Here is a 41,908-nt window from a genome sequence, read left to right as displayed (position 1 = left end):
GGCGTGAAGCCCGAGCAGGTCAGCGAAGTGATCATGGGCCAGGTGCTGACGGCCGGCTCCGGGCAGAACCCGGCGCGGCAGTCGCTGATCAAGGCAGGGCTGCCGAGCGCCGTGCCGGGCATGACGATCAACAAGGTGTGCGGCTCGGGCCTGAAGGCCGTGATGCTGGCGGCGAACGCGATCGTCGCGGGCGACGCGGAGATCGTGATCGCGGGCGGCCAGGAGAACATGAGCGCGGCGCCGCACGTGCTGCCGGGCTCGCGCGACGGGTTCCGGATGGGCGACGCGAAGCTGGTCGACACGATGATCGTCGACGGGCTGTGGGACGTGTACAACCAGTACCACATGGGCATCACGGCGGAGAACGTCGCGAAGGAATACGGGATCACGCGCGAAGAGCAGGACGCGTTCGCGGCGCTGTCGCAGAACAAGGCGGAAGCCGCGCAGAAGGCCGGGCGTTTCAATGACGAGATCGTGCCGGTGTCGATCCCGCAACGCAAGGGCGAACCGCTGCAGTTCGCGACCGACGAATTCGTGCGTCACGGCGTGACGGCGGAGTCGCTGGCCGGGCTGAAGCCGGCGTTCGCGAAGGACGGCTCGGTGACGGCGGCGAACGCGTCGGGGCTGAACGACGGCGCGGCGGCGGTGCTGGTGATGTCGGCGCAGAAGGCGGCGGCGCTGGGCCTGACGCCGCTGGCGTGGATCAAGGCGTATGCGAACGCGGGCGTGGATCCGAGCGTGATGGGCATGGGCCCGGTGCCGGCGTCGCGCCGTGCGCTGGAGCGCGCGGGCTGGACGCCGGGCGATCTGGATCTGATGGAGATCAACGAGGCGTTCGCGGCGCAGGCGCTGGCGGTGCACAAGCAGATGGGCTGGGACACGTCGAAGGTGAACGTGAACGGCGGGGCGATCGCGATCGGCCATCCGATCGGCGCGTCGGGCTGCCGGATCCTGGTGACGCTGCTGCACGAGATGGCCAAGCGCGATGCGAAGCGCGGGCTGGCGTCGCTGTGCATCGGCGGCGGGATGGGCGTCGCGCTCGCGGTCGAGCGTCCGTAACCGGCCCTCCGTAACCGGCCGTTCGCCACTGGCGAACCGGATCCGTGCTTCGGCCGATTGCGGCTTCGGCCGGCGTCACGTGAAGTCAGAGGGGGCTTCAGGCAGCTCTCGAAACCAAAAAATGGAGTGAGATTTATGTCTCAGCGAATTGCGTACGTAACGGGCGGGATGGGCGGCATCGGCACCAGCATTTGCCAGCGCCTGTCGAAAGACGGCTTCAAGGTGGTTGCAGGTTGTGGCCCGAACTCGCCGCGCCGGGTGAAATGGCTCGAGGACCAGAAGGCGCTCGGCTACGACTTCATCGCGTCGGAAGGCAACGTCGGCGACTGGGACTCGACCAAGGAAGCGTTCGACAAGGTCAAGGCCGAAGTCGGCGAGATCGACGTGCTGGTCAACAACGCGGGCATCACGCGCGACGTCGTGTTCCGCAAGATGACGCATGAAGACTGGACGGCCGTGATCGACACCAACCTGACGAGCCTGTTCAACGTGACGAAGCAGGTGATCGACGGCATGGTCGAACGTGGCTGGGGCCGCATCATCAACATTTCGTCGGTGAACGGCCAGAAGGGGCAATTCGGCCAGACGAACTATTCGACCGCGAAGGCCGGCATTCACGGCTTCACGATGTCGCTCGCGCAGGAAGTCGCGACGAAGGGCGTGACGGTCAACACCGTGTCGCCGGGCTACATCGGTACCGACATGGTGAAGGCGATCCGTCCGGACGTGCTCGAGAAGATCGTCGCGACGATCCCGGTGCGGCGGCTCGGCGGGCCGGAGGAAATCGGTTCGATCGTCGCCTGGCTCGCGTCGAACGATTCCGGTTTCGCGACGGGCGCCGACTTCTCGCTGAACGGCGGCCTGCACATGGGCTGAGCGTCCGGGCTGCGCGGGCCGGATGGCCGCGCAGCCGGGCGTTTCCGAAGGCCCCCGCCTCCCGGATTCGGGCGGCGGGGATTCGTCACTTGCGCTACGCTGCACTCAAAGGCGTTACATGACTACTACAAAGAAGACGGCCGAACGGCTCATCAAGAAGTACCCGAACCGCCGGCTCTACGATACCGAGACAAGCACGTACATTACGCTGACCGACGTGAAGCAGCTCGTGCTCGAGCAGGAGGACTTCAAGGTCGTCGATGCGAAGTCCAACGAAGACCTGACGCGCAGCATCCTCCTGCAGATCATTCTCGAAGAGGAAAGCGGTGGCGTGCCGATGTTCTCGTCCTCGATGCTGTCGCAGATCATCCGTTTCTACGGTCATGCGATGCAGGGCATGATGGGCACGTACCTGGAAAAGAACATCCAGGCATTCATCGACATCCAGAACAAGCTCGCGGATCAATCGAAGAACCTCTACGAAGGTAACGCGATGAACCCGGAAGTCTGGTCGCAGTTCATGAACATGCAGGCCCCGATGATGCAGGGGATGATGACGAGCTACATCGAGCAGTCGAAGAACATGTTCGTGCAGATGCAGGAGCAGATGCAGAACCAGGCGAAGTCGATGTTCAGCACGTTCCCGTTCAAGCAGCCGGGAGCGTCGGAGCCGGAGAAGAAGTAAGCGGCGATCCGGTGTGGACGCGCAAAGTGTCACACCGGCATCGCGTGGGACGTCCCGTGCGGGACGGCAACCGGCCGCGTCGCGGCACGATTGTCCGCATGGTGGCATTGCCCGCGCGGACATGGGCGTTGTCGTGCCGTCGCACATCGGTGCAGATTAAAACGCACAAGGCCGACCGGCAAAGCCCGGTCGGCCAAACATCAGATAAATCGCCGATTGTAAAAAAAGCCGATGACCGGATTTTCGGCCGGCTTATCGAACCGCGAAGCGGCCTGCCGCCGATCCGTTCGCGCAATTATTTCCGTAAATAAACAGATTTCTATTTTCGGAAAATGCCGAGTAGATGATCGGGAACACTTCCTTGGCGCTGAACGAGTAAATGCCATCGTTGATGGATACGAGGAGATTGCCGCTCGTATCGGTTTCGATCTTGTCGATCTTGCCTGCCTTGCAAAGCGATTCCGCGGACGCATACGAGGAGGCGGCAAGCATCATGACGGAAGCGAGGGTGGCCGCGAGTTTTCTCATGGTCTTTCCTTGATGAATGAGTGGATTGCTGGGGTTGTGATGCGGGTAATGCGCGGTTCAGTATTGGCTGGCCGAATGGGCGCCGATGTCTGAATGACGTGAAATATATCGGAGGTTGATCGGGTTTTGGATGAAGGTGGCGGATTTGGAAATGGTTTTTATTGATTGTTGAGTGTTATAAATTATTCTGATGAATTGTGTTGCGCGGTCAAGCGAAGATCGGGGGTGGTGAGTGGCTGAGAATAAATAAACTCATCGATTTTTATTTATTTCTCTATTTTTATTTGCTTGTCCGGATTTTTTGAGTAATGGCATCCGGTATTGAGGCTGGCAGCCGATGCTGCAAAGGGGCATATTCACGGGCGATGCGCGCGGCGGACACGTTTCGTATGCGATTTGTCAGTATCGCGCGGTGAGTGCGGTCGATAGCGATAGTCACGCGTCTGCGCCGACAACCGGCCGGCCGCCACTCCATACGGAGCTCGGCCTGATCGGCGATGGCGACGAGGCGGTCTGGTTCAACCGGTGCCTGACGATGTATCCGAAGTGAACATCGGATCGAGTACGGGCCTGCTTCGGTGGACTTCTTGCGATTTCGTCACGGAATTGGAGGCGTCACGCCGGATCGAATCCGTTTTCGCCATCCGGCGGCGGCAGATCGAGAACGAGCTTGACCGCGCTGTAGTTGGCCTTGAGCGAAAATACGCGGCCGATCACGAGAAACGTCTGCCGGGAATTTTCGAGCTCGACGAAGTCGCCGGGTTGCGGCACGTGGGCACCCTGGTCGTAGGAAAAGCTGGTGCTGGTTTGCTCACCGATGGCTTCTGCCGCGTGTTCGGTGAATTCGATCGTGATGTGGGTGGTCATGCGAGCCCCGTTGAGTGGAGGGAAGAGAGCGATGGCTTCGATTTTCGCATAGCGGCGCCGCGAATCCGTGCCGATTTTTGTGCGATACGCTTGACCGCAGCTTCACTCTCCGGGGGGGGCGTGTGCGCTTGAACGATGTGGCGGGATGCACCGGAAGGCGTCATTCACGGGTGCTCACTTTGTCGAAGCAGGCACCCGTCGCCCAGCCTCTCGGGTTTCTATTTACAGCGCCAACGTGGTAATTGTCGGATCCCATTCGTAGTAGCTGTGAAGGCTTTGCGTTTCCCCGTCTGCGTCGAGCTTGTATAGTGCGAATTCGATATTCCACGCGCCTTGATTTTTGGAGCGGCGGTAAGGGTCGTCGCACAGCAGGTATTGATGATTGTGCCCGATCTGGACAGGGGCGGTTTTGACCATGGACGTTCTGCCCTGCGCCTCTTCAATCACTTTTCCGCATTAATCACCGCGAGCAAGGTGATTTCCCGAATGCCGGCGTCAATGTTGGGTTGCTTGTACATTTCGTTTCCTCGAGTGAATTGCTACCGCGGGTCAAAGGGGCGCGCGATTTGTCTGCAAGGCCGGTGCATGACGTACGCAATCTCGCACACGAAAAACATAACTTCCCCCGCGCGGCACATCCATTACACTCGATTACATGTCCACGTCATTTGAATTCCGTATGATCGGCTGAAGCGGCAAAGCCCGATATTGGGCTTGCACTCGCCAGCACGGCGGGAACCGGTGCGGTTTTCACAGAGGGTATTGGGGTCCGGTGGCTTGAGTGCGATTACCCATTGCACAGGCTTGCGTTCGGTCGTCACGGCATGCGGCATAGAGGCTGTCCCGCGCACGGCCGGGGGGGCGAAGGCGCCGGTTCCCGCAACCGCGGGCCTGTCATTCATTTTGGCTCGCCGCCCCTAAATGGCTGTAAACTCACGCTTTTGCTGCCACGCCCCCACATTCCAGATGTCCCAGTCCCCCAAAGTAGGGTTCGTATCCCTCGGGTGCCCGAAGGCGCTCGTCGATTCCGAACAAATCATCACGCAACTGCGCGCCGAAGGTTATGAAATCTCCGGCAGCTACGACGGCGCCGACCTCGTCGTCGTGAATACCTGCGGCTTCATCGACGAAGCCGTGCAGGAAAGCCTCGACGCGATCGGCGAAGCGCTGACCGAAAACGGCAAGGTGATCGTCACCGGCTGCCTCGGCGCGAAGTCGAGCGCGAGCGGCTCGAACCTGATCGAGGAAGTCCACCCGAAAGTGCTCGCCGTCACCGGCCCGCACGCGGTGGGCGAAGTGATGCAGGCCGTGCATTCGCACCTGCCGAAGCCGCACGACCCGTTCGTCGACCTCGTGCCCGCGGCCGGCATCAAGCTCACGCCGCGCCACTACGCATACCTGAAGATCTCCGAAGGCTGCAACCACCGTTGCACGTTCTGCATCATCCCGTCGATGCGCGGTGATCTGGTATCGCGCCCGGTCGCCGAAGTGATGCTGGAAGCCGAGAACCTGTTCAAGTCGGGCGTGAAGGAACTGCTCGTGATCTCGCAGGACACGAGCGCATACGGCGTCGACGTGAAGTACCGCACGGGCTTCTGGAACGGCAAGCCGATCAAGACGCGCATGACCGACCTGGTCGCCGCGCTCGGCGAACTCGCCGCGCAGTACGGCGCGTGGGTGCGCCTGCACTACGTGTATCCGTATCCGAGCGTCGACGAAGTGATTCCGCTGATGGCCGAAGGCCCGTTCAAGGGCCACGTGCTGCCGTATCTCGACGTGCCGTTCCAGCACGCGCACCCTGAAGTGCTGAAGCGCATGAAGCGGCCGGCGAACGCCGAGAAGGTGCTCGAGCGCGTGCAGAAGTGGCGCGAGATCTGCCCGGACCTGACGATCCGCAGCACGTTCATCGCGGGCTTCCCCGGCGAGACGGAGGAACAGTTCGAAACGCTGCTCGACTTCATCCGCGAGGCGGAACTCGATCGCGTCGGCTGTTTCGCGTATTCGCCGGTCGAGGGCGCGACCGCGAACGACCTGGACGGCGCGCTGCCGGACGAGGTTCGCGAGGAACGTCGCGCGCGCTTCATGGAAGTGGCGGAGGAAGTGTCGGCGAACCGCATGCAGCGCAAGGTCGGCAAGACGCTCAAGGTGCTGATCGACGAAGTCGGCGCGGAAGGCGGCATCGGCCGTACGGCAGCCGATGCGCCGGAGATCGACGGCGTCGTCTACGTCGAGCCGGCGGCGAAGGCATCGAAGCGCTACAAGGTCGGCGATTTCGTGTCCGTGAAGATCACGGGCGCCGACGGCCACGATCTGTGGGGCGAGGTATAAGCGATGGCCGCTGGATTCCCGGAGATCCTCGCGCTCGGCGAGGCGATGATCGAATTCAACCAGTCGCAGCCGGGACGGCCTGAATACCTGCAGGGCTTCGGCGGCGACACGTCGAACTTCTGCATCGCGGCGGCGCGCCAGGGCGCGTCGACGGGCTTCGTGTCGGCGATCGGCGACGATCCGTTCGGCCGTCTGCTGGCCGACATGTGGGCGTCGGAGCAGGTAGACGCGACGTACGTGCGGATCGACCGCTCGGCGCCGACCGGCGTGTATTTCGTCACGCACGGCGCCGATGGCCATCAGTTCGACTATCTGCGCGCGGGGTCGGCGGCGAGCCGCTACGCGACGGCCGACTTGCCGCTCGACGCGCTCGCGGCCGCGCGGGCCGTGCACCTGTCGGGCATCAGTCTGGCGATCAGCACGGCCGCGTGCGACGCGGCGTTCGCGGCGATCGACCATGCGCGTCGCAACGGCGCGAAGGTCAGCTTCGACACGAACCTGCGGCTGAAGCTGTGGCCGCTGCCGCGTGCCCGTGCGGTGATGCGCGAGGCGCTGCGGCAGACGGACATCTGCCTGCCGAGCTGGGACGACGTCACGGCGCTCACCGGCGCGAACGATCGCGACGCGATCGTCGACGCGATGCTCGAACACGGGCCGCAGGTCGTCGCGTTGAAGCTCGGCAAGGACGGCGCGTATGTCGCGACGCCGCACGAACGGCGCGTCGTGCCGGGCTTCGCGGTCGAGGCCGTCGACGCCACTGGCGCGGGCGACTGCTTCGGCGGCGCGTTCGTCGCGCGGATCGTCGCGGGCGACGATCCGTTCGCGGCCGCGCGTTATGCGAACGCGGCGGCGGCGCTGTCGACGACCGGTTACGGCGCGGTCGCGCCGATTCCGCGTCGCGATGCGGTGGAACGCCTGATGCAGGGCTGACGCGAAACGCGCAAGCCCCGCGCATCCGCGGCGCAGGCTTGCGCGGTCATGCAGGAACCGGGTCCGGCCCGGCACGGTCCGCGATGGTCGGGCGAATCTGAAGCAAGGAGCAACACACGGTGGGTCGATATTCGGAATGGCAACGGGCGCTCGTCGTCGCGGGCGCGCTGGTGGCGAGCATCGCGATGCCGACGGGGGTCACCGCGCAGGCGGTCGCGCCGGGCGTGCAGCAGGACGAACCGGCGCCGGCGCGGCCGCTGAAGCCGAATCCGGAGTTTGCCCGCCTGCCGCGCTACGAAGGCACGCTCGGCGATCGGCCGATCGTCGTGCACCTCGGCCCGAAGACCGACGAGGAAGGCGTGCACGGCGAATACCAGTTCGCCGACACGGGCGAAGTCGTGCTGCTCGCGGGCGACCGCGACGGCGATACGCTCGAGATCGAGGAGTCGAACGACGGCACGAACATCACCGGCGTGTGGATCGGCCGCTTCGACGCGACGGGCGACCTGAAGGCCGACCGGATGAATTCGGACGAATCGGACCCGCAGCCGGTCGTGCTGCGTCTGGCGCCGGGCAAGCGCGCGGCGCTGCAGGTGCGCGACGGCCGCGTGCAGGAAGTCGAGACGGTGGGCGGCGTCGTCAACCTGCGTACCGACGACTGAGCGCGTGCTGGCTCGGTGCGCGCGGCGCGCATTGTACCGGGCCAAGCGCGCCGATTTTGGCTACTCTAACGACATATTCCGCAACCGAACGGCCGCGTGCCCGGCCCCCCAGTCATGACTGCCTCCACTCCCAAGCGCGCGCTGCAAACCCGCATCGTTCAACCCGACGACGTCATTCCGGAAGGCTTCCGTTCGTTCGTGCCGCCGGTCGCGCGCGCGTCGACGGTCGTGTTCCCCGATCTCGCGACGATGCGCGCGCTGGTCTGGCACGACGACAATCAGTGGCGCTACGGGCTGCACGCGACGCCCACGTCGCTCGCGCTCGCGCAGCGGCTCGCCGAGATCGAAGGCGGCACGCACGCGCTGCTTCAGCCGTCGGGTCTCGCGGCGATCATGAACGTCTACTTCGGGATCGTGAAAGCGGGCGACGACGTACTGGTTCCGCATAACGTGTACGGCCCGAACGCCGATTTCGGCCACTGGCTCGCGAACGATTTCGGCATCACCGTGCGCTGCTACGATCCGCTGATCGGCGCCGGCATCGCCGAGCTGATCCAGCCGAACACGCGGCTGATCTGGCTTGAGGCGCCGGGCTCGGTGACGATGGAGGTGCCCGACGTGCAGGCGATCACGGCGGCCGCGAAGGCGCGCGGCATCGTCACCGCGATCGACAACACTTTCTCGGCGGGGCTCGCGTTCAAGCCGTTCGCGCACGGCGTCGACATTTCGGTGCAGGCGCTGACCAAGTACCAGTCTGGCGGCAGCGACGTCCTGATGGGCGCGACGATCACCGCGAACGCGGAACTGCACGCAAAGCTGAAGCTCGCGCGGATGCGCTGCGGAATCGGCGTGTCGGCCGACGATTGCTCGCTCGTGCTGCGCAGCCTGCCGAGCATGCAGGTGCGCTTCGATGCGCATAGCAAAAGCGCGCTTGCGCTCGCGCGATGGCTGAAGGGGCGGCCGGAGATCGCGACGGTGCTGCACCCGCAGATCGCCGACTGCCCGGGGCACGCGTCGTTCATGCGCGATTTCACGGGTGCGGGCGGGTTGTTCTCGGTGGTGTTCGACGCACGCTACAGCGCGGAGCAGATCGACCGTTTCGTCGAGTCGCTCGAGCTGTTCGCGATCGGCTGGAGCTGGGGCGGCGCGTGCAGCCTCGCGATGCCTTACGACGTCGCGTCGATGCGTCCGGACTGGCCGCATCGCGGCACGCTGGTGCGTTTCTACGTGGGTCTCGAGGACGAAGCGGACTTGCGCGCGGACATCGAGCGGGCGATGCAGGCCACGCTCGGCTGATCGCACGCCGGCAACGTCCGGCACAAAAACGAAACGCCGGCGCGATGCGATATCGCGCCGGCGTTTTCATTGACGGTGCCGGGGGATCAGAACAGGCGCAACAGCCCGTCGAGGCCGACATGGTCGAATGCGACGGTGGCCGCATCGCGCACGACGGGCTTCGCGTGGAACGCGACCGACAGCCCGGCTTCCGCCATCATCTTCAGGTCGTTCGAGCCGTCGCCCATCGCGATCGCGCGGCTCGGCTCGAGGCCGAGCGACGCGCAGGTATCGCGCAGCAGGCGCGCCTTCACGTCGGCGTTGACGATCTCGCCGAGCACCTTGCCGGTAAGCTTGCCGTCGACGATCTCCAGCGTGTTCGCATGCGCGTAGTCGAGGCCGAGGCGGGCTTTCAGCCGCTCGGTGAAGAACGTGAAGCCGCCCGACACCAGCAGCGTCTTCATGCCGGCGGCCTTCACGCCGGCCAGCATCGTTTCGGCGCCCGGCGACAGTTGCAGCCGTTCTTCGTACACGCGCTCGAGCGCGTGCGCGTCGAGCCCGGCCAGCAGCGCGACGCGGCGCGTGAGGCTTTCGTTGAAATCGCGGATCTCGCCGCGCATCGCCGCTTCGGTGATCTCCGCGACCTGCGTTTTCAGCCCGCAGAAATCGGCGATCTCGTCGATGCATTCGATCGTGATCAGCGTCGAATCCATGTCCATCACCGCGAGCCCGAAATCGCCGAGCGTGCGGCCGGCCTCGACGAAGCCGAAGTCGAGCGCGTGCGTGCCGCAGTACGCATCGATGTCGAGGCGTTGCGCCGGGCTCGCGTTTTCGATGCGCAGCGCGTGATCGTCGGTCTGCACGACGCGGGTGCCGCGCGACAGCGCGAGCAGCGGTTTGTGATGGGCGTCCGACAGCGGCGCAAGACTCTGGATGACGAGATTGTGGGTCATGACGAGTGGTTGGGAAGCGAATGAATGACGTGCGCGGCCCACGGGCGGCCGCCTGCGCGCGCGGGCCCCGTGCGGCGGCGGGCCAGTGCGTCGCGAACGCGCCATTGTAGCCGGTTGGCCGCGCGTGGCGGCCGGCGCGGGCGCGAAACCGTGCGCGGGATGGCGGTGGTTACCCGTTTGCCCGATCCCAGTACGGCGGATCGCCGAAATGCTCGGCCAGGAACGCGATGAACGCGAGCGTTTTCAGCGGCACGTGCGCGCGGCTCGGATAGACGGCCCAGATCGCGACGTCGTCCGCGAACGGGTAGTCGTCGAGCACGGTGACGAGCGCGCCGCTCGCGAGCAGCGGGCCGACGTCCCAGGTCGACTTGATCGCGATCCCGAAGCCGTCGACGAGCGCTTCGCGGATCGCCTCGCCGTTGCTCGCGACGAGCCGGCCGCCGACCCGCACCGTGAGCGCGCCTTGCGGCGTCGCGAACGACCAGTCGCGCTGGTCGCCGAGGATCACGCATTCGTGCTGCGTCAGGTCGGCCGGATGGCGCGGCGTGCCGTGTTCGGCGAGATAGGCGGGCGAGCAGCACAGCACGCGGCGGTTGGTGGCGAGCTTGCGGGCGACGAGCGTCGAATCCTTCAGCACGCCGAGACGGATCGCGACGTCGTAGCCGTCGTCGACCAGATCGATGATCTCGTCGGACAGCCGCAGATCGAGCGACACGGACGGGTAGCGGCGCAGGAACGCCGGAATCACCGGTGCGACGTGCTGGCGCCCGAACGACGACGACATCGACACCTTCAGCCGCCCGTACGGCTCGCTGCGACCGCGGCCCACCGACGCACGCGCCGCGTCGGCGGCCGCGAGCAGCGCGTCCGCGCGCGCCATGAAGATTTCGCCGTCCTGCGTAAGGCTGATGCGGCGCGTGGTGCGGTGCAGCAACCGGGCGCCGAGCTGGCGTTCGAGCTGGGCGATGCGCGCGCTCGCGACCGCGGCCGACACGCCGAATTCGCGCCCGGCCGCGCTGACGTTCGCGAGCAGCGCCGCGCGCACGAACAGCGCGACGTCGAGCAGGTCGAGCGGCTTGTCGGGCGCGGGAATCGGACCAGCCTCGGGATCGGACCTCATTATTCTGAAATTCCTGAAAATGTTTCAGGAAATATAGCGGTTTTCTCGAATGATCGGGTTGCCTACGATGGCACGCATGGAGGTTGCGCCGCAGCCTGCCGGATCCCCCTGAAAGGAGTATCGAGATGAAAGCCGTTGGATTGACCCGTTATCTGCCGATCGACGACCCGCAAGCGTTGCTCGACGTGGAACTGCCGCAGCCGGTGCCGGGCCCGCGCGACCTGCTTGTGAAAGTCGAGGCGATTTCCGTGAACCCGGTCGACACCAAGGTGCGTGCGCCGAAGCCGCAGGTCGAGGAGACGCCGCGCGTGCTCGGCTGGGATGCGGCCGGCACGGTCGTCGCGGTCGGCGCCGACGTCACGCTGTTCCGGCCCGGCGACGAAGTGTTCTACGCGGGCAGCATCACGCGGCCCGGCGCGAACAGCGAATTCCACGCGGTCGACGAGCGAATCGCCGCGCTGAAGCCGCGCACGCTCGACTTCGCGGCGGCGGCCGCGCTGCCGCTCACCGCGTTGACCGCGTGGGAAGCGCTGTTCGATCGGTTGCGCGTGTCGCCGCAGGGCGCGGACGCCGGCAAGTCGGTGCTGATCATCGGCGGCGCGGGCGGCGTGGGCTCGATCGCGATCCAGCTCGCGAAGACGCTCGGCAAGCTGCACGTGATCGCGACCGCGTCGCGGCCGGCATCGGCCGAATGGGTGCGCACGCTGGGCGCGGATGCGGTGGTCGATCATTTCGGCGACCTGCCGGCGCAGTTGCGCGAGGCCGGCCATCCGAGCGTCGACTACGTGCTGATCTTCAACGATACCGACCATCATTTCCCGGCCGCCGCGGAAGTCATCCGGCCGCAGGGCGGCATCTGCACGATCGTCGAGAACGCGAAGCCGGTGCCGGTCGAATTGCTGAAGGCGAAGAGCGCCGCGTTTCACTGGGAATTCATGTTCACGCGCGCGATGTTCGAGACGCCGGACATGATCGAGCAGCACAAGATCCTCGGCGAAGTCGCACGGTTGATCGACGCCGGCACGCTGCGCACGACGCTCGGCGAACAGCTCGGCACGATCAATGCCGAGAACGTGCGGCGCGCGCATCGAATGCTCGAGGGCGGCCGCGCGATCGGCAAGCTCGTGCTGAGCGGCTTCTGAGCCGGCAACGCGCGTCGATAAGGTGACGGCGCCGCGAACGCAAGCGGGGTAACACCCGATGCGTTTGCGGCGCATTGCATCCTGCTTGGCGGTAGACTGGCAACGCATCATGCATCTAAAACCGCGCGGCACGCGCGTGCCGCCGCATGACAAGGAGGTCAGCATGAGCCAACGCAGCTTGTCGGTCGCCGCATCGTGGTCGGTCGTGTTCGCGGCGGCGTGCGTCAGCGCGAGCGTATTCGCGGCGCCGCCGGTCAAGGGCAGCCTGAAGGGCGGCGGGACGGGACAGCTCGAATACACCGTCAAGGTCGACTCGAAGACCTTCGGCAATACGCAGGAGACCCGCAAGATCCGCTCGGGCGAGACGGACGATTTCAACTGGAAGTCGGTACCGCCGAGCGGTGCGGTCGCGATGCCGGACGGTTGCCCGAACGCCGACAACCTGCCGCGCGACGCGAACGGCGCGATGGTGCGGCAGACCCAGGTGCGGCTCGCGCCGTCGGTCGACGCGAAGGGTGTCGCGAACGTGCAGTTGAGCTTCCAGGCGGCCGCGCCGAAGGGCACGCGCAGCGTGACGGCCGGCGGCAAGTCGCTGCAGTGTCCGGACGTCGTGTCGGTGAGCCAGGTGAAGTGGGTGTCGATTCCGACCAACGGCGGGTCGAAGGCCGTGACGATGAGCGACGGCACCAAGGTGACGGTGTCGATCAAGCATTGAGCGGCGCGCGCGGGCCGGCGTTTCGTCCGGTGCGCGCGCAACCGGTTCGGTGGGCGGCGGGCAGGGCCGCACGCGAGCGCGTCGTGCGGCGCCGCTGCTGCAATGCGCTTGCGCCACCCGTTTCGCGGCATGGTGCGCCGACCGTGCAGAGGCGATGCGTGACGTCTGCGGATGTCACGTTATGCTCGCCGGCATCCTTTCCTTGCCGTCACGACATTCCGCGCTCGGCCCGCAGCGGCGGCTACGTCGGCGCACAGGCCTATGTGACGACGCCGCGCGCGGTGCGGCTCGTCGCATCGGTCGACGGCTCGCGCCCGACGCGGATATCGCGGCCGCCCTTCGACAGGCAATCGGCAAGCGACGCCGCGCGCATTGATCGCGCCGGTTGCCCGATGTGCCGCCGCCGCGCGTCAGTGCGCGCGCTCTTCGAGCCGCGACGCGAGAAAGCGGTGATCGGCGGAGAACAGCCGGCGATAGGTCATCAGCACCGCGCCGACGGTGCCCAGCGCCGAGGCCGCCGCGATCAGGAACATGATCACGATCTGGTAGCGCACGGCCTGCAGCGGCGACTGGCCGGCCAGCACCTGGCCCGTCATCATCCCCGGCAGGCTCACGACGCCGACCACCGCCATCTGGTTCAGCGTCGGCAGCATGCCCGCCCGCACGGCCTGGCGCGCGGCGTCCTGCGCGGCTTCCCAGCGCGTCGCGCCCAGTGCGAGCGCGGTCTCGACGCGATCGCGGCGCGCCGTGAGTTCTTCCATCATCCGCTCGACGCCGAGCGACACGCCCGTCAGCGTATTGCCGAGAATCATCCCGAGGATCGGGATCGCGTATTGCGGCGCGAACCACGGATGGATGCGGATCACGACGAACAGCCCGACCGCCGCGACGAACCAGCTGCTGAACCAGATCGACGCGATGCTGTCGATGCGCTGGCCGCGGTACGTGCGCTTGCCGCGCCCTGCGCCTGCGAAACCGGCGATCAGCGTCATCAGCGCGGTGAGCGGCAGCACGACGTACCAGTGCGGATGGCCGAACACCCAGCCGAGCACGTAGCCGATCGCGAGCAACTGCACGACGGTGCGCACCGCCGCGAGCGCGAGCTTGCGGCCGAGGCCGAGCGACAGCGCCGCCGAGATCGCGCCGTTGACGGCGACGAGCGCGGCGGCGATGCCGACGTCGACGAGGCTCAGATCCTGCAGGGCCGGGCTCATTGCGCCGCCTCCGTCGGGTTGGCCGCATGCAGGACGCCGGCCTGCATCACGAGCCGCATCGTGCCGATTCGCGCGGCCTGGGCCGGATCGTGCGAGATCCACATGTAGGCGCGGGCATCGGGCGCCGCGTCGAACCATGCCTCGACGAGCGCTTCGATCGCGCGCGCCGATTCGGGATCGAGCGCGGAGGTCGGCTCGTCGAGCAGCAGCACGTCGGGATCGAGCTGCAGCACGCGTAGCAGCGCGGTGATCTGCGCTTCGCCGCCGGACAGGTCGCTCGCGCGCTTGTCGAGAAAATCGGCGCCGCGGCCGGCCTGCGCGGCGAGCGCTTCGGCGCGGGCGCGATCGAACGCGACGTCGCGATAGATCGCGAGCGAGTACGGGTAGCGCAACTGCGATTCGACGGTGCCGTCCATCTGCGCGGGGCGCTGGCGGACATAGGCGATGCTGCGCCGATAGCGCGGAATCGCGCTGCGCCGGATCCGGCGGCCGCGCCACAGGACGTGACCGCCGTCGAGCGGATCGAGCAGCGCGAGCGCGCGCAGCAGCACGCTCTTGCCCGATCCGGATGGTCCGGTGATAGCAATTCGCGATCCCGCGGCGAGGCTGAAATCGGTCGGGGCGAGCAGCGTCTTGCCGCTGCTGGCGTCGCGCCGCGTGATGTGCTGTGCGTCGATGAGGCCGGTGGGAGAGGTCATGGCAAAAGTGAAAAAAAGCGTTAATGGCGCCGAAAGGCCGCCATGTCGTGCGCCATAATACCGAGTGAAAAGCCGCAGTTGTCGTGCGCCGTTCGTCCACGCTAGCGGCCCGGCATGGTGCGGCAACGCTTCAGAACAACAACGGAACCGCCATGACGCTAACCCGAGCCATCGGCAAATCGGCTGCATGGATCGTCGGTATCGTCGCGGTGCTCATCGCGGCGGCCGGCATCTTTATTTTCACGTTCGACTGGAACCGCGCGAAACCGTGGGTCAACGAACAGGTGAGTACCGCGCTCGGTCGCCCGTTTGCGATCAACGGCGATCTCAAGGTCGGCTGGCGTCGCCCCGATGGCGAGACCGGCTGGCGTGCATGGGTGCCCTGGCCGAGCTTCTCGGCCACGCAACTCGAGATCGGCAATCCCGACTGGGCACAGGCGCCCAAGTTCGTCACGCTCGATGCCGCGCACTTCGATCTCGCAATCCTGCCGCTGTTTGCGCATGAGATCGTCATCCCGTCGATCGACGTCGTCAATCCCGCCGTGGATCTCGAACGGCGCGCGGACGGCAGCAATACGTGGACCTTCCAGTTCAAGCAATCGTCGCAGCCTTCGCGGTGGAAGGTGCGGCTCGACAGCTTCGGGTTCGCGAAAGGCACCGTCACGTATCGCGACGCGATCACGAAGGCCGATCTGACCGTCGCGATCGATACGCTCGGCCAGCCGATTCCGCTCGGCGACGTGCTGAAGGAACAGGAGCAGACGTCGCGTGCGGCGTCGGCGCAGCGCGTGGGCAAGCACGGCGCCGCGCAACTGGGCGCGAAGGCCGATGCGCAAGCCGCGTCGGGGGCGTCGGGGGCGAGTGCGGCTGCGGCCTCGGGGGGGGCGGCTGCGAGCGTCGTTGCTTCGGCGGCTTCCGGTTCGTCGGGTGCATCCGCTTCGTCCGCGTCTTCCGCGTCGGCGGCCTCCACCGCGTCCGGCGCGAGCGGAGCCGCGGCGCCCGCGAAGCCGTCCGGGCCGACCTATGCATTCGGACTCAAGTTCGACGGTCGCTACAAGAACGTGCCGATCAGCGGCACCGGCAAGGTCGGCGGCGTGCTCGCGATCCAGGACACGACGCGGCCGTTCCCGCTGCAGGCCGACGTGAAGGCCGGCGATACGCGGCTCGCGATCGTCGGCACGCTGACCGACCCGACGCATCTCGCGGCGCTCGACCTGCGGCTGTGGCTGCAGGGCACGTCGATGTCGCACCTTTACCAGCTCACCGGCATCACGCTGCCCGATACGCCGCCTTACGCGACCGAAGGGCGCTTGATCGGCAACCTCAAGCCGAACGCGAGCACGTTCCGCTACGAGAACTTCAACGGCCGGGTGGGCGGCAGCGATCTCGGCGGCACGCTCACGTGGGCGCAGCGCGAGCCGCGTCCGAAGCTGTCGGGCGAACTCGTGTCGAACCTGCTGCAGTTCTCCGACCTCGCGCCGGTGATCGGCGCCGATTCGGCCGCGAGCAAGAAGAAGCGCGGCGACACGACGCGCCAGCCGCCCGACCGCGTGCTGCCGGTTGCGGCGTTCCGCACCGAACGGTGGAGCGCGATCGATGCGGACGTGAAGTTCACCGGCCGCAAGCTGATCAAGAGCCCGCAGTTGCCGATCACCGACCTGTACACGCATATCCTGCTGCAGGACGGCGTGCTGACGCTCGAGCCGCTGCAGTTCGGCGTGGCGGGCGGCACGCTCGCGACGAACGCGCGTCTCGACGGCAGCCGCACGCCGCTCAAGGGGCACTTCACGCTGAGCGCACGCCACCTGAAGCTCAAGCAACTGTTCCCGACGCAGAAGGTGATGCAAACGGCGCTCGGCGAGATCAACGGCGACGCGTCGCTGTCGGCGACCGGCAATTCGCCGGCCGCGCTCGCCGGGACGTCGACCGGCGAGGTGAAGGCGCTGATCACCAACGGCCGCATCAGCCGCTTGCTGATGGAGGCGGCGGGGTTGAACGTCGCGAACGTCGTCTACGAGAAGCTGTTCGGCAACCGCGACGTCAACATCAACTGCGCGGCGATCGACTTCGTGGCGAACGACGGCATGCTCGACCCGAAGGTGTTCGCGCTCGATACCGACGATGCGCTGATCAACGTCGACGGCCCGATCAACCTGCGCGATGAATCGCTGGACCTGAAGATCCATCCGCACACGAAGGGCTTCCGGATTTTCTCGCTGCGCTCGCCGTTGTATGCGAAGGGCACGTTCAAGAACCCGAAGGTCGGCGTCGATGCGGGCGCGCTCGCGCTGCGCGCCGGCGCGATGGTCGGGCTCGGGCTGGTCAACCCGTTCGCGGCGCTGATCCCGCTGATCGCGCCGAGCAACAACCGCGACGTGCCGTGCTCGGAACTGTTCGGGCAGATGAAGGCGCAGGCGGCGCAGAAGGCGGCCAAGAAAGCCGGCAAGTGACGCGCAGCCGCGGGAGCGGCATGCGCTGCCGGGCGGGCTTGACGTCGTTGCCGCGCCTGGCCGGGCGTCGGCCGCGCTGTGCTCAGCGGCGGGCGCGCGCCCAGACGATCACCGGTTCGACCTCCCGGCCGGCGATCCGCACCGGTCCGGCGGTGCCGAGCTGCAGCCGGTCGCCGTCCAGGCTGACGACACGCTGCTGGACGTTGCCGATCCAGTTCGGATACAGGCTGACGTCCATTTCATGGGTCAAGGTGCCGTCGTCGTCGACGTTGAAGGGGCCTGAATACGCGATGTAGCCGTGCGCCGCGGCCGCGCGCTCCTCGATGCTGCCGCCCTGCAGGTCGCCGTCCGCGTAGGGCGGGCGGCCGGCCGCCATCAGCTGCGCGGACATGTAGCCGTCGGGCGTGTAGAGGATCCAGCCGCGCGCGTCGCGGCCGAGCGGATAGGTGACGGTACTCCCGTCGCGCGGGCGGATTTCGTACGACACGAGGCGCCATGCGCCGACGAGTTGTTCGCGAAGCTGGCTGGCGAGCATGCGGGGTTCCGGTGAGACGGCGGTGAGTCGCGTGCCGTCATGTTGACGGGCCGCCCGGCGGCGGGTGCGAGAGCCGCGAATGGGCCGCCGGGGCGGGGCGGTCGGCAGTTTCTCCGACACCTGCTAAAATACACGGTTTTCCGTCGATTTCTCTCTTAACGGGACCTGCCGTGCTTTCTACTGCCAACATCACGATGCAATTCGGGCCGAAGCCCTTGTTCGAGAATATCTCGGTCAAATTCGGCGAGGGCAACCGCTACGGTCTGATCGGCGCGAACGGCTGTGGCAAGTCGACCTTCATGAAGATCCTCGGCGGCGACCTCGAGCCGAGCGCCGGCAACGTCGCGCTGGAGCCGAACGTCCGCCTGGGCAAGCTGCGCCAGGACCAGTTCGCGTACGAAGACGTGCGCGTGCTCGACGTCGTGATGATGGGCCACACCGAGATGTGGGCCGCGATGACCGAGCGTGACGCGATCTACGCGAACCCGGAAGCGACCGACGACGACTACATGCACGCGGCCGAGCTCGAAGGCAAGTTCGCCGAATACGGCGGCTACGACGCCGAAGCGCGCGCGGGGGCGCTGCTGCTCGGCATCGGCATCGAGGAGAAGTTCCACAACGGCACGATGGCCGACGTCGCGCCGGGCTGGAAGCTGCGCGTGCTGCTCGCGCAGGCGCTGTTCTCGAAGCCGGACGTGCTGCTGCTCGACGAACCGACCAACAACCTCGACATCAACTCGATCCGTTGGCTCGAGCACACGCTCAACGAGTACAACTCGACGATGATCATCATCTCGCACGATCGTCACTTCCTGAACTCGGTGTGCACGCACATGGCCGACATGGACTTCGGCACGCTGAAGGTCTGGCCGGGCAACTACGACGACTACATGCTCGCATCGGCACAGGCGCGCGAGCGCCAGGCCGCGGCGAACGCACGGGCGAAGGAGCGCGTGGCCGAACTGCAGGACTTCGTGCGCCGCTTCTCGGCGAACAAGTCGAAGGCGCGTCAGGCCACCAGCCGTGCGAAGCAGATCGACAAGATCAAGATCGAGGAATTCAAGCCGTCGTCGCGCCAGAACCCGTTCATCCGCTTCGAGTTCGAGAAGAAGCTGCACAACGTCGCGGTGGTCGCCGAAGAGATCACGAAGAAGTACGAGCGCACGATCTTCCAGAACTTCAACCTGTCGGTGCAGCCGGGCGAGCGCATCGCGATCATCGGCGAGAACGGCGCGGGCAAGACGACGCTGCTGCGTTCGCTACTCGGCGCGCTGCCGCTCGATCACGGCACGGTGAAGTGGTCCGAGAACGCGAATGTCGGCTACATGCCGCAGGACACGTACGAGGAATTCCCGAACGACATCACGCTGATGGACTGGATCGACCAGTACCGCAAGGACGGCGACGACGAAACGATGGTGCGCGGCACGCTGGGCCGCCTGCTGTTCTCGTCGGACGACATCAAGAAGTCGGTGAAGGTGCTGTCGGGCGGCGAGAAGGGCCGCATGATCTGGGGCAAGCTGATGCTGGGCCGCCACAACGTGCTGCTGATGGACGAGCCGACCAACCACATGGACATGGAATCGATCGAGTCGCTGCAGATCGCGCTCGAGCAGTTCGAAGGCACGCTGATCTTCGTGTCGCACGACCGCGAGTTCGTGAGCGGGCTGGCGAACCGGATCATCGAAGTGAAGACGGACGGCACGCTGTTCGACTTCGGCGGGAATTACGAGGAGTTCCTGACGAGTCAGGGGCAGGAGTAAGTGTCCTCAGGTTTCCTCCGGCCGTGAGTCGAGCTTAGGCATCGCCGCACGGAGCGAACCGCCGGAAGCGCTACAGGCCCGCATCGACAGCCATGTCGCTGCGGGCTTTTTCATGTCGCCGCGGCAAAACCGTCCGCGCCGCGCATTCCAGTTTCCTCTGCTGAATCGACTTCAGGTAAATTACCCACCCAATACCCGCATCATTCCCCATTTCGCCCCGGAGCCGCCTTCGATGCAGGACCATCCTCGCCCGCTCGACCTGTCCGGCCTTGCGCCCAGCCTGTACGCGCAGGGCACCGAGGAGGGCATCCTGTCCCGCCTGATGGAGCGGATCGTGCCGACCAACCGTTTCTGCGTCGACATCGGCGCGAGCGACGGCCTGCGCAACAGCAATACCGCGCGATTGCTGCGCGAACAGGATTGGGCCGGCGTACTGGTGGAAGGCAGTGCATACCGGTTCGGCAAGCTCGCCGCCCACTACGCGGGTGTGGAGCGCGTCCGCCTGCATCACGATCGCGTCCAGCCCGATACGGTCGATCAATTGCTCGCCGATGCGAACGTACCGACCGACTTCGACCTGCTGTCGATCGACATCGACGGCAACGACTACTGGGTGTGGCGCGGCCTGCAGGCGTTCCAGCCGCGCATCGTCGTGATCGAATACAACCCGTACTACACGCCGCCCGAGCGCTGGGTCATGTGCTTCAATCCGGACCACGAATGGGACGGTTCGACCTATTACGGCGCGAGCCTCGAATCGCTCGTGCACCTCGGCCGCCGGAAAGGCTATGAGCTCGTGTGCTGCGACGACATGGGCAACAACGCGTTCTTCGTGCGACATGACCTGTACCCGCTGCTCGGCATCGCGAACAACGATCCGTCGGTGTTGTTCCGGCCGGCGATGTACAAGCTGCGCTACGTCGGACACAACACGTTCCTGACCGGTCATCCGTATCGGCACGGGCCGGCCGAGCACATCTGAATGGATGCGCTCGCCGTCACCTTCGACGAGATTCGCGACGCCTACGGGTTCGGTCGCGGCGGGCCGCCGACGCAGGTCAGCGAACGGGTATGGCATTTGCCGACCAACAGCGGCACGGGCGTGGCGGTCAAGCTCTATGCGCTTGAACACCATGCGCGCGCGCTCAAGGAAACCGCCGTCCTCACGCATCTCGAAACGCACGGCGATACCCGTTTCCATGTGCAGACGCTGAAGCGCACGACGTCCGGCGAATCGCTTTGGTCGGGACAAAATTCCCATGCGATGCTGACGCGCTGGGAAGCCGGGCAATTCAAGACCTACGATACGTTCTCGCCAGCCGAATGGGATGCGCTCGGTGCGAGCCTGGCCGCGTTGCACGTGAGCCTCGAACGACTGCATCTGCCGTCGCTCGATACGATCGGCGCGCGGCTGACCTCGATCGATGCGGATGCGGTACGCCGCAATTTGCTGGACGCACTCGATCGAGCCGATGCGAACGCCGCCGCCTCCGCGAACCTGCGCCGCTACGTCGATCTCGCGCTGCGCATGCTCGACCGCTACTATCCCGGCAGCATCGATGCGTTTCCGGCCGACGATCCGCAGCACCCGATCCACAACGACTACAACCAGTTCAACTATCTGTTCACGGGCACGCTGCCGCCGTTGATCGTCGACTGGGAAGCGTCGATCGGCGCGCCGCGCGAATACGAACTGGTGCGCTGCCTGAATCATTTGCCGCTGGAAGCGCCGCACCTCGCGCAAGCGTTCGTGCGTGCATACCGGCGCGTGCGGCCGGTGAACCCGGCGCACATCGCATGGGCGGTCGATGCCGCATGCGTGCAGCACGCGCTCAAGCTGTGGATCGTGCAGGGCTGGCTCGACGATCCGTCGCGCTTCGCGTCGCACCTGAACGGCGCGGTGACGATGGCGTCCGCGATGGCGGACGCGCGTGGCCTTCTGATAGATTTCTTTTCCCGTTGCGTGGAAACAGGAAGCTGATGTGAGTGCGAACCCGAACAAGATTCCGAATCCGCCGCAAGCCGGCGAGCGGCAGCACGTGTTTCCGCCGCCGCTGGATCGCGATTACCGCGTCGAGGACGGGCGTGTCCAGACGCGCTCGCTGGAAGCGCATATCGTCGATCACTGCAATCTGACCTGCGCGGAATGCTGCTCGCTGTCACCGCTGTTGCCGGAGTGGTACGCGAGCCCCGAATCGATCGAAGCCGATTTGCGCAAGGCCGCGAAGGTGCTCCGCCCGCGCATGTTCAAGCTGGTCGGCGGCGAACCGTTGCTGCATCCGGCGCTCGTCGAGCTCGTCGAACGCGTGCGCGGCACCGGCATCGCGCCCGTGATCTCGGTCACGACGAACGGCTTGAAGCTCGGCGAGATGCCCGACGCGTTCTGGCAGGCAGTGGATGCGCTGACGATCTCGCGCTATCCGAAACCCGCGCTTTCCGCCGACCTGATCGCGCATGTCGAGCGTCAGGCCGCGCGCTTCGACGTGCGGCTGAACTGGAAGGTGCAGGACGTGTTCACGACGATGAACCGCGCGCAGCCCGGCACGGATCGCGACGAAGCCCGGCGCCTGTATCACGATGCTGGATTCGCGAGCGCTGCCATATGATTCGCGACGGCATGTTCTACACGTGCACGCGGCCCGCGCATTTCCATACGCTGTACAAGGGCGAGAAGGATTTCCAGGCCGACGGCCTGGCGCTGCGCGACGACGCGGGCATGCTCGACGCGATGCTTGCCTATCTGCAACGCGAGACGCCGCTCGAAGCGTGCCTGTATTGCCAGGGCGGCAGCGCACCGGTGGCGCCGCATCGCGTCCTCAAACGCATTGAAGTGGACACCTTGAAGGCTCGTTATCCATGATCGTCGGCACGCGCGACCCGTTCGGTTTCGATCGTCTGCACTACCATCCGCGCAGTGGCGTGTCGGCGTCCGGCATCCGCGCCGTATTGCGGGCGGCGGGGCAACCGGCCGGCGCGCCGGATACGGCTGCCATCGCGGGCTACCTGAGCGGCGAGCGCCTCGTCGGCCGCACCGTGCTGCGCGACGTGCGCGCGGTGCCGCCCGGCCACGCACTGATCCGGTCGCCGCAAGGGCTGACGGCGCAGCCGGCGCCCGAGCGGCCGCAGCCTGCCGATCTCGACACCGTGCTGCGCGCGTCGCTGCAACGCGTGCTCGACAGCGGCAAGCGGGTCGCGCTGGCGCTGAGCGGCGGGCTCGATTCGGCGCTGCTGCTCGCGTTGCTGCGCGAACTGGGCGCGCTGCGGCACGTGACGGCCTACATCCTCGCGACCGACATGCCCGATTACTGCGAACGCGACGCGGCGCTCGAACTCGCCGCGCAGATGCAGGCGAGCGTGAAGATCGTGCGCGCGAACGAAGCCGATTTCATCGCGGCGCTGCCGAGAACGACGTATGCGGTCGAGGAGCCGATGTTCAATCTGCATCCGGTCGCGAAACTGCTGCTGGCCGACGCGATGGCGGCGGACGGCGTCGAGGTGGCGATTACCGGCGACGGCGCGGATCAGGTGTTGCGCCGCGACCGGTCGGCCAACTATCTGCCGCTGTGCCACGCGTTGTTCGACGAGGCGTCGGTCGACCTGCATCCGCCGTTCGTCGACGCCGCCGTCGTCGCGCATCTGACGAGCCTCGCGCCCGACCCGGACAAGCAGTGCCTGCGCGAGCTCGGTGCGCGCCTGAACCTGCCGGAGCGTCTCGTGCGCGGCCCGAAGCGCGGGCGCCTCGCGCCGGCGATGGATCTCGCGACGCTGCTCGATCGCGACCGCACGCATGCGCTGGCCGACACGTTCGGCGTTGGCGCCCCCGCTTTGCAGACGGATACCGAACGCGTGCTGTGGACGACGCTGACACTGATCCTCGATCATCTCGATCGTCTTCACCCCGATGTCGCGCATCGCCCAGCCTGAGCCGCTCATGAAACGCATCCTGTTCTGCGTGGTGCCCGAGAAGGGTCACGTCAATCCGTGCATCGGCCCGGCCCAGCATCTGCGCGCCGCCGGCTGCGACGTCGCGTTCTATGCGCCGGCCGACATCAGCGCACAGCTCGACGGCGCCGGCGACTTCGCGTTCGTCGGGCCGCGCGAGACGCCCGAGCGCCACGACCTGTCGCGCGGCGCGAGCTTCGCCGCGAACATTCGCGACGCCGATTGGCTGCGGCACTGGATCCGGACGCTGCTGATCGACCTCGCGCCCGCGCAGGTGGACGGTATCCGCGCGGTGCTGCGCGAATGGCGGCCCGACGTGGTCGTGATCGACCCGCTGCTGTATGCGGCGGCGATTGCGGCCGAGCTGGAAGGGCTGCCGTGGGTGTCGATGTCGAATTCGCTGAATCCGGTGCTGCCGGACGATCTCGATTCGGAGCTGCTGCGCACGGTGCGCTGGCTCGAACCGGAACGCACGCGCCTGTTCGCGCGCTACGGCCTCGACGCACGCTTTCGCGGTTGCGACGTGCTGTCGCCGCACCTGACGCTCGCATTCACGACCGACGCGCTGGTCGGCACGCCGCCGCCCGGTGTCGAACTGGTCGGCCCTGCCATGCCGTCGGGCCCGCGCGGCGACGAGACGGCATTTCCGTGGGAACGCGTCGACACGGATCGTCCGCTCGTCTACATGTCGCTCGGCAGCCAGCTTTACTACCACCCGGAGGTGTTCGCGAAGGTGATCGACGCGACGCGTGCGACGTCGGCGCAACTGGTGCTGTCGGTCGGCGAACTGATCGATTCGGATCGGCTGCCGGCCGGCGACGAACGCGTGATCGCGGTGCGTTACGCGCCGCAACTGGCGCTGCTGCGGCGCACGCACGCGTTCGTCAGCCACGGCGGCGCGAATTCGGTGATGGAGTCGCTCGCGTGCGGCGTGCCGATGCTGCTGTCGCCGTTCTGCAACGACCAGTTCCATTCGGCGCACTTCGTCGAGCGGGCCGGCGCGGGCTGCGTGCTCGATCTACAGCAGGCCGGCGTCGCGGCCATTACCGATGCGCTCGAACGTCTGTTGCGTGCCGGATCGTTGCGCGAGCAGGCGGCGCGAATCCGCGACAGCTATGCCGCGCACGACGGCTCCGCGCAAGCCGCCCGCCTGATCAGCGCACTCGCTTCAGGAAGCCGCCTGGCGACAGCGTCATGAGGACGCGGTCCTCGATGTCGTGATCGATGTCGAACCGGTCGTCGCGGGCGAGAAATTCGCGTGCGGCCGTGGCCGGGTTGTTGCCGCGGCCGTATGGTTTGCCGTCGAACATCGACTCGGGCAGGTACTCCATGATGGTGTCCATCACGATCGCGTAGCTGCCGGGCGTTACGAACGGCGCATAGCATTCGAGTTCGCGCAGCACGTGGGCGTGCGTATGCGTGAGATCGAGGATCGCCATCACGCGCGCGCCGTCGTGGATCTGCGCCCGCACCGAGGCGAGCGTGTCGGCCGCGCACGATTCGCCTTCGATCAGCACCATGCGATGGGCGAGCCGGTGCGATTGCAGGCGCTGGCGGACTTCGTCGCGCAGGCGCGGCTCGATCGCGACGACGCGGCCGGGGTTGCCGGCCAGTTCCAGCATCGACGCGGTGAACACCACGCCGCCGCCCGCCGCGATGCCGGTCTGGACGATGCAGTCGGGGCGCTCGCGCCAGATCAGTTCCTGCAGCGCGAGCATGTCGCCGGGCAGATGGAAGAAGCGCTCGCCGAGCCAGCGGGTCTGGAACAGATGGCCGAATTCGGCGGCGCGGGTCAGCCATTCGATGTTGATGTCCCGCATGCGGGCCGAAGGACGCTCTGACATGGTCGATGCAACGAGTAGGAGTGACGTGAAAACGCTGGAGCCGTGGCTACACCGGTACTGGAACATCGGGCCGGCGCGCCTGCACGCGCTGGCGTCGGGCCATACTAACAAAACCTATCTCGTCGAGTGCGATGCGGCGCGCACGGTGCTGCGCGTGTCGTGGTCCGGCAAGCCGGTCGGACAGATGCGGCGCGAGGCGTCGATACTCGGTCAGCTTGGCGAGACGCGCGCCGCGTCGCGGCTGCCCGCGCTGCCGCGGCTACGGCCGACCGCCGATGCACGAACCGGCGTGCGGATGCCGGACGGACGCTGGCTGCATCTGTTCGAGCATATCGACGGCCGCCCCGGCTTGCCGGACGACGCGCACGCAGGGGCGACCGACGCAATGCGCACGCTCGCGCATCTGCATACGGCGCTGGCCGCGATACCCGCCAGCAAAGCGGCGCCGCTCGCGTGGCTGTCCGCACGTCATGCGCGCGTGGCGGCGCGCGCGATGCCGTCGCTGCCGGCCGACTTGCACGGCGACTACGACACGGTGATCCGGCGGATCGGCGCGCATCTCGACGCGGCGGCGTCGTGGCTCGCGGGGCCGGTGCATTGGCTGCACGGCGACTATCACGCGGGCAACCTGCTGTATGTCGGCAACGCGGTGAACGGCGTGCTCGATTTCGACGATGTAGGGCAGGGCGCGCAATGGCTCGAGGCGGCCTTTGCGTCGTTCGCGCTGTCGCGCGATGCGGGCCGGGACGACAGCTTCGTGTTCGACCGCGAGCGATGGACGGCCTGCCTGCACGTTTATGCCGCGACGCGGCCGGATGCGGCGCCCGATTGGCTGCGCGACAACCGCGACACGCTGACGGCGCTGTTCTGCGCGGACCAGACGCTGATCCATCTGGAAGCCGCGCAGCGCGGCCTGTGGATGCCGGGGCCCGGCATCGGATTCCTTGGCGGCTGGCGCCAGTTGCTGGACGGGGCGGCGCCCGCGGGCTAGCCGATCGTCGGGTCAGCGCTGCCGGTTCAGGAACAGCCGCACGGCTTCGACCGTGTCGGGGCGCACGTCGCCGTGCCGCGATCCGTCATGCAGGCAGAACAGCACGTCGCGATGCTGCGCCGTGCACGCTTCGATATGCGCGCACATCGCGTCGAGCAGCGCCTGCGGCGATGGCGCCGGCCGTTGCCAGTCGTTCAGTATCGCGGTCCAGCCCGTGTGTTCGCGTCGCAGGCGCGCGAGCACGTCGGCGCGATCGTCGTGCGGCATCAACCCGTACGGCAGCCGCAGCGGGATCGCATCCGGTGCGGCAACGCCGGCGCCGCGATAGACGTCGCGAATCAGCGCATCGGTCGTGTCGATTTCGTCGATCAAGGCGGCGTCCGCGAGCGCGCCCGGCTTCGCATGCGAATAGGTGTGATTGCCGAGCCGGTGGCCTTCGCGCGCGATTCGCGTCGCGACGTCGCGCGCGCCGGCCAGGTGCTTGCCGAGCACGAAGAAGGTCGCCGAGCACGACGCATCGCGCAGCACGTCGAGCAGCGCGGGCGTCGACGGGCCGGGGCCGTCGTCGAAACTGAGGTGAATGGATGTCATGGGTCGCCCGGGCCGGTTACCGAACCGGCTCGATGGCCAGCGGACACGTGCCGACCGGACGCAGCCGGGTGCCGGTCCATTCGTAGAAGAACCGGGCCGTTTTCGCCGGCACGGCTCAATCGGCCAGCCGCTTGTCGGCGAGCGCCTTGCAGCAGTCTTCGTACACCCACTGCACGAGTTTGGCCCGATAGTCGAGATCGTCGGTATCGACGATTTCCTCGACCGCGTCGCGTGCCCACGACGCGTCCACGAACCCCGCATGCCGTTTCGCGATGTCCTGCGCGAGCGCCGCGAGCCGGGCGACCGAGAGCCAGTCGGCCTGGCGGTGATGGCGGTCGAGCCAGCGGTGCGCGGCCTGGACCTGGAACGCGGCGTCCGGCCAGGATTCGTTCAGGTAAAACGCGCCGAGGTTGCCGCAGGTGAGCCAGCAAAGCAGCTCCAGGCGGTCTTGCGAGCCGAGGGTATGGGATGCGTCGGACATGGCAGCGCTCACGAAGTGCGTCGATTCCGGGCGGCGCCGGCCGCGACGGGCCGATGCCGATAGTAAAAACATAGCACGATGCGGGCCCGGCCGCGCACCCGGGCGGATGCTGACGCGGCGGCGGCCCGACGAACGCCGCGGCCATGCGCGTCACCCGGCGGAGCATTCGGCGCGAGGGCGCGCCGCCCTTTCGGATGGCTGTCATTCGTCACACCAGCCGCCGAAACGCTCGCTAGAATGTCGGCTTCCCTGGAGGCGGAAAGCGATGAAAATCTACGACCAGTTCTACATCGACGGCGCATGGCGCAAACCGGCCGGCGCCGGCACGATCGACGTGATCGATTCGGGCACCGAAGCCGTGATCGGCCGGATTCCCGAGGGCGCCGCGTCCGACGCGCAGGACGCGATCCGCGCGGCGCGCGCGGCCTTCGACGCGTGGGCGGCCACGCCGGCCGCGACGCGCGCGGGCTACCTGCGCAAGATCGTCGAGCATCTGCAGGCGCGCAGCGAGGAACTCGCGCAGTCGATCACCGGGGAAGTCGGCATGCCGATCAAGCTGTCGCGCGCGATCCAGGTCGGCGGCCCGGTCTACAACTGGAAGGCGTACGCGAAGCTCGCCGAATCGTTCGAATTCGAGGCGCGGGTCGGCAATTCGCTGGTGGTGCGCGAGCCGGTCGGCGTCGTCGCGGCGATCACGCCGTGGAACTACCCGCTCAACCAGATCACGCTGAAGGTCGCCCCGGCGCTCGCGGCCGGCTGCACGGTGGTGCTCAAGCCGTCGGAAGTCGCGCCGCTCAACGCGTTCATGCTCGCCGAAGCGATCCACGAGGCCGGGCTGCCGGCCGGCGTGTTCAACCTCGTGTGCGGGTATGGCCCGGTCGTCGGCGAGGTGCTGGCCACCGATCCGGACGTCGACATGGTGTCGTTCACCGGCTCGACGCGCGCGGGCAAGCGCGTGGCCGAGCTGGCGGCCGCGGGCGTCAAGCGCGTCGCGCTGGAGCTGGGCGGCAAGTCGGCGTCGGTGATCCTCGACGATGCCGATTTCGCGACGGCGGTGAAGGGCACGGTCAACGCGTGCTACCTGAACGCGGGCCAGACCTGCTCCGCGCATACGCGGATGCTGGTGCCGGAAGCCCGCTACGAGGAAGCGCGCGAGATCGCGAAGGCCGCGGCCGAGACGTACGTCGCGGGCGACCCGCGGCAGGAGACGACGCGCCTCGGCGCGCTGGCGTCGGCCGCGCAGCAGCAGCGCGTGCAGGCTTACATCCAGCGCGGGATCGACGAAGGCGCGGAACTCGTGACGGGCGGCACCGGCTTGCCGGCAGGGCTCGCGAAGGGTTTCTTCGTGAAGCCGACCGTGTTCGGCCGCGTCGATCCGAAGGCGACGATCGCGCAGGAAGAGATCTTCGGGCCGGTGCTGTCGATCATCACGTATCGCGACGAAGACGAGGCCGTGCGGATCGCGAACGACTCGCCATACGGGCTCGGCGGCGCGGTGTGGGCCGGCAGCGACGCACGCGCGATGCGCGTCGCGCGCCGCATCCGCACGGGGCAGGTCGACATCAACGGCGGCGCGTGGAACGGCGCCGCGCCGTTCGGCGGCTTCAAGCAGTCGGGGCACGGCCGCGAGAACGGCGTGTACGGGCTCGAGGAATACCTCGAATACAAGTCGATGCAGCTGAAGCCGGCGAAGCCGGCCTGAGCGTTTCGTCCCGCCTGACCGCGCAACGGCACGCTCGCGTGCCGTTTTTTTATTGACGGCCGTCAAGGTGCGCGGCGGTGGATCGTCGATCATCGCGATTTCGATGTTCCGACGAGGTTTCAGATGACCGTACGCACTTCCTTTCCGCCGCTGACGATCCGCGGCCGCACCTTGCTGCCCGTCGTGCAGGGCGGCATGGGCGTCGGCATCTCCGCGCACCGGCTGGCGGGCAGCGTCGCGCGCGAAGGCGCGGTCGGCACGATCGCGAGCATCGACCTGCGCCACCATCATGCGGATCTGCTCGCGCGTTGCCGCGCGCAACCCGATCGCGCGACGCTCGAAGCGGCGAACCTCGACGCGCTCGCGCGCGAGATCCGTCTCGCGAAAACGTACAGCGAAGGGCGCGGGATGATCGCGGTCAACGTGATGAAGGCGGTGAGCGCGCATGCGGACTACGTGCGGGTCGCGTGCGACGAGGGCGCGGACGCGATCGTGATGGGCGCGGGCCTGCCGCTCGATCTGCCCGATCTCACGCAAGGGCACGACATCGCGCTGATCCCGATCCTGTCGGACAGCCGCGGGATCGCGCTGGTGCTCAAGAAGTGGATGAAAAAGGGGCGCCTGCCCGATGCGATCGTGATCGAGCATCCGGCGCACGCGGGCGGGCACCTCGGCGTGACGCAGATCGACGACATGCACGACGGTCGTTTCGATTTCGCACGGGTGCTCGACGAGACCGCGCAGGTGATGGCGTCGCTCGGCCTCGCCCGCGACACGATCCCGTTGATCGTCGCGGGCGGGATCAACAGTCACGACACGGTGCGCGCGGCGTTCGCGGCCGGCGCGAACGGCGTGCAGGTCGGGACGCCGTTCGCGGTGACCGAAGAAGGCGATGCGCATCCGCACTTCAAGCGCGTGCTCGCCGATGCGACGCCCGACGACATCGTCGAATTCGTCAGCGTGACGGGGCTGCCGGCACGCGCGGTGAAGACGCCGTGGCTCGATCGTTACCTACGCAACGAGACGCGCATTCGCAACAAGCTCGGCGCGTTCAAGCAGCGTTGCCCGACCGCGCTCGAATGCCTGAGCGTATGCGGGCTGCGCGACGGCATCGAGAAATTCGGCCACTTCTGCATCGACACGCGGCTCGCGGCCGCGCTGTGCGGCGACGTCGCGAACGGGTTGTTCTTCCGCGGCCGCGAAGCGTTGCCGTTCGGCCGCGCGATCCGCAGCGTGCGCGATCTGCTCGACCTGCTGCTGACGGGCAGTGCGACCGAGCCTGCGGCAAACCGTCCCACGTTTACGGTGGCTTGACCAATATCAAGATGACGAAAAGACCCTACAGGGAGAATGGAAACCATTCTTTGGGGGTCCGTACCATGCATAAAACGATTCGAACTTGTGTCACCGCAGCCGCCGTCGCGGCCAGCTTCGTCGCGATGCCGTCGCTGTCGCACGCGGCGTCGCCGGGCGACGGCATCAACCAGGGTGACGTACTGGTCCGGCTTCGCGCGATCAGCATCCAGCCGAACGAACGCGCGAGCGACACGCTCGGCGCGATCAACACGGGCGTGAACAACGCGATCGTGCCCGAGCTCGACTTCACGTACATGATCCGCGACTACCTTGGCGTCGAGCTGATCCTCGGCACGTCGCGGCATCAACTGACGTCGAGCCTCGGCAATCTCGGCGGCGTGGGCGTGCTGCCGCCGACGCTCTTGCTGCAGTATCACTTCAACCATGCCGGCAAGGTGCGTCCTTACTTCGGCGCAGGGTTGAACTACACGTACTTCTACAACAACGGGCTCAACGTCGGCGGGGAGGGCGTGTCGATCAACAAGAGCAGCTTCGGCCCCGCGCTGCAGTTCGGCGTGGACGTGCAGTTGACGAAGAAGGTGTTCATGAACGTCGACGTGAAGAAGATCTGGATGAGCACCGATGCGACGCTCGGCGACAAGGGCATCGGCACGCTGCACATCGATCCGCTGATCGTCGGCGTGGGCGTCGGGATGAAATTCTAGGCGCGACGAAACAAGAACAGAGTTGGGGTTGGCGGCATGGCGGTCGGCATGCCGCTCTTTTTTTGTGCGGCGAATTTACAGCTTGTCGTACTGGAAACGCATCGCGGTGCCTTCGCGCGTGATGCGCTCCCACACCGCGCGCTTTTCGTCGTCGCTCAGGAACACCCAGTTCGACACTTCGGCGGCCGTGCGGCCGCAGCCCTTGCAGACTTCGTCGAAGAGCGTCGAGCACACGCCGATGCAGGGGCTGTCGGGCAGGTCGTGAAGATTGGAGGCCATCGGGAGGGTTCGCGCAGTTGAATCGTCAGCCGCCATTTTAATGCATCGCGGGGCCCCGGCCGGCCGCCGGGGCCGGGCGCCGCCGCCCGCCATCCGAAAGCCGCGTCGCCGCTGCCCGTTTTTCCCGGTGGACAGCCGCCGATTACCCGATAGAATTCCCCCGGAACGCCCCGCCGCACGGGCGGCTCGACCGAGCGGCGGCGGGAATCTGTTCCGTTTGCGCGACACCGGCACGATTTTTTTGTGACGGGGCGCGAATGATGGTAGTTTTCGGGGTTTTCGAGGGGCGGCACACCAGAATGCGCCGCCATGACGAGGCAGACGGCAGCCGGGCAACGCGTCCGGCCGAAGGGAGAACGGGATGAAAGCAAAGGTAGTGGGCCGGTTCGCAGCGCTCGCGCTGTGCGTGGGGGCTTCGGCGGCAGCGGCGAAGGATACGCAGCTCAATGTCTATAACTGGTCGGACTACATTGCGAAGGACACGATCCCGAACTTCGAGAAGCAGACGGGCGTCAAGGTTCGCTACGACAACTACGACAGCGACGACACGCTGCAGGCGAAGCTGCTGACGGGCAGCTCGGGCTACGACATCGTCGTGCCGACCAGCAACTACGCGGGCAAGCAGATCGCCGCCGGCATCTTCGCGCCGCTCGACAAGTCGAAGCTGCCGAACCTCAAGTACCTCGATCCGCAACTGATGGCGCTCGTCGCCGGCGCGGACCCGGGCAACAAGTACTCGGTGCCCTGGGCATACGGCACCACCGGCCTCGCGTACAACCTGACGAAGGCGCAGCAGGCGCTCGGCAAGGTGCCGCTCGACAACTGGGACATCCTGTTCAAGCCGGAAAACCTCGCGAAGCTGAAGACCTGCGGCGTGTCGGTGCTCGACGCGCCCGACCAGATGTTCGCGGCGACGCTGCACTACATCGGCAAGGATCCGATGAGCACGAACCCGGCCGACTACAAGGCCGCGATGGACGTGCTGAAGAAGATCCGTCCGTACATCACGCAATTCAACTCGTCGGGCTACATCAACGACCTGGTCGGCGGCGACATCTGCTTCGCGTTCGGCTGGTCGGGCGACGTCGTGATCGCGAAGCATCGCGCGATCGAGGCGAAGAAGCCGTACAAGATCGAGTACTACATTCCGAAGGGCGGCGCGCCCGTGTGGTTCGACGTGATGGCGATCCCGAAGGATGCGAAGAACAAGGAAGCCGCGCTGCAATGGATCAACTACATCGAGGATCCGAAGGTGCACGCGGCGATCACGAACGCGGTGTACTACCCGAGCGCCAACACCGAGGCACGCAAGTACGTGCGGCCCGACGTCGCGAACGACCCGGCCGTGTACCCGCCGGCCGACGTCGTGAAGACGCTGTTCCTGCTCAAGCCGCTGCCGCCTGAAATCCAGCGTCTGCAGACGCGTCTGTGGACCGAGCTGAAGTCGGGCCGCTGACGCGAGCCGAAGTGAACCCGTAGTCATGAAGCCCCTGGTGCCCCCGGGGGCTTTGTTCGTCTAACGCAGGAGAGAAGCAGCACATCATGAATAGCCAGTCGGGTGCGCCGGTCGCAGGCGCGCCGTTCTCCGTTTCCTCCTCCGGCGCCGATGCGCGCGCCGAGAACTTTGTCCAGATCGTCGACGTCGTCAAGAAATTCGGCGACACCGAGGCCGTGCGCAGCGTCAACCTGACCGTGCGCCAGGGCGAGCTGTTCGCGCTGCTCGGCAGCTCGGGCTGCGGCAAGTCGACGTTGCTGCGGATGCTCGCGGGCCTCGAGACGGTCACGTCGGGCAAGATCCTGATCGACGGCGAGGATCTCGCGCAGATGCCGCCGTACAAGCGGCCCGTGAACATGATGTTCCAGTCGTATGCGCTGTTTCCGCACATGTCGGTCGAGTCGAACGTCGCGTTCGGGCTGAAGCAGGAAGGCACGCCGAAGGCCGAGCTGAAGGCGCGCGTCGCGTCCGCGCTCGAACTCGTGCAGATGGGCAAGTACGCGAAGCGCAAGCCGCACCAGTTGTCGGGCGGCCAGCAGCAGCGCGTCGCGCTCGCGCGTTCGCTGGTCAAGCGCCCGAAGCTGCTGCTGCTCGACGAGCCGATGTCCGCGCTCGACAAGCAGATTCGCCAGCGTACGCAGATCGAGCTCGTCAACATCCTGAACAAGGTCGGCGTCACCTGCATCATGGTCACGCACGACCAGGAAGAGGCGATGACGATGGCGAACCGTCTCGCGGTGATGAGCGAAGGCCAGATCGTGCAGATCGGCTCGCCGAACGAGGTGTACGAATACCCGAACAGCCGCTTCTCGGCCGAGTTCATCGGTTCGACGAACCTGTTCGACGGCGTGACGGTCGAGGACGAACCCGATCACGTGTACATCGAATCGCCCGAACTGCCGAGCCGGCTGTACGTGAGCCACGGGATCTCGGGCCCGCTCGGGATGCCGGTCACGGTGTCGGTGCGCCCCGAGCGGATCGCGCTCACGCGCAAGCCGCCCGAAGGCGCGTTCAACTGGGCGCGCGGCCGGATCAGCAACGTCGCGTACATGGGCGGCTATTCGCTGTATCACGTGAAGCTCGACGGGGGCAAGACGGTGATCGCGAACGTGTCGAGCCTCGCGATTTCCGAACTCGACACGCCCGCGCTCGCCGACGAGATCTACGTGCGCTGGAGCGCGACCGCCGGCGTGGTGCTGACGTCATGAACGCGTTCAAGTCCCTGCTGGAGTGGCCGGTGCGGCGCTTCAACCTGACGGGCGCCACGGCGGTCGTGGCTGGCCCGTTCACGTGGCTCGTGCTGTTCTTCCTCGTGCCGTTCGTGCTGGTCGTAAAGATCAGCTTCGCGGAGCTGCAGCTCGGCATCCCGCCGTATACGGAGCTCGCGTCGTATACCGACGGCGTCGTGCACATCGCGCTGAACCTGTCGCACTACGCGTTCCTGTTCACGGACAGCCTGTATTTCGCGACCTACGTGAACTCGGTGTGGGTCGCCGCGATCACGACGCTGCTGTGCCTGCTGCTCGGCTATCCGATGGCGTACTACATCGCGCGCTCGAACCCGGCCACCCGCAACCTGCTGATGATGGGCGTGATGCTGCCGTTCTGGACGTCGTTCCTGATCCGCGTGTATGCCTGGATCGGGATCCTGAAGAACAACGGGCTGCTGAACAACTTCCTGATGTGGATCGGGCTCACCCATACGCCGATCGAGCTGTACCGCACGAACTACGCGGTATACATCGGGATGGTGTATTCGTACCTGCCGTTCCTCGTGATGCCGCTCTACGCGCACCTCGTGAAGATGGACCTGCGCCTGCTCGAAGCCGCGTACGACCTCGGCGCGAAGCCGTGGAAGGCGTTCGTGCGGATCACGCTGCCGCTGTCGAAGAACGGGATCATCGCGGGCTGTCTGCTGGTGTTCATCCCGGCGGTCGGCGAGTACGTGATTCCGGAGCTGCTCGGCGGCGCAAATACGCTGATGATCGGCCGCGTGATGTGGAACGAGTTCTTCAACAACGCGGACTGGCCGATGGCGTCTGCCGTGACCTGCGCGATGGTGCTGCTGCTGCTCGTGCCGATGGCGATGTTCCAGCACTTCCAGGCGAAGGAACAGGGAGGCCGTCGATGAAGCCGAATCGTTACCTGCAGTTCGCGGCGCTGTTCGTCGGCTTTGCGTTCCTGTACATCCCGATCATCAGCCTGATCGTCTATTCGTTCAACGAGTCGAAGCTCGTCACCGTGTGGTCGGGCTTTTCGTTCCGCTGGTATACGGCGCTCGTGGAGGACGACGAACTGCTGACGGCCGCGTGGCTGTCGCTGAAGATCGGCGTGCTGACCGCGTTCGCGTCGGTGTTCATCGGCACGTGGGCCGGCTTCGTGCTCGCGCGGATGGGCCGCTTTCGCGGCTTCGCGCTGTTCAGCGGGATGATCAATGCGCCGCTCGTGATCCCCGAGGTGATCCAGGGGATCTCGCTGCTGCTGCTGTTCATCGAGCTCGCGAAGTGGATCGGCTGGCCGGCTGAGCGCGGCGTGTTCACGATCTGGCTCGGCCACGTGATGCTGTGCATCTCGTACGTCGCGATCATCGTGCAGTCGCGCGTGCGCGAGCTGAATCCGTCGCTGGAAGAAGCGGCGCTCGATCTCGGCGCGACGCCGCTGAAGGTGTTCTTCACGATCACGCTGCCGCTGATCTCGCAGGCGCTGGTCGCGGGCTGGCTGCTGTCGTTCACGCTGTCGATCGACGACCTCGTGCTGTCGGCGTTCCTGTCGGGCCCCGGCTCGACGACGCTGCCGCTCGTCGTGTTCTCGCGCGTGCGCCTCGGGCTGAACCCGGAGATGAACGCGCTCGCGACGCTGTTCATCATCGCGGTGACGGCCGGCGTCGTGATCGCGAACTTCGTGATGCTGCGTCAGGAGCGCAAGCGGATGGCGGGGTTCGCGGCCTGATACGCCGGTTGCGGCCGTCATGAAAAACGCCCGGTGCCGACGACGAGTCGGGCCGGGCGTTTTGTTTTGATGGCGCGTGTCCTCGTGCGCCGAGAGTTCACGCGCCGAACGCCGCCTTCGCCAGCAACCCCACCGCGACACAGACGAGCACGGCCGCGAACCCGGCCTGCACGTGCCGTGCGGAGAGGTGGCGCGACGCGCTGCGGCCGGCGGCCATGCCGAGCGCGGTCGCGACGCTGAACCACAGCGTCACGTCGAGCGGCGCGCGCGTGCCCGACACGAGCGTCGCCAGCACGCCGCCGGTGCCCACCAGCGCGATTACCATCAGCGACGTCGCGACCACCCCATGCATCGACACGTTCGTGAACTTGCGCAGCATCGGCACGATCACGAAGCCGCCGCCGACGCCGAGCAAGCCCGTCATCAAGCCCGTGACCGCGCCGGTCGACGCCAGCGCGATGCCCACGGGCCACGACCACACGAGCCGGCCCGTATCGGGATTCACGCGGCCGACGCACAGCGGCGACGCATCCGCGTCGGTCGCCTGCTGCCGTAGCGCCTGTCGCAGCAGGCGGCCGGCGACGACCAGCATCGTCAGCGCGAACAGCGTGAGCAGCAGGCGCTGCGGCAGCACGTGCGCGAGCCGCACGCCGAGCGTGGTCAGCGGCACGCCGGCCACCGCCATCAGCAGCGCCGCGCGATAGCGCACGAGCCCGCGACGAAAGCCTTCGAGCGCGCCGAGCGCGGCGCTGCCGGCCACCGCGACGAGTGCGACGGGCGTGGCCTGCTGCATCGGCCAGCTCATCCCGACGACGAGCGCGGGCACCGCGAGAATGCCGCCGCCGGCGCCGGTCAGGCCGAGCACGGCGCCCACGAAGCCGCCGAGTACGAGGGAAATCAGCATGACGTCATCGCGCTCCGGTCAACGTGCGATCGCGGGCTTCGCGAGCCATTCGCGGCCCTTGAGCATCGCCTTCCAGTAGAGCGGCGGCAGCACGCGCTCCTTGAGCAGCCACGCGAGCCGCGACGGGCGCTTGCCGTCGATCAGCCACGCGGGGAAGGTCGGCGCGACCTTGCCGCCGTACAGGAATTCGGCGAGCACGATCTTGCCGCGCTCGACGGTGAGCGGACACGAGCCGTAACCGTCGTACGCGGCGTCGCCGTGCGCGCGGCCGAGCGACGCGAGCAGGTTGTGCGCGACGACGGGCGCCTGCTTGCGCGCGGCCGCGGCCGTCTTCGCGTTGGTCGTGTTGGTGACGTCGCCGAGCGCGTAGATGTCCGCGAACTGCTTGTGCCGCAGCGTCGCCGGATCGACGTCGATCCAGCCGGCCGCGTCGGCGAGCGGGCTCGCGCGCACGAAATCGGGCGCCTTCTGCGGCGGCACGACGTGGATCATGTCGAACGCACGCTCGACGGTTTCCTTGCCGCCGTCCGGCAGCGCGCGCGAGAACGTCGCGCGGCGTGCGGGCCCGTCGATCGCGACGAGGTTGTGGCCGAACGACAGCGCGATGTCGTAGCTTTTCACGTACTCCATCAGCGCGGGCACGTAATCGGCGACGCCGAACAGCGCACCGCCCGCATTCAGGAATTCGACGTTCGCGGCATCGAGGCGCCCCATGCGCCGCCAGTGGTCGCACGACAGGTACATCGCCTTTTGCGGCGCGCCCGCGCACTTGATCGGCATCGGCGGTTGCGTGAAGAGTGCATGGCCGCCGCGGAACGCGCGCACGAGCTCCCACGTGTACGGCGCGAGATCGTAGCGGTAGTTCGACGTGACGCCGTTGCGGCCGAGCGTGGCGGCGAGGCCGTCGATCGCATGCCAGTCGAGCTTGAGCCCCGGACACACGACGAGCTTGCGATAGCCGATGCGCCGGCAGCCGTCGAGCACGACCGCGTGCGCGTCGGGCTCGAAGCCCGCGACCGCGGCCTGAATCCGTTGCACGCCGCGCGGCAGCAGGTCGGTCATTCGGCGCGCGGTCGTCTCGGGCCGGAACACGCCCGCGCCGACCATCGTCCAGCCGGGCTGGTAGTAGTGGACGTCGGCGGGATCGATCACCGCGATGTCGAGCGACGCGTCGCGCGCGAGCAGGCTCGACGCGACCGCGATGCCGGCCGCACCGGCGCCGACGATCACGATGTCGTGCCGCGCGTCCACGGCCGGCGCCGCGCGGCGGCCGCCCTGCGCGATACGCGAGGCGAGCGCGCTCAGGTCGTAGCCGGCCGCGCCGGCGGTGGCGACGGGGTCGTCCAGCGGGCGCAGCGCCGCCTGCGACAGCGCCCACAGCGTGGCCGACCGCGTGCCGCTGCGGCAGTACGCGAGCACGGGCCCGTCCAGCGACGCGACGAGCGCGCCGAACTGCGCGGCCTGGTCGTCGGTCACCTTGCCGGTATCGACCGGCAGGTAGTGCACGTCGATGCCGAGCGGCGCGGCGGCCGCGCGGATCTCGGTGACGGTCGGCTGGTCGGCGCCTTCGCCGTCGGGCCGGTTGCAGATGATCGCGCGGATGCCCGCCGCGTGAAGCGCGGGCAGGTCGGCCGCCGCGATCTGCGGCGAGACCGACAGCGTGTCGGTCAGCTTGCGGATGGTCATGTCGGGGTCTCCGGTGGGGCGCGCGGCTCAGATCGCGTCGAGCGGAATCTTCAGGTAGCGCACGCCGTTGTTCTCGGGTTCGGGCAGGTGGCCGGCGCGCATGTTGACCTGCACCGACGGCAGCATCAGCACGGGCATGTCGAGCGTCGCGTCGCGCGCGGTGCGCATCGCGACGAAATCGTCCTCGGTCACGCCGTCCTTCACGTGCACGTTCGCGCGGCGCTGCTCGGCGACGGTCGTCACGAACTGCACGTCGCGCCCGCCCGGCTGGTAGTCGTGGCACAGGTAGAGGCGCGTGTCCGGCGGCAGCGCGAGCACGCGCGCGATCGAACGGTACAGCGTGCGCGCGTCGCCGCCGGGGAAGTCGCAGCGGGCCGTACCGTAGTCGGGCATGAACAGCGTGTCGCCGACGAACGCCGCGCGCTGCGTCGCGTCTTCCACGCAGTAGGTCAGGCACGCGGGCGTGTGGCCCGGCGTGTGCAGTGCGCGGATCGTCAGCGCGCCGAGCGCGAGTGTGTCGCCGTCGTCGACGAGCCGGTCGAACTGGCGGCCGTCTTCCGCGAAGCCGGGGCCTGCGTTGAACAGCGTGCCGAACACGTGTTGCACGCGGCGCACGTGCGAACCGATCGCAATCTGGCCGCCGACCTGCGCTTTCAGGTACGGCGCGGCCGACAGGTGGTCGGCGTGCACGTGCGTCTCCAGCAGCCAGTGCACGGTCGCGCCGAGTTCGGCGACGCGCGCGATCAGCCGGTCGGCGCTGGCGGTGCGCGTGCGGCCGGATTTCGGGTCGTAGTCGAGCACGCTGTCGATCAGCGCGCACGCGCGGCTCGCGGTATCGAGCAGGAGATAGCTGACGGTGTGGGTGGCCGGGTCGAAAAAGCCTTCGACCGCCAGGGCGGGGGCGTTGCTCACGGGGTGTCCTCGATCGGGTTCTGCATCTGCAATCGCGGTCTTTATCTCAAGAAGCATGCCAGCCGGCGGCGCGGCACCGGTTGATGTGGCAACGACTTGATTCGGCTCGGGTTTTCGGCGCATTGGCGGCGTCGAGAAGGCGGCGGCGACATCCGGTGGCGGACGGGGGCTGCCACAACTGGCAGTGTCGTGGCAGAATTGGCAGTCAGCCTGGCAGTCCGTCCGGGCGCTCCTTCGCCGAGTGAGCCGCCGCATGAATCCGCACGACACCATTCCGATCGTCCCCGTCCCGCGCCGCGACGCGATGCCGGACGTCCGCGCGCTCGTCGCGTATCTCGAGCAAGACCCGCAGCCGATGATCGTCGTCGACCCCGACTACCGGATCCTCGCGGCGAACGATGCGTACCGGCGCCAGTTCGGCGTGGCGGGCGTCGAGCACGTGGGCCGGCACTGTTTCCAGGTATCGCATCACTACGACGTGCCGTGCGACCAGGCCGGCGAGCATTGCCCGATGAAGCAGGCGCTCGAATCGCGCGGGCTGAACCGCGTGCTGCACATCCATCACACGCCGCGCGGCCCCGAGCATGTCGACGTCGAGCTGCGGCCGATCTTCGATGCACACGGCAACGTGATCGCGTACGTCGAGCGGCTGACGACGGTACGCAGCGCGTCCGCGCAGCCGAGCGCGGAAGGGCTCGTCGGCGGCTCGGACGCGTTCAACGCGGCGCTCGGCGCGTTGCAGCGCGTGGCGCCCTCGACGCTGCCGGTGCTGCTGCTCGGCGAATCGGGCACGGGCAAGGAGCTGTTCGCCCGCGCGCTGCACGAGGCGAGCGATCGCGCGATGGGGCCGTTCGTCGTCGTCGATTGCTCGGGGATCGCCGAGACGCTGTTCGAGAGCGAACTGTTCGGCTACGAGAAGGGCGCGTTCACCGGCGCGAACCAGCGCAAGCCGGGCCTCGTGGAAACCGCGCAGGGCGGCACGCTGTTTCTCGACGAGATCGGCGACGTGCCGCTGCCGATGCAGGTGAAGCTGCTGCGGCTGATCGAATCGGGCACGTTCCGGCGCGTGGGCGGCGTCGAGGCGCTGCGCGCCGATTTCCGGCTCGTCGCGGCCACGCACAAGCCGCTGCGCGAGATGATCGACGACGGCCGGTTCCGGCAGGATCTCTACTACCGGATCAACGCGTTTCCGATTCCGCTGCCGGCGCTGCGCGAGCGGCAGGGCGACGTCGCGCTGCTGGCCGAATCGATCCTGCGGCGGATCGCGAACGCGCGCGGCAAGGCGGGCGACGCGAATGCCCGGCCGTTCACGCTGACCGAGCGCGCGCGGGCGTGCCTCGACGCGTATGCATGGCCCGGCAACATCCGCGAGCTGCGCAACGTGCTCGAACGCGCGTGCCTGTTCGCCGATGACGGCACGATCCGCGTCGAACATCTGCCGGCCGAGCTCGTCGCGGCCGCGGCGGCGCCGCACGCACCGGCGGCGGATGCGCGCGGCGTGTCGGACGCGGAGCTCGTCCGGATCGCGCGCACGTTCGACGGCACGCGCAAGGCGCTGGCCGCGCAGCTCGGATTGAGCGAACGGACGCTGTACCGCCGGATGAAGGCGCTCGGGCTTGGCACGCGCGAGCGCTGAGCGGGCGTCGCGCGCGCGGCTGGCGGCGGCGGGCGGCTTTATCGATAATGGCGCGTTCGATTCCCGTTTTCTCCATCGCCGATGAAAAGACATGCCCTCTTGCATTGCCTGTTGCTTGCAGCCGCGGCACTGGCCAGCCCGGCGCACGCCGCCGACTACACGTGGACCGATGCGGCCGGTGCGCATGCGGTGACGCTCGCCAGAACCGAGTCCGGCGACGACGTCGAACTCAAGGTGTCCGCGACGCTCGACGGCCGCCCTGACTGGATGGTGCGCGACTACGTGAAGGCATGCCCGGTCGACGTGATTCTCGACGTCGTGCCGAAGTCGATCGAAATGCGCGACCTGCTCGGCAACGGCCGCAAGCAGTTCCTGTTCGCGTACAAGATCGGTTGCCGCGGCGACGTGAGCGCCGATCAGGTCAAGTACTTCCTGATCGACGCGGGCACGAAATACGTGCTGCGCGGCGAGGAAACCGTGACGATCAACGGCAAGTTCGTCGACGGCGGCGCGGCGCCCGTGCCGAACGCGGACCTGAAGGGGCAGCCCGCGTTTCTGCGTTACATGATGAAGCGCTGGCGCGGGATCAGCCTGCGTAACGACTAGGCGGGGCTTGGCCGGCCATTGGGCGTGGGATTCCTGCTGCCCGTGGTGAAACGGGCGGCACACGGGAAA

The 41,908-nt window shown here is 67.1% G+C and carries 40 protein-coding genes and 2 pseudogenes; 27 read left to right on the top strand and 15 right to left on the bottom strand.

What is annotated here, in order from left to right:
- The 3 genes from AC3IFE_RS11295 to phaR form a co-directional block, all read left to right on the top strand.
- Positions 1–1,059, top strand: a 1,059-nt coding sequence (locus tag AC3IFE_RS11295) for an acetyl-CoA C-acetyltransferase (protein ID WP_489190566.1), incomplete at its 5' end; no start/stop codon positions are given.
- Between the two features lie 135 nt (positions 1,060–1,194).
- Entirely contained in the window at positions 1,195–1,935 is a 741-nt protein-coding gene (locus tag AC3IFE_RS11290) for a 3-ketoacyl-ACP reductase (RefSeq protein ID WP_006491801.1), read from the top strand.
- A 118-nt stretch (positions 1,936–2,053) separates the two neighbouring features.
- A complete protein-coding gene (phaR, locus tag AC3IFE_RS11285; protein ID WP_006485265.1) occupies positions 2,054–2,620 on the top strand; it encodes a polyhydroxyalkanoate synthesis repressor PhaR in 567 nt (188 codons plus the stop codon).
- A 252-nt stretch (positions 2,621–2,872) separates the two neighbouring features.
- On the opposite strand, the gene AC3IFE_RS11280 is transcribed toward phaR, so the two are convergent.
- The 3 genes from AC3IFE_RS11280 to AC3IFE_RS11270 all read right to left on the bottom strand — a co-directional run bounded on the left by AC3IFE_RS11280 (position 2,873) and on the right by AC3IFE_RS11270 (position 4,432).
- Positions 2,873–3,148, bottom strand: coding sequence for a hypothetical protein (locus tag AC3IFE_RS11280; protein WP_089467557.1), 276 nt, complete (start codon positions 3,146–3,148; stop codon positions 2,873–2,875).
- A 615-nt stretch (positions 3,149–3,763) separates the two neighbouring features.
- A complete protein-coding gene (locus AC3IFE_RS11275) occupies positions 3,764–4,015 on the bottom strand; it encodes a hypothetical protein (protein WP_089467555.1) in 252 nt (83 codons plus the stop codon).
- A 222-nt stretch (positions 4,016–4,237) separates the two neighbouring features.
- On the bottom strand, positions 4,238–4,432 hold the full coding sequence (locus AC3IFE_RS11270) for an AidA/PixA family protein (RefSeq protein ID WP_489190564.1): 195 nt from the start codon (positions 4,430–4,432) through the stop codon (positions 4,238–4,240).
- Positions 4,433–4,981: 549 nt separating this feature from the next.
- On the opposite strand from AC3IFE_RS11270, the gene rimO reads away from it, so the two are divergent.
- From rimO to AC3IFE_RS11250, 4 genes are all read left to right on the top strand, one after another.
- Complete coding sequence (gene rimO, locus AC3IFE_RS11265; RefSeq protein ID WP_089467554.1) at positions 4,982–6,343, top strand: 30S ribosomal protein S12 methylthiotransferase RimO; 1,362 nt, start codon at positions 4,982–4,984, stop codon at positions 6,341–6,343.
- A 3-nt stretch (positions 6,344–6,346) separates the two neighbouring features.
- Complete coding sequence (locus tag AC3IFE_RS11260; RefSeq protein ID WP_089467553.1) at positions 6,347–7,273, top strand: sugar kinase; 927 nt, start codon at positions 6,347–6,349, stop codon at positions 7,271–7,273.
- Between the two features lie 119 nt (positions 7,274–7,392).
- Positions 7,393–7,935 carry a hypothetical protein gene (locus AC3IFE_RS11255; protein WP_489190563.1) on the top strand — a complete coding sequence of 181 codons (543 nt, stop codon included), beginning with the start codon at positions 7,393–7,395 and terminating at the stop codon, positions 7,933–7,935.
- 114 nt (positions 7,936–8,049) lie between these two features.
- Positions 8,050–9,231: a cystathionine beta-lyase gene (locus AC3IFE_RS11250; protein WP_489190562.1), complete on the top strand. Its 1,182-nt coding sequence runs from the start codon at positions 8,050–8,052 to the stop codon at positions 9,229–9,231.
- 86 nt (positions 9,232–9,317) lie between these two features.
- On the opposite strand, the gene serB is transcribed toward AC3IFE_RS11250, so the two are convergent.
- The gene (gene serB / locus AC3IFE_RS11245; RefSeq protein WP_089467550.1) at positions 9,318–10,163 is read right to left on the bottom strand and encodes a phosphoserine phosphatase SerB; all 846 of its coding nucleotides are present in this window, start codon (positions 10,161–10,163) and stop codon (positions 9,318–9,320) included.
- Between the two features lie 169 nt (positions 10,164–10,332).
- Complete coding sequence (locus tag AC3IFE_RS11240; protein ID WP_489190560.1) at positions 10,333–11,283, bottom strand: LysR family transcriptional regulator; 951 nt, start codon at positions 11,281–11,283, stop codon at positions 10,333–10,335.
- A gap of 125 nt (positions 11,284–11,408) precedes the next feature.
- On the opposite strand from AC3IFE_RS11240, the gene AC3IFE_RS11235 reads away from it, so the two are divergent.
- The 3 genes and pseudogenes from AC3IFE_RS11235 to AC3IFE_RS11225 form a co-directional block, all read left to right on the top strand.
- Entirely contained in the window at positions 11,409–12,425 is a 1,017-nt protein-coding gene (locus tag AC3IFE_RS11235; RefSeq protein ID WP_489190559.1) for a zinc-binding alcohol dehydrogenase family protein, read from the top strand.
- Between the two features lie 163 nt (positions 12,426–12,588).
- Positions 12,589–13,140 (top strand): DUF6013 family protein, encoded by a 552-nt coding sequence (locus AC3IFE_RS11230; protein WP_489190558.1) that lies wholly within the window; start codon positions 12,589–12,591, stop codon positions 13,138–13,140.
- Between the two features lie 221 nt (positions 13,141–13,361).
- Positions 13,362–13,516 (top strand): annotated as a pseudogene (locus AC3IFE_RS11225) (PliI family lysozyme inhibitor of I-type lysozyme); the annotation flags it as partial.
- A 34-nt stretch (positions 13,517–13,550) separates the two neighbouring features.
- Here the strand turns inward: AC3IFE_RS11225 and AC3IFE_RS11220 are convergent.
- Both AC3IFE_RS11220 and AC3IFE_RS11215 read right to left on the bottom strand, forming a co-directional pair.
- Entirely contained in the window at positions 13,551–14,354 is an 804-nt protein-coding gene (locus AC3IFE_RS11220) for an ABC transporter permease (protein ID WP_089467547.1), read from the bottom strand.
- A complete protein-coding gene (locus AC3IFE_RS11215) occupies positions 14,351–15,052 on the bottom strand; it encodes an ABC transporter ATP-binding protein (RefSeq protein ID WP_489190557.1) in 702 nt (233 codons plus the stop codon). The genes AC3IFE_RS11220 and AC3IFE_RS11215 overlap by 4 nt, the downstream gene beginning before the upstream one ends.
- A gap of 152 nt (positions 15,053–15,204) precedes the next feature.
- Between AC3IFE_RS11215 and AC3IFE_RS11210 the strand changes: the two genes are divergently transcribed.
- Positions 15,205–17,502 carry an AsmA family protein gene (locus AC3IFE_RS11210; protein ID WP_489190556.1) on the top strand — a complete coding sequence of 766 codons (2,298 nt, stop codon included), beginning with the start codon at positions 15,205–15,207 and terminating at the stop codon, positions 17,500–17,502.
- Between the two features lie 82 nt (positions 17,503–17,584).
- On the opposite strand, the gene AC3IFE_RS11205 is transcribed toward AC3IFE_RS11210, so the two are convergent.
- Positions 17,585–18,037 (bottom strand): lipocalin-like domain-containing protein, encoded by a 453-nt coding sequence (locus AC3IFE_RS11205; protein WP_089467544.1) that lies wholly within the window; start codon positions 18,035–18,037, stop codon positions 17,585–17,587.
- Between the two features lie 170 nt (positions 18,038–18,207).
- Between AC3IFE_RS11205 and AC3IFE_RS11200 the strand changes: the two genes are divergently transcribed.
- From AC3IFE_RS11200 to AC3IFE_RS11175, 6 genes and pseudogenes are all read left to right on the top strand, one after another.
- The gene (locus AC3IFE_RS11200; RefSeq protein WP_006485248.1) at positions 18,208–19,800 is read left to right on the top strand and encodes an ABC-F family ATPase; all 1,593 of its coding nucleotides are present in this window, start codon (positions 18,208–18,210) and stop codon (positions 19,798–19,800) included.
- 232 nt (positions 19,801–20,032) lie between these two features.
- Positions 20,033–20,782: an FkbM family methyltransferase gene (locus tag AC3IFE_RS11195; RefSeq protein WP_489190555.1), complete on the top strand. Its 750-nt coding sequence runs from the start codon at positions 20,033–20,035 to the stop codon at positions 20,780–20,782.
- Positions 20,783–21,781 carry a phosphotransferase enzyme family protein gene (locus AC3IFE_RS11190; protein ID WP_489190554.1) on the top strand — a complete coding sequence of 333 codons (999 nt, stop codon included), beginning with the start codon at positions 20,783–20,785 and terminating at the stop codon, positions 21,779–21,781. It begins immediately after the preceding gene.
- A 1-nt stretch (position 21,782) separates the two neighbouring features.
- Positions 21,783–22,660, top strand: a pseudogene (locus AC3IFE_RS11185) (radical SAM protein).
- The gene (locus tag AC3IFE_RS11180) at positions 22,657–23,724 is read left to right on the top strand and encodes an asparagine synthase-related protein (protein ID WP_489190553.1); all 1,068 of its coding nucleotides are present in this window, start codon (positions 22,657–22,659) and stop codon (positions 23,722–23,724) included. Before AC3IFE_RS11185 ends, AC3IFE_RS11180 begins: the two are co-directional and overlap by 4 nt.
- 7 nt (positions 23,725–23,731) lie before the next feature.
- A complete protein-coding gene (locus AC3IFE_RS11175; protein ID WP_489190552.1) occupies positions 23,732–24,940 on the top strand; it encodes a glycosyltransferase in 1,209 nt (402 codons plus the stop codon).
- Here AC3IFE_RS11175 and AC3IFE_RS11170 read toward each other — a convergent pair.
- Complete coding sequence (locus AC3IFE_RS11170) at positions 24,897–25,586, bottom strand: cephalosporin hydroxylase family protein (RefSeq protein ID WP_489190551.1); 690 nt, start codon at positions 25,584–25,586, stop codon at positions 24,897–24,899. The two genes, AC3IFE_RS11175 and AC3IFE_RS11170, sit on opposite strands and share 44 nt — an antisense overlap.
- 25 nt (positions 25,587–25,611) lie before the next feature.
- Here AC3IFE_RS11170 and AC3IFE_RS11165 point away from each other — a divergent pair, with 25 nt between their 5' ends.
- A complete protein-coding gene (locus AC3IFE_RS11165) occupies positions 25,612–26,577 on the top strand; it encodes a phosphotransferase (protein WP_489190550.1) in 966 nt (321 codons plus the stop codon).
- 12 nt (positions 26,578–26,589) lie between these two features.
- On the opposite strand, the gene AC3IFE_RS11160 is transcribed toward AC3IFE_RS11165, so the two are convergent.
- Positions 26,590–27,168 (bottom strand): polysaccharide deacetylase family protein, encoded by a 579-nt coding sequence (locus AC3IFE_RS11160; protein WP_489190549.1) that lies wholly within the window; start codon positions 27,166–27,168, stop codon positions 26,590–26,592.
- Between the two features lie 115 nt (positions 27,169–27,283).
- A complete protein-coding gene (locus tag AC3IFE_RS11155; protein WP_006488152.1) occupies positions 27,284–27,649 on the bottom strand; it encodes a hypothetical protein in 366 nt (121 codons plus the stop codon).
- Between the two features lie 265 nt (positions 27,650–27,914).
- On the opposite strand from AC3IFE_RS11155, the gene AC3IFE_RS11150 reads away from it, so the two are divergent.
- The 3 genes from AC3IFE_RS11150 to AC3IFE_RS11140 all read left to right on the top strand — a co-directional run bounded on the left by AC3IFE_RS11150 (position 27,915) and on the right by AC3IFE_RS11140 (position 31,372).
- The gene (locus AC3IFE_RS11150; protein ID WP_489190547.1) at positions 27,915–29,351 is read left to right on the top strand and encodes an aldehyde dehydrogenase family protein; all 1,437 of its coding nucleotides are present in this window, start codon (positions 27,915–27,917) and stop codon (positions 29,349–29,351) included.
- A 123-nt stretch (positions 29,352–29,474) separates the two neighbouring features.
- Complete coding sequence (locus AC3IFE_RS11145) at positions 29,475–30,665, top strand: NAD(P)H-dependent flavin oxidoreductase (RefSeq protein ID WP_489190546.1); 1,191 nt, start codon at positions 29,475–29,477, stop codon at positions 30,663–30,665.
- A 65-nt stretch (positions 30,666–30,730) separates the two neighbouring features.
- Positions 30,731–31,372: an OmpW/AlkL family protein gene (locus AC3IFE_RS11140; protein WP_089467535.1), complete on the top strand. Its 642-nt coding sequence runs from the start codon at positions 30,731–30,733 to the stop codon at positions 31,370–31,372.
- 75 nt (positions 31,373–31,447) lie between these two features.
- Here AC3IFE_RS11140 and AC3IFE_RS11135 read toward each other — a convergent pair whose 3' ends face one another.
- Positions 31,448–31,651: a DUF1289 domain-containing protein gene (locus AC3IFE_RS11135; RefSeq protein ID WP_006493160.1), complete on the bottom strand. Its 204-nt coding sequence runs from the start codon at positions 31,649–31,651 to the stop codon at positions 31,448–31,450.
- Positions 31,652–32,012: 361 nt separating this feature from the next.
- Between AC3IFE_RS11135 and AC3IFE_RS11130 the strand changes: the two genes are divergently transcribed.
- The 4 genes from AC3IFE_RS11130 (at position 32,013) to AC3IFE_RS11115 (ending at position 36,095) form a co-directional block, all read left to right on the top strand.
- On the top strand, positions 32,013–33,107 hold the full coding sequence (locus AC3IFE_RS11130; RefSeq protein WP_489190545.1) for a polyamine ABC transporter substrate-binding protein: 1,095 nt from the start codon (positions 32,013–32,015) through the stop codon (positions 33,105–33,107).
- Positions 33,108–33,193: 86 nt separating this feature from the next.
- The gene (locus AC3IFE_RS11125) at positions 33,194–34,354 is read left to right on the top strand and encodes an ABC transporter ATP-binding protein (RefSeq protein ID WP_069620801.1); all 1,161 of its coding nucleotides are present in this window, start codon (positions 33,194–33,196) and stop codon (positions 34,352–34,354) included.
- Positions 34,351–35,277: an ABC transporter permease subunit gene (locus tag AC3IFE_RS11120; protein WP_089467533.1), complete on the top strand. Its 927-nt coding sequence runs from the start codon at positions 34,351–34,353 to the stop codon at positions 35,275–35,277. Before AC3IFE_RS11125 ends, AC3IFE_RS11120 begins: the two co-directional genes overlap by 4 nt.
- Positions 35,274–36,095 carry an ABC transporter permease subunit gene (locus AC3IFE_RS11115; RefSeq protein WP_089467532.1) on the top strand — a complete coding sequence of 274 codons (822 nt, stop codon included), beginning with the start codon at positions 35,274–35,276 and terminating at the stop codon, positions 36,093–36,095. Before AC3IFE_RS11120 ends, AC3IFE_RS11115 begins: the two co-directional genes overlap by 4 nt.
- 97 nt (positions 36,096–36,192) lie before the next feature.
- On the opposite strand, the gene AC3IFE_RS11110 is transcribed toward AC3IFE_RS11115, so the two are convergent.
- The 3 genes from AC3IFE_RS11110 to AC3IFE_RS11100 are packed head-to-tail and all read right to left on the bottom strand — an operon-like array spanning position 36,193 to position 39,597.
- Positions 36,193–36,999 carry a sulfite exporter TauE/SafE family protein gene (locus tag AC3IFE_RS11110; protein ID WP_089467531.1) on the bottom strand — a complete coding sequence of 269 codons (807 nt, stop codon included), beginning with the start codon at positions 36,997–36,999 and terminating at the stop codon, positions 36,193–36,195.
- A gap of 18 nt (positions 37,000–37,017) precedes the next feature.
- Positions 37,018–38,685, bottom strand: a complete 1,668-nt coding sequence (locus tag AC3IFE_RS11105) for a bifunctional protein tyrosine phosphatase family protein/NAD(P)/FAD-dependent oxidoreductase (protein ID WP_489190544.1) — start codon at positions 38,683–38,685, stop codon at positions 37,018–37,020.
- A 27-nt stretch (positions 38,686–38,712) separates the two neighbouring features.
- Positions 38,713–39,597, bottom strand: coding sequence for an MBL fold metallo-hydrolase (locus AC3IFE_RS11100; protein ID WP_489190543.1), 885 nt, complete (start codon positions 39,595–39,597; stop codon positions 38,713–38,715).
- 253 nt (positions 39,598–39,850) lie between these two features.
- Here AC3IFE_RS11100 and AC3IFE_RS11095 point away from each other — a divergent pair, with 253 nt between their 5' ends.
- Both AC3IFE_RS11095 and AC3IFE_RS11090 read left to right on the top strand, forming a co-directional pair.
- Positions 39,851–41,233, top strand: coding sequence for a sigma-54 interaction domain-containing protein (locus AC3IFE_RS11095; RefSeq protein WP_489190542.1), 1,383 nt, complete (start codon positions 39,851–39,853; stop codon positions 41,231–41,233).
- Positions 41,234–41,314: 81 nt separating this feature from the next.
- Positions 41,315–41,839, top strand: a complete 525-nt coding sequence (locus AC3IFE_RS11090) for a M949_RS01915 family surface polysaccharide biosynthesis protein (protein ID WP_089467527.1) — start codon at positions 41,315–41,317, stop codon at positions 41,837–41,839.
- Positions 41,840–41,908: the final 69 nt, after the last annotated feature.

It is taken from the genome of Burkholderia sp. APQ4-4ca (genome assembly GCF_057837105.1).
Note: the sequence above shows the minus strand (reverse complement) of the source record. Positions and strands in the feature narration are given on the sequence as shown.

Coding starts and splice junctions, on each gene's coding strand:
- AC3IFE_RS11290 (WP_006491801.1), top strand. CDS start 1,195: ATGTCTCAGCGAATTGCGTACGTAACGGGCGGGATGGGCGGCATCGGC.
- phaR (WP_006485265.1), top strand. CDS start 2,054: ATGACTACTACAAAGAAGACGGCCGAACGGCTCATCAAGAAGTACCCG.
- AC3IFE_RS11280 (WP_089467557.1), bottom strand. CDS start 3,148: ATGAGAAAACTCGCGGCCACCCTCGCTTCCGTCATGATGCTTGCCGCC.
- AC3IFE_RS11275 (WP_089467555.1), bottom strand. CDS start 4,015: ATGACCACCCACATCACGATCGAATTCACCGAACACGCGGCAGAAGCC.
- AC3IFE_RS11270 (WP_489190564.1), bottom strand. CDS start 4,432: ATGGTCAAAACCGCCCCTGTCCAGATCGGGCACAATCATCAATACCTG.
- rimO (WP_089467554.1), top strand. CDS start 4,982: ATGTCCCAGTCCCCCAAAGTAGGGTTCGTATCCCTCGGGTGCCCGAAG.
- AC3IFE_RS11260 (WP_089467553.1), top strand. CDS start 6,347: ATGGCCGCTGGATTCCCGGAGATCCTCGCGCTCGGCGAGGCGATGATC.
- AC3IFE_RS11250 (WP_489190562.1), top strand. CDS start 8,050: ATGACTGCCTCCACTCCCAAGCGCGCGCTGCAAACCCGCATCGTTCAA.
- serB (WP_089467550.1), bottom strand. CDS start 10,163: ATGACCCACAATCTCGTCATCCAGAGTCTTGCGCCGCTGTCGGACGCC.
- AC3IFE_RS11240 (WP_489190560.1), bottom strand. CDS start 11,283: ATGAGGTCCGATCCCGAGGCTGGTCCGATTCCCGCGCCCGACAAGCCG.
- AC3IFE_RS11235 (WP_489190559.1), top strand. CDS start 11,409: ATGAAAGCCGTTGGATTGACCCGTTATCTGCCGATCGACGACCCGCAA.
- AC3IFE_RS11230 (WP_489190558.1), top strand. CDS start 12,589: ATGAGCCAACGCAGCTTGTCGGTCGCCGCATCGTGGTCGGTCGTGTTC.
- AC3IFE_RS11220 (WP_089467547.1), bottom strand. CDS start 14,354: ATGAGCCCGGCCCTGCAGGATCTGAGCCTCGTCGACGTCGGCATCGCC.
- AC3IFE_RS11215 (WP_489190557.1), bottom strand. CDS start 15,052: ATGACCTCTCCCACCGGCCTCATCGACGCACAGCACATCACGCGGCGC.
- AC3IFE_RS11210 (WP_489190556.1), top strand. CDS start 15,205: ATGACGCTAACCCGAGCCATCGGCAAATCGGCTGCATGGATCGTCGGT.
- AC3IFE_RS11205 (WP_089467544.1), bottom strand. CDS start 18,037: ATGCTCGCCAGCCAGCTTCGCGAACAACTCGTCGGCGCATGGCGCCTC.
- AC3IFE_RS11195 (WP_489190555.1), top strand. CDS start 20,033: ATGCAGGACCATCCTCGCCCGCTCGACCTGTCCGGCCTTGCGCCCAGC.
- AC3IFE_RS11190 (WP_489190554.1), top strand. CDS start 20,783: ATGGATGCGCTCGCCGTCACCTTCGACGAGATTCGCGACGCCTACGGG.
- AC3IFE_RS11180 (WP_489190553.1), top strand. CDS start 22,657: ATGATCGTCGGCACGCGCGACCCGTTCGGTTTCGATCGTCTGCACTAC.
- AC3IFE_RS11175 (WP_489190552.1), top strand. CDS start 23,732: ATGAAACGCATCCTGTTCTGCGTGGTGCCCGAGAAGGGTCACGTCAAT.
- AC3IFE_RS11170 (WP_489190551.1), bottom strand. CDS start 25,586: ATGTCAGAGCGTCCTTCGGCCCGCATGCGGGACATCAACATCGAATGG.
- AC3IFE_RS11160 (WP_489190549.1), bottom strand. CDS start 27,168: ATGACATCCATTCACCTCAGTTTCGACGACGGCCCCGGCCCGTCGACG.
- AC3IFE_RS11155 (WP_006488152.1), bottom strand. CDS start 27,649: ATGTCCGACGCATCCCATACCCTCGGCTCGCAAGACCGCCTGGAGCTG.
- AC3IFE_RS11150 (WP_489190547.1), top strand. CDS start 27,915: ATGAAAATCTACGACCAGTTCTACATCGACGGCGCATGGCGCAAACCG.
- AC3IFE_RS11145 (WP_489190546.1), top strand. CDS start 29,475: ATGACCGTACGCACTTCCTTTCCGCCGCTGACGATCCGCGGCCGCACC.
- AC3IFE_RS11140 (WP_089467535.1), top strand. CDS start 30,731: ATGCATAAAACGATTCGAACTTGTGTCACCGCAGCCGCCGTCGCGGCC.
- AC3IFE_RS11135 (WP_006493160.1), bottom strand. CDS start 31,651: ATGGCCTCCAATCTTCACGACCTGCCCGACAGCCCCTGCATCGGCGTG.
- AC3IFE_RS11130 (WP_489190545.1), top strand. CDS start 32,013: ATGAAAGCAAAGGTAGTGGGCCGGTTCGCAGCGCTCGCGCTGTGCGTG.
- AC3IFE_RS11125 (WP_069620801.1), top strand. CDS start 33,194: ATGAATAGCCAGTCGGGTGCGCCGGTCGCAGGCGCGCCGTTCTCCGTT.
- AC3IFE_RS11120 (WP_089467533.1), top strand. CDS start 34,351: ATGAACGCGTTCAAGTCCCTGCTGGAGTGGCCGGTGCGGCGCTTCAAC.
- AC3IFE_RS11115 (WP_089467532.1), top strand. CDS start 35,274: ATGAAGCCGAATCGTTACCTGCAGTTCGCGGCGCTGTTCGTCGGCTTT.
- AC3IFE_RS11110 (WP_089467531.1), bottom strand. CDS start 36,999: ATGCTGATTTCCCTCGTACTCGGCGGCTTCGTGGGCGCCGTGCTCGGC.
- AC3IFE_RS11105 (WP_489190544.1), bottom strand. CDS start 38,685: ATGACCATCCGCAAGCTGACCGACACGCTGTCGGTCTCGCCGCAGATC.
- AC3IFE_RS11095 (WP_489190542.1), top strand. CDS start 39,851: ATGAATCCGCACGACACCATTCCGATCGTCCCCGTCCCGCGCCGCGAC.
- AC3IFE_RS11090 (WP_089467527.1), top strand. CDS start 41,315: ATGAAAAGACATGCCCTCTTGCATTGCCTGTTGCTTGCAGCCGCGGCA.